Below are 55,733 nucleotides of genomic sequence, written 5' to 3'. Positions count from 1 at the left end.
CGGCGTTCGAAGACGGTGACGATGCGTCGGATCTCGTCGTCCCCGATCCGGACGGGCTTGTCGAAGTTGACGACCTTGGTGGCGTCGGAGTCCACCCCGGGCGCGTCGGGGTCGGCGACCAGGTAGACGACGTCGTAGGCGCCGAGGTCGACCCGTGACGAGACCACCTTGAGCGCGTCGCGCACGTATGCGGAGCGCAGGGCGACGTCCCAGTCGCGCCGTATTCCGTAGTCCCGCGAATCCCTGGGCATCTTCAGCCACTCGGACACCACGTGCGTCCGCAGATCGAGCCGTCCGTAGGAGGCGGCGCGGAAGTAGTCGGCGGTCGCGGGGAAGTAGTCGGCGGCGATCCGCCGCGGCGTGAGCTCGGGCTCGGCGTCCGGGAAGGAGAGGAAGAGCATGACCGCCCGCAGCTCGCCGACGGGGCGCGGGTACTCCTCGTTCCAGGTGTCCACGCCCTCGGAGTGGTGGATCGCGGAGCGCGGCAGGCTGCACGGCTCGTCCGCGATCGCCTCGTCGCCCGGGCCGGCGGTGAGGGTGCTGCCGAGCAGGGCGGCCAGCGCGGTGAGCACGGCCGCGGGCCGGCGGTGGGCACGACGCACATCGACCTCCGATCGGCCTTACGGGAACGCCGATCACCACTCTGTTCGCAAATGCCGGATTACGACCTGTTTCAGTAGGCCGCCCGGGTCATGGGCAATACGATTACCCTGCGTATTCTTCAGTCGGGAACGGTCGGTAAGGCCCAGGCGCCGAGCAGAAACGATCAGCTTGTCGAAAATTTGTCGGAAGCACACATTTCAGGTTCCGAGACAGGCCCGACGGGCACTGGCTCAGCCCACGTCGCAGCCTCTATGATCGCCACATTTCCAGCGCGGATACGCCAAGCGGGCAGCCAGGGGAGCGCCCGACAGCACCATCGGGAGCGATCGGTGAACGGACCCCACAACGGACCGGGGCATGACCCCGGAAGCGCCCTCCATGCGACTCCATCAGCCTTTACGGAGAGTGAGCTTCTCGCGGACTATCGAGCCGCCTTCCAGATCGCCCAGCTGCCCATGGCGCTGGTCGGCAGATCGGGACAGATCCTGATCGCCAACCCGGCCTTCGGGCTGCTGCTGGGCATCCCGCCCGAGCGGCTGGCCGGCGTCCGCGCGGACGCCGTGACCGGGCTCGGCCTCGACGGCCGCACGCGCGGCTCGTACCACGCGGTGTTGCGCGGCCACAGCGAGCGCATGCGCTGCACGCGCCGCCTCAAGCACGCCGACGGGCACACGCTCTGGGCGGAGGTGACCGTGCTGCCGACCCGCTGCGAGGACTCGGCGGCGCTGCTGACCGTCCTCGACATCAGCGAGCGCCGCGACCTCCAGGAGCGGCTGCGCCACATCCAGATGCACGACCCCGTCACCCGGCTGCCGAACCGCGCGCTGTTCTTCGAACGGCTCACCAGCGCGCTCGCGGACTCGGCCACCGGACGCATCGGGCTCTGCTACCTCGACCTCGACGGCTTCAAGGCCATCAACGACACCCTCGGCCACCGCGTCGGCGACCAGCTCCTCAGCTCCGCCGCCCAGCGCCTGGCCCACTGCGCCACGGGCGCGGGCGGGCACCTGGTGGCGCGGCTCGGCGGCGACGAGTTCGCCGTGCTGGTCGAGGGCTCCACGGGCACCGAGCAGCTCACCCGCCTCGCGGAGAAGATGCTCAACGCCCTTCAGCGGCCCTTCGACCTGTGCGGGCAGCGGCTCGCGGTCTCGGCCAGCATCGGCGTGGTGGAGCGGGAGTGCGCGAGCACGACGGCCACCGGGCTGATGCAGGCCGCGGACACGACGCTGTACTGGGCGAAGGCGGACGGCAAGGCCCGCTGGACGCTGTTCGACCCCGAGCGCAACGCCCACCGCATGACCCGGCAGTCGCTGTCCGCGACGCTGCGCCGGGGCGTGGAGCGCGGCGAGTTCACGCTGGAGTACCAGCCGATCGTCGGGCTCGCGGACGACATCGTGCGCGGCGCGGAGGCCCTGGTGCGCTGGCGCCACCCGCAGTTCGGCACGCTCGGCCCGGACCGCTTCATCGGCCTGGCGGAGGAGAACGGCGCGATCGTGCCGCTCGGGCGCTGGGCGCTGGCGGAGGCGTGCCGCCAGGCGCGGCGCTGGCAGCTCGAACACCCGGAGCGTCCGCTGTTCGTCAGCGTCAACGTGGCGGTCCGTCAGGTCTGGGACTCGGACCTGGTGAGCGATGTGGCGGGCGCGCTGCGGGACTCGGGGCTGCCGTCGGGGCTGCTGCAACTGGAGCTGACCGAGTCGGCGGTGATGGGCTCGGCGGGCAGGCCGTTGCAGGCGCTCCAGGACCTGTCGGACATGGGCGTGCGGATCGCGATCGACGACTTCGGCACGGGGTACTCCAACCTCGCCTACCTGAGCCGGCTTCCGGTGCGGGCGCTGAAGCTGGACGGGACGTTCGTGCGCGGCTTCCGCACCGCCCGTCACCTCAATCCGGCCGATGAGACGATCGTCACATCGCTGGTGCAGCTCGCCCACAAGCTCGGACTGACCGTCACGGCCGAGTGCGTCGAGGGTCCGGCGCAGGCCGAACGGCTGCGGCGCATCGGCTGCGACACCGGCCAGGGATGGCACTACGCCCGGCCGATGCCCGCCGACCACATGGCCGCGCTGCTCGCCGGACGGACCTGACGGACCTGACGGACCGGCGGGGAGGCGGGCAGCGCCAGGGCACTCGACGCGCGGACCGCTCTGCCGGAATACTGCCGGGCCATGGCGATCTCGGCTGAGAACATCAGCATCGACCGATTCGAACGTCTGCTCGCGGACGAGTCGGTACCGCTCGTGCACCGCGCCCTGTGGCTGCTGCTGTGGGAGAGCGACGTGCGGGTGCTCGACCTGCTGGCACTGGACGTGGCGGACGTGGACCGGACCGGCGTCGCGGGCGAACGCGCCGCCGGTCTGCTCACGCGCCTCATAGGCGACCGCACGGCGGGCCCGCTGCTCGCGGTCGGCCCGCGTGCCCTGACGTGGGACCAGGCGGTCCGCACGGCGGCGGGCCTCGGCCACGCGGTCCACGCCTTCCGCACCAGCGGTCGCCGCCACCGCCGCACGACGGACGCCTGACCGGGGCCCGGACCCCTCCTCCGGACACCGCCGCCGGTCCGCCGGTCCGCCGGTCGGCCGGTGGGGCGTGGTGATCCAGCCGGAGCCGGGGCCTCCTCGGGGTGGACGAGATCGGCCGGTTCCGCCGCGAGCGGGACGGTGGGGGCGAGGCGGCGGAGGCGGATCGCGTGGGGTCGGCGCTGGATATCGGTGCCGTGGTCCGCGATGAACCGGGCCAGGGCGCGGGCCTCGCCGGGCTCGACGGTGGCCGCGGCGACGGCGGTGGCCAGCAGCACGCCGGGGGCACCGCCGAGGACATCGGGCCGGGCGGCCAGGACCGGGCCGAGGAGCGGGATGTCCGCCCGGTCGAGGGCGGCGAAGGCGTGCCCGGTGGGTGGCCTCCTGGTCGGTGAGGACCGCGTAGGCCCGGCCGGGCAGTAGCCGCCTGCGCGGATCAGGCCGGTCGCCCGCGCCGGCTCGTCCGCCGCCAGCCGGCCCGGCCGGAGCAGCAGCCCGGAGCACGCTGCCGCCGATGCCCGGCAGCACCTACACCGGATGTCTGCGCGCGCCACGACTCCCCCTCCACGGCTCTCCCTGGCGCGATCACGCCACCATCACCGGCCGCCGTACCGGCGGTGACGGAATCGATACAGACGGCCGGTGCCCCTCGTGCGGGTGACTGTGTGGGGTCGCGTGATCGCCTACCGTGTGCCCCGTCCGTCAGTTGAAGGAGAGGCATCACCGTGCGACCTGTCGTCACCGTGCTCGCGGCCGGGACCCTCGCGCTCGCCGCTGTCCCCGGGCCCGCCCACGCCGCCAACGGGCGGCTCGTCATCAACGGGACGGAGCACCTCTCGCCCAGCGGCTGCTACACCGACACCGGGTCGTCCCCGATGCGCGTGCTCAACGACATGGACCACCCGGCGGTCATCCACGAGTCGGTGAACTGCGCGGGCGCCGTCGACATGGTGATCCAGCCCGGCGAGTACCGGGTCACCGACCAGGGGAAGAGCGTCTTCGTCGAAGTGCCGGAGGAGGAGGACCCGGAGGAGGCCGAGGAGCCGGAGTCGGGGGGCGCCGGCTGAAGCGTGTCGCGGAAGCCGGGAGAGGCGCCGTTCCGGCCGTGGGCGAAGGCGGCGGTGCCAGCCCCTCGGGTGCCGATCCGGCGTGGCTGTCGGCCTGCTCCCGAAGGCGTCCCGGAAGGGCGTCGACGGCCATCGGGCGGTTCTGCGACGCGGTCCTGGGTCCGTCTCGTCCATGGGGGCGTCCGGGCGGGGTGCGGCGGGGCGCGCGCAGATCGGTGGGGGAGGCTCTGGGCCGGGTCCTGGGGCCGGTTCGGCAGCAACGCCGTCTCGCCCTCGCCGGGGCCCCGGTCGAGCGTGGTGCCCGGGCAGCCGCACAGGGCGGGCCCATCCGCCGGTGCGCCCGCACGGCGGCGGGTGGGCGACCGCGCGGTCCGGCAGAGCCCTGTCGATGCCCTGGCCCCGGAACGTCCGGGGTCAAGGAGTCGTCCAGCGGTGTGCGGGCGGTCACATCGGGCGCTTCCGCATCCGACGCGACGGCGGCACCAAGAAGGGGGCCCCGTCCGGCTTTCGCCGGGCGGGGCGCCCTTGTCGCTGTGCGCCGCCAGGGACTCGAACCCCGGACCCGCTGATTAAGAGTCAGCTGCTCTAACCAACTGAGCTAGCGGCGCCTGCTGACGTCGTAGACCTTAGCACCCCGATCCGACGGAACAAAAATCGGTTCGCGAGTCCCTAGGAACGGCGCCGTTGCAGCTCACGGCCGTACTCGATCATCTTCAGCGCGTAGTCCTCGGTCCACCCCGCGCGATCCGCGATCGCCGCCGCCGGGAGGCTGTCGAACCGCCGCGGGTCGGCGAGCTGGGCCGCGGCGATCGCCTGGAACTCCACGGAACGGTCGGCCGCCGCCTGGAAGGCCACGGCCAGCTCCGTCGCGCGGCCGAGCAGCTCGTGCGGGTCGGTGATCGTCTCCAGGGCGAAGAAGTGCTCCTCGTCCGCCTGCCCGGCCGGCGGTTCGAAGAACAGCGGGGCCGGGCGGTGGTAGCGGCGGGGAGGCTCGTCGGGCGCGGGCATCGGACGGTCAGCCTCCAAGGTTCGGCGCGTGGGCGTCGCGCTGCGCCGGACCATTCTGCCGTGCCAGCTCCAGCGGACGGGCGCTGCCGCGCGCCGCGATGACGGTCGGGCCCAGGGACGGCGCCGGGATCGCGTCGTGCTCGGTGCCCGGCGCGGGCCGGTCCAGCGCGTACCGGACGCGGATCCGGTTCGACAGCCGCAGCAGCGGGCGCGCCAGCAGCAGTCCGGCCGTCATGACCGCGACGCCGGCGAGGGCGTCGATGAAGTAGTGGTTCGCGGTGCCCATCACCACCATCGTGGTTATCAGCGGATACCCCACGGCCAGGGTGCGCATGAGCGGCGTGCGCGCTCCGTAGTGCCACAGTGCCACTCCGCACCACACCGACCAGCCGACGTGCAGACTCGGCATCGCCGCGTACTGGTTCGTGAGATCGCCCATGCCGCTGGGCGCGCTCGCTTCACCGGCCCACCACCCGTAGCCGCTGTACTGCGCCAGGCTGTCGACGAACCCGTGTGTGCCGGGCAGCAGTCGGGGCGGGCTCGTCGGCATCAGCGTGAACCCGACCAGCCCGAGCAGCGTCGAGGCCAGCAGCCAGGTGCGCATCAGCCGGTAGTGCAGCGGGCGGCGCCGGAACAGCCAGACCAGGATGGCCGGTGTGACCAGGTAGTGCAGCGACGCGTAGGCGAAGCTGGACGGGATGCCGAGCCACGCCTCCTGCGTGAACAGCTCGTTGAGCGGCTCCTCGGCGCTCAGCCAGAGGGTCTTCTCCAGCCGCAGGATGGCGAGCCCGTTGGCGACAGCCGTCTCGACGTCGCCCCGGGCCATGAGCCGGGCGGCCGAGTAGGCCCCGTACACGACCACGATCAGTAGCAGCTCGGTCCACCAGCGCGGCCGGTCTCGGGGCATGGTCGTCAGACTCCAGGTTCACATCGTCGTCGGCTGTCCTATCGGCTGGGGCCAGCCGGGGGTTGGTCGCATCCCACCGTAAGGCGAAGTCCGGGGGAACAGACGCCGGGGAGCCTCTTTCGGTTGCGTGCGGGATGATGAGTGATACGTGTGACAAACGAGAGGACCCTCATGCCCGCGTGCACCCTGCTGATCCGGCACGGACGAACCGCCTGGTCGGTGGCCGGGCGCCACACCGGACTCACGGACGTGCCGCTGCTGGACGAGGGCAGGTCCCAGGCGAAGGTGCTGGGCGCGCGCCTGCACCAGGCGCCGTGGAACGGGCTGCCGGACGCCGAGATCCGCACCAGTCCGCTGTCCCGGGCCAGGGACACCTGTGAACTGGCCGGATTCGGCGACCGCGCCACGACCTGGGACGCGCTGCGCGAGTGGGACTACGGCGACGTGGAGGGCCTGACCACCGCGGAGATCTCCGAACGGCACGGCGGGCCATGGGTGATCTGGCGCGACGGCGTGACCGGCGGCGAGACCCTGGAACACCTCTCCGCGCGCGCCGACGAGGTCGTCGCCTGGGCGCACGAGGCGCACGCGGCCGACCGGAACACGGTGGTCTTCGCGCACGGCCACATCCTGCGCGCGGTGGCGGCCCGCTGGCTCGGCCTCGACGTCCGGTTCGCCGCCCGGCTGCGCCTGGACGCGGCGGCGCTGTCGGCGCTGAGCTGGTCCTACGGCGAGCCCGCCATCGAGCGGTGGAACGACACCGGGCACCTGGACTCCGGGCAGCCGGGCGCCTGACGCCCGCCGCCGCGCGGGCCCCCGCGCGGGCCGCCGCCGCGCGGCTCGTCGTTCACGCGCTCAGGGTCCGCACCGAGAACGTCGGCAGCACCGGCACCGCGGGCGCCCGGTACGCGCGCCTGCGGTCGAGGAACGAGGCCACCGTCGCGTCCCCGCCCAGCGGACGCAGGCGCCGCGCCGTGCGGTCGAGCAGGGACGTGACCCGGGTCGAGCGCACCTGGTGGAGCCCGTCCAGCGCCCGGTTGCCGAACGCCGCCGCCTCCTCCGGCTCGCCGCAGGCCACCAGGTACTGCGCGAGCAGCGCCGCGTACAGCGTGGTGTTGCGCGCGAAGTGCGGATCGCTCCCGGCCTCCGTCACCGCCCGCCGCTGGCAGGCGCTCGCGCGGGCCCAGTCGCCCAGCATCGCCCAGCAACCCGCCTCGTGGCCCGCGAACTCGGCGTCGCCGAAGAACGACATCCACTCCGGATCGGCGTCCGCGGCGCCCCGTTCGTAGCGGGTGCGGGCGCGGTCCAGCGCCTCCTGGGCGCCGGTCCGGTCGCCCAGCCCGGCCCAGCCGGCGGCCTCCCGCAGCGCGAGCAGCGCCAGCAGCCGGTCGGAGCCGAGGTGGCGCGCCGCGTGCTGCCCGGCCTGCGCGGAGCGCACGGCCTCGCGGTGGTGGCCGGCGTCGCGGGCGAGGAAGGAGGCGTTGCAGAACGCGTGCGCCTCCAGTGCCGGGTCGCCGCTGATCCGGGCGGTAGCCAGGGCCTCGGCGTAGTGGGAGCGGGCGTGGTCGGGGCGGCCGGAGTCGTGGGCCAGCCAGCCCACCGAGATGGCCAGCTCCCCGGCCGCCGCGTGGAGTTGATCGCTCACACGCTGGCGCACGGCGCCGGTGCCGAGCAGGGCGAAGGCCGCCTGGAGGGTGTCGCGGGCGGGCCGGTACAGCGCGTCGGCGCCGTGGCGGTCGTCGAGCAGACGGATGTCGCGGACGGCTCGCCGCAGGGCGGCGGCCTCCGTTCCGCCGGGGCGCGCGGCCCCGGCGGAGGCGGGGAGCGACCCCAGAGCGGTCAGGGACGCGACGGCGGCCGGGCCGCCGGTCATGAACGCGCGACGCAGCACGTCGCCCTCCTCCGTGAAGTCCGTGTGGTCCGTCTCGGGTGTCCGAGGTGGGCCGGGTGTGGTGCGGTCGCCCCGCGGCGGCCTGCGCCGGCGGACGACCTGCCGGGCCTCGAAGCCGAGATCGGTCAGCGTGTACCCCGGGAACATATGAAGGAATACCCGTTCATAGGCGTAATTAGGGCACCTGATCTCACCCGCTTCGACGCGACCGATGTACCGGGCGTCGCAGCAGACCCGTTCACCGATCTCCCGCCCCGCGCGCCGGACGTCGGCGGCGAATTCGCCCTGCGACTTCGCGCCGCGGAGCTGACGGAAGACGTGGTTGAGGACCGGGGGATGGCCGTCCGGCCGGGACGCGGATGATGACGTCGCCATGGGCGGAAGGTACCCGCTGTGAACAGTCGACTACCGTGCGTTTTCCCTGTAAACAGGACATTCTGCCCGCGATCTGCCATGAACTGCCACCCTTTGCGGCAGTTCTGGGCCGTAGCCGTTGACAGGAGTCGCGCGTTGAACAACGCACCCGACAGTCGAACGAGGAGGATCCCATGGATACCGGCGAAGCGGAGCCCTGCGATCTCGTCACCGTTCCCGCCCGGCAGGGCCTGGAAGCCGTCGACATCCTGCGTCTGCGCCACGACGTGGGCCCCGTTCTGCACGACCGGGAGGGCGACACTCTCGGTTTCATCGTCCCGCCCGGCACCGCGCAGGGCTGGGACCTCCCGGGCAGCGCCTGCATCCAGACCTTCGGCGGGTCCGGGTGCGGTGCCCAGCCGCCGGTCACCGGCAGCGGCTGGCTCGTGCCGCCGGGCGGCACCGCCGCCGAGGCCACCGAGCCGGAACGTCTGCGCGCGGCCCTCAGCGAGGCCGTCCGCCTGCTCGCGGTCGTGGACCGCTGCGAGCCGCGCTGACGAGGCACCCCGCACGGTCACGACCCGGCGCGCCCTCCGCCACACTGGGGAGGTGGCGAGGAACAGGCAGCGGCGCGCGGGCGGCGCCGGAGGCGGGCGGGAGACCGTGGCCGAGCCCGTGGGCGGCGGCCTGGCCCGGCTCACGCCCGACCCGGACCGCGCGGACGGCTGGGAGCTGTCGCTCGACGGGGCGCCGCAGTCCCATGTGGACCTCGCCGAGCCCACCCGCCTCGCGTTCGCCTACCAGCGGCGGCTCGGCCACCTCGCCGACCTGGCCGCCCCGCCCTGGCAGCCGGTCAACGCGCTGCACCTGGGCGGCGGCGGGCTCACCCTCGCCCGCTACATCGCCGTGACCCGGCCCCGCTCCACGCAGCAGGTGGCCGAGCCCGACGAGCGCCTGACCGCGCTCGTCCGCCGCGCGCTGCCGCTGCCGCACGGCGCCCGCGTCCGGGTCCGCGCCGCCGACGCGCGGGAGATGCTCGGCCGCGTCCCGGACGGCTGGGCCGATCTGATCATCTCTGACGTCTTCGACGGCACCCGCACGCCCGCCCACTGCACCAGCGCCGAGTTCCTGGACGAGGCGCGCCGGGTGCTGCGGCCCGGCGGCTGGTACGCGGCCAACCTGACGGACGGGCCGCCGCTCGCGCACCTGCGCGGCCAGGTGGCCACCGCGCTCAGCCGCTTCGCCGCCGCCGGTCTGGCCGCCGACCCGGCGGTGCTGCGCGGCCGGCGGTTCGGCAACGGCATCCTGTGCGCCCGCGACGCCGCGCTGCCCGCCGACGAGCTGACCCGCCGCTTCGCCCGCGACCCGCACGCGGCGCGGCTGCTCACCGGGCGGGAACTGGCCGACTTTACGGCGGGCGCCCCGGTGGTGACCGACACCACGGCCGTCGCCTCCCCACTCCCACCGGCGGGCACGTTCGGCTAGGGCGCGGCGGGCGCGGTGCCGCCCGGTGCGGTCCCCGTTCACATCGGGTATTCCTGGGTCCTCGTCCAGCCGCCGCCCGGCTTCAGCCCGACCTCGTAGGCGAGCGCCTCGCCCGTCGCGTCGAAGGTGATGTGCCGTATTTCGGCCACCGCGGCCGGCTCGTCGAGACGGAGCACCTCCCGCTCCTCCGGTGTCGCCAGCCGCGCCGTCCAGGTGTCGCGGCCGGTGTGCGGCTTCCTTCCCGTCTGCAACTCGATGTAGCGCGTGGTGCCTTCACGGATCCGTTCCCGCACCAGCAGGCGCGGGCAGTGGACCAGGATCCAGACGGGGAACCAGGAGCAGGACATCGACCGCGGCCGGTCGCCGGTGAACCGCAGCCGGTGCCGCCGCGCGACCCGGTCCCCGGTGGCGATGCCCAGCGCCGTCGCCACGTCCTCCGGCGCGTGCACCTCCTCCGCGGCCAGTATCTCGGCGTGCTCCCCGGCGGTGTACGCGTAGCCCGTCTCGCGCGCGGTGCGGTACCGCTCGCCCGCCGTGCGGGCCAGGAGCGTCCGGTCCCTGACGAACGTCCCGTGATCCTGCCGCGTGTCGACCAGCCCCTCGACCTTCAGCACGCCGATGGCCCGTTCGGCCGTTGCCTTCGCGACGCTCCAGTGATCCGAGATCTCCGGAACGGACGGCAGCGGATCGCCGGCGGCCAGGGTTCCCCGGACGATCTGGCCGCGTAACTCCCAGGCGATCTGTTCGTACTTCGGCAGAGCCACTTCGCTCCTCCTCCGGCTGGCAGGGCAACGGGTCCACCGGGGAGCGTCGCAGCGGCCGGGTACCTGGTCAAGCGCCAGTAACTCCTCAGTGGACAGGGGCAGTTGACACTGGCAAGAGAAAATCCGGCCGAAGGTGCCGGCGCGCGCCCGCCACGCGCCCAGCCCGCGCACACCCCCTCACCCGGCGTGCGCCCGAACAGCAGACCACGCGCGATGAAACACCCGTCGAGGTGCGGTCGCAGTTGGCGAAAGGCATCCCCCGCGCCCGCCGGCGCGGTCTAGTGTCCGTGTCATGGTTGTTCGGCACCTCTGTGAGCCCGGGGACTTGGACATCCTCCGGCCGCTGCCCGGCCGCCCGGCCGCCGCGCAGCGGGTGAGCGCCGTCGCCGCCACGGACGGCCTGGACCGGGTGGCGGTGGCCACCGCCGCGCCCTGGTTCCCCGGCTTCGGTGAGCTGCTGGTGCTCGAACCCGGCTCCGGCCGGCCGCCGGAGCGGGTGACCCTGGCCCGCCGGGTTCCGGGGGCCGTGGTGCGGGACCTGGTGCTCAGCCGGGGCGGGGCCGCGCTGACGGTGTCGCTCGGCGGGAACGACGAGCAGCAGCTCGGGGAGGTCGTGCACTGGGAGGCCGGCGAACGCTGGCGCCGCCTGGTCAACCGCCCGCTCTGGGCGGGCTACGGCGACCCCGGCGGCATCCGGCTCGCGGTCAGCGGCGACGGGCGGGTGGTCGCCGGCTGCGACCAGGACAGCCGGACCGTCGTCGCCTGGGCGGCGGCGGACGGACGCCAGGTCGCCGAGCCGGCCGGGGCGGCCGGCGGCAGCGAGGCCGTCGCCCTCGACGCGGACGGCTCCCGGCTCGCGTTCCGGCTGTGCCGCTCCTGGGAGCGGGCGCAGGACGGCGCCGTCGCCGTGCTGGACACCGCGAGCGGCGGCATGACGGTCCACGCCACCGGCCTCGACTGGTGCTCCGGGCTGGTCTTCGCCCCCGGGGGCCGCTCGCTGGCGGCGGTCGGCACAGTGGCGGGGGCCGCCGCCGGGGTCGTCGTGGACCTGGGGACGGGGGAGCGGACCGGACGGGCACTGGCCGCGCTGCCGGGGGAGGCATGGCAGCAGCTCGTCCGGCCGGTGTGGGGGGAGAACGGGCCACGGGCCGCCGTACGGGCGGGGCGGACCGTGACCGTGTGGGACCTGAAGGACGGCGAACGGCTGCTCTCCGTCCCCGACCTGGGCCGTTCCACGGCCTGGGCGCTCACTCCCGACGGCCGTGCGCTGGTCGTCGCGACCACTGCCGAGGTGCGCGCCTACCACCTCGGCTGACAGCAAGGACCGGCCCGTGACCACCACCGATCTGTTCCGTCTCCTCGACTCCCGCCCCAGTGAAGCCGGTTGGCGCGACCTGTGCGCGCTGCTCGAACGGCTCGACGACCGGCGGCTCGCCGCCGTCACCCCGCGCGTGCTGCGCTGGCCGGCGGGCCAGCGGCCGATGCCCGACCACTGGTGGGCCCAGTGGGTCGCGGGCGACGTCCGCCCCTACCACGCCCTCGCCGGCACCCGCCGCCTCGGGCGGCTCGACCACGTGGAGACCGGGACCGTGCCGGTGGCCGCCGAGGACGACTTCACGGAGGAGATCGTCGACGAACTCCTCGCCGAACTCCTCCACGGCACCGGGTACGTCGCCTCGGGCGACGGCCGCGCGGGCCCCGGCGGCGCGGACGGTACCGGCGGTCCGGACGGCCCCGGCGCCGGCCGGGGCGCGTACTTCTACAACGGCGCCAGCGCCGTCGGCGCCCCGCCCGGCCTGCGCTGGCTCGCCCTGGCCGCCGCCGCCGAATGGCACCACAGCGGCGGCGACATCGTCCGCTGGGACACCACCCGCGACGCCCCGCTCGGCTGGTACCTCAGCGGCGGCGAGCACCGCGACGAGGCGTACGACCTGCACGTCAGCCCGGACGGCCGGACGGTGGTGACGGCCGTCGAGGGGCGCTGGCACGCCTGGTCGGCGCGGACCGGCGAGCCGCTGTGGGAGGTCGTCCCCGACCGCGGCCGGGACCTCAGCCTCAGCCGCGACGACCTCGTGCGGTTCGCGTTCTCCGGGGACGGGCAGCGGCTGGCCGTCGGCACCGGCAGCTCCGACGTCGTCGCCGTCCTCGACGCCACAACCGGCGGGACGCTGCTGCGCGTTCCCGACGCGCGCGACGCGTTCGGCCCGGTGGCCCTCGACTGGCGCGGGCACGTGCTCGCGCACGCCGGCCCGGCCGGGCGCGTGGTGCTGCGCGACGTGGCCACCGGTGCCGTGCTGGCGACCGCCGAGACCGGGCTGACCTCGGTGGGCGCGCTGGCCCTCGCGCCGGACGGCAGCGGCCTGTTCGCGGTGGGCGGCGCGGTCGGCGGCTCCCCCGAGGGCGCCGGGCTGGCCACGGCGGCGCGACCGGCCGCGCGGCTGTTCGCCCTTCGCCCGCGGCCCGGCGGACTGGCGGTCAGCGCCGGGGAGTTGCTGCGGCCCACCGGCTTCACCGAGGGCCTCGACGCCGACTCGCCCACCGCCGCCGTCACCACGCGGGCCATCTGGACGGCGGCGGGCCCGTTCGCCTTCATCGGCGCGGACTTCGGCTCCGTGCTGTTCGACGGGCGCGGCCAGACGCTGTGGGCCGACCCGGCGAGCGCGCTGGCCGCGTTCACCCCGGACGGGCGGGCCCTGGTCGTCGTGCAGGAGGACATCGACGCCTGGTTCCTCGACGGCCTGGCCCGGCCCGACGACGCGGCGCCACCGCCGCCCGCGCGGGAGTGCCCCGGACAGGTGCTGCTCACCGGGCTGCCCGCGTCCCTGGCCGGCGGCGCGGCGGGCGAGGCGCCCGCGGGCGGCGAACTGCCGTGCTCGCACTGGTCGGTGACCGTCGCCGCCATCGCGGACGACGCCCGCGCCCTCGCGTTCTGCGCCAAGCTCGACCGGCGCTCGGCCGACCGCCCGCAGGTGCTGTGCCGCTGGCCGGAGGCCGGTGCCCCGCCCGAGGTGTCCCTGCTGCCCGCCGTCGAGGGCGCCGCGTACGTCGCCGACCTCCTCTTCGGACCGCGCGGCGACGTCCTGGCCCGCGCGCTGCTGGGGGAGGAGCCCTGTCTCGTCCTCACCGACGTGGCCACCGGCCGCACCCGCTGGCGCCACCCGCTGCCGCCCGCCGCGCCGCACGGCCGCGACCGGCTGCGCCTGGCGTTCAGCGCCGACGGCTCCCGGCTGGCGCTCGCCGCGCACACCGTGGGCCGGGTGGTCGTCGTGGACGCCGCGACAGGAGAAACGATCCGCGAGATCACCGAGCCCGCCCGCCACCCCGAGCACTGGCGGCGACCGCGCGTCGACATGGCGGCGCTGGACACGGCGGGCGAACGCGTGGCGTTCGGCGCCCGCGACGACCTCAGCCGCGTCACCGTCCGCGACGTCGCCACCGGCAAGACGCTGCTGCGGGCCGAGCCCGCGCGGCTGCGGCAGATCACCGGGCTGGCGTTCGCGCCGGACGGCACGCGGCTGGCCGTCGCCGGTTCCACGGACGACGGGCACGCCGCGCTGTGGACGCTGCCGCTGGCCGGGGACCGGGAGGTCCCGCCGGTCGCGCCGCGGATCGCGGTCCGCGACCTGTCGATGCACGATCAGCCGGACGGCACGCTGGTGTGGTCGGCGGTCTCAGGCGGCCCGAGGGCGTACTTCCCCGGCAGCCACGGCTGGGGCGCCGTGTGGGACGCGGCGACGGGCGCGGTGCTGGCGCACATGCCGTTCGGCAGGGCGGACGGCGGGGTGGCGCTCGCGCCGGACGGGCGGGCGCTGGTCACGGTCACGCAGTACGGGGCGCGGCGCTGGCCGCTGTAGTACGTCACGGGCTGGGTGCGCGGGGGGCGCGGCGCTCACGAGCACCAGAAGAGGAAGCAGCCGCCGTCGTCGTCATCGTCGTCCTCGGTCGGGGACGGCGACGGCGCGTCGGTGGGCGACGGCTCGCCGGGGCTGGGGGAGGGGCTCTCGCCGGGGTCCGGCCCGGAGGGCGACGCGGAAGGCGACTCGCCGCCGGGCGGGGTCTCGACCGCGCCGCTCTCGTCCACGGTCGGCCGGGCCTCGTCCTCGTCCTCCCGGTTCCCCCGCTCGTCCTCGTCGTTCTTGTCCCCGTCCTCCTCCGCCGCGTCCCCGGTGGGCTCCGCCGTGCCGCCGGGCGAGGACGGCAGCGCCACGGACCCGTCGGTGCCCGCCCCGCCGTCGCCGTCGCCCTCGTCCCCGGCGGCACCGGACGGATCGGGCGACTCGGCGGCGCCGGTGTCCTGTTCGGGGTCGAGGGACGGCACCAGGGAGGGCATCACGACGTCGCCCACCTCGGAGACGGCGAGGCCGAGCACGGCGAGGCCGAGCAGGGTGGCGGCGAGGTAGCGGCGGCCGGTGCGGCGGACCACGGCGTGCTTCCCCGCGCCGCCCGCCGCCGCGACGGGCTCGTCGTCGTCCTCGTCCTCGGCGTCGTACGCGTCGTCGGACGGCTCCGGTGCGTCCCGGTCGCCGGCGAGGTCGTAGGTCCCGATGACGGCCGTCGCGGGCCCGTCGTCGTCCGCCACCGCGTAGGCGTCCTCCGGGTGGAGTCCGCCGCCGGCCGCGGGCGCGACCGCGGCCCCGGGGAGGAGGGCGGGATGGGCGGGGTGGTCGTCGGCGTAGGCGTAGTCGCCGGGGTAGTCCCCGGCGTGGTCGGCGGGGTGCGGACCGGCCGCGGGATACGGGTCCGCGGGGGTGTGGCCGCCGACGGGCGCGTAGCCGGGCCCGGCGTGGCCGTAGCCGTGCCAGCCGTAGAGCTCCACGGTCCGGTGATCGGCGGCGGGGTAAGGAACCAGGTCGGCGCCGGTGCCGGTGCCGTAGGCGGTGCCGTCGTGCCCCTCGGCCGGGGGGTGGTCGTCGTCCCGCTGATCGGCCGGGGCGTGGGCCGTCTCCGGTTCGCTGGGGGCCGGGGCGTACACGCGGTCGGCGTAGACGACGGGGCGGTCGTCCTGCGGCCCCGCGCCCGCGTCGTCCCCGCCGTCCGCCCGCTGCCCGTCCGCGTACGGTCCCGTCCCGGAATCGGGGAGCTCGACGGGCACCAGGGGCGCGGACCAGGGGGCCGAGGCGCCGCAACCGGGGCATATGAGCGCACCGTTGAGGTGCCTCTGGCATGTTACGCAGTAGTGCATTGGCTCCTCGATCCGCACCGACGGGGACAGTTGTTGAGGGTGGCGAACACCTTAGCGGCGGGCGTCTTTCCGGCATCCTCCCGTCCACAGAAGACTTCGGCGCCCGGCGGTGGCGGGCTATTCTGCCCTGCCCGCCGCGGCCTGTCGTACCCGGCCACTACCCTTGGTCCCCATGTGCGGACGGTATGCGGCGAGCCGGCGGCCCGAGGACCTGGTGGGGCTGTTCGACATCGAGCGGTGGGAGCCGGCCGAGGCTCTCCCCGCCGACTGGAACGTGGCGCCCACCAAGGAGGTGTACGCCGTCCTCGACCGCCCGGTCAAAGAGCAGGGGCCGACCCCTGTCCGCCAGCTCCGCGTGCTGCGCTGGGGACTGGTGCCCTCGTGGGCGAAGTCGCCGGACACGGGCGTCAAGATGATCAACGCGCGGGCGGAGACCGTGCACGAGAAGCCCGCCTACCGCCGCCCCTTCACCTCGCGCCGCTGCCTGCTCCCCGCCGACGGGTACTACGAGTGGGCCACCGGTGCCGGGGAGCGCGAGGAGGAGGTGAAGGGGAAGCGGAAGCGGCCCCGCAAACGGCCGTACTTCGTGACGCCCGCCGACGGCTCCGTGATGGCGCTGGCCGGGCTGTTCGAGTTCTGGCGCGACAGCACCCTCCCCGACGACCACCCCCGGGCCTGGTGGGCGACGTGCGCGGTGATCACCACCGAGGCCGAGACCGCCCCGCTCCCCGGCCTCGACGCCGGGGCACCGGACGGGCGCGGTCCGCGCTCGCTCTCCGACATCCACCCGCGCATGCCGCTGGCCCTCCCGCCCGAGCGCTGGGACGCCTGGCTGGACCCGCGCCGTTCCGACCCCGAGGAGATACGGACCCTGCTCGCGCCGCCGCCCCCCGGCCGGTTCCGGGCGTACCCGGTGCCGCTCGCGGTGAGCAACGTGCGGAACAACGGGCCGGAGCTGGTCACGGAGCTGCCCGCGCCCGAGGAGGAGACCCTGTTCTAGGGGTTCAGGGGGAAGTGCTAGGGGTTCAGGGGGAATGCGACGCCGGGTGCGGGTGTTCTCACGGGCGACAGGCACTGGTAGAGGAGATCGCCCGATGGGTTCCATCGCATGCCCCCCGCGTCCGGCGGACCGCACCCTCCGTCGGACGGCGGCCCAGGTGGACTGGGCGACGTTGCGGCTGGCCGCCGAGCGGTCGTCCCGACCGGCCACCGGGCCCGGTCGTCGTCTATCCTCCGAAGCGGATGAGCCCGTGGGCGGGCTCCTGACCCTTGCGGAGGAGGTGGGTCCGGTCACCGGGACGGACGAGGGGACGCACGAGGAGACCGATGCCGAGCGCAACGCGCGCTTCGAGCGCGACGCGCTGGGCTATCTGGACCAGATGTACTCCGCCGCCCTGCGGATGACCCGCAATCCGGCGGACGCCGAGGACCTGGTGCAGGAGACGTATGCCAAGGCGTACGGATCGTTCCACCAGTTCCGCCAGGGCACCAACCTCAAGGCGTGGATGTACCGCATCCTCACCAACACCTTCATCAACTCCTACCGCAAGAAGCAGCGGGAGCCGCAGCGCAGCGCGGCCGAGGACATCGAGGACTGGCAGCTCGCGCGCGCCGAGTCGCACATGTCCACCGGGCTGCGGTCGGCCGAGTCCCAGGCGCTGGACCACCTGCCCGACTCCGACGTGAAGCAGGCCCTCCAGGCGATCCCCGAGGAGTTCCGCATCGCCGTCTACCTGGCGGATGTCGAGGGGTTTGCGTACAAGGAGATCGCGGACATCATGGGTACCCCGATCGGTACGGTGATGTCCCGGCTGCACCGCGGCCGTCGGCAGCTTCGCGACATGCTCGCGGATTACGCGCGCGAGCGCGGCCTCGTCCCGGCCGGGTCCCAGGAAGGCTCAGGATCATGAGTGGTGAACAGTCGCACCCGAAGGACTGCTCCGAGGTCCTGAACCGGCTGTACGAGTACCTGGACCGCGAGATGCCGGACGGCGACTGCGCGAAGTTCCAGGAGCACATCGACGAGTGCTCTCCGTGTCTGGAGAAGTACGGGCTGGAGCAGTCGGTGAAGAAGCTCGTGAAGCGCTGCTGCGGCCACGACGAGGTACCGGCCGACCTGCGGGCCAAGGTGCTGGGACGGATCGACATGATCCGCGCCGGGGAGGCCGCAGCCGCCCCGGCTCCGGCCCCCGCCCAGGGCGCCGAGCGCCCCGCCGACGGCTAGCGGCGCCGCTTCTCACGGTGGTCCCGTGCGCACGCACCGCGCACGGGGCCACCGTTTTTCGTCCCGCTGGTCGTCCGCCGTCTCGCGCGTGGCGTCCGGCTGTCCCATCCTGTGAGCAGGCACCTGTCCGCCCATGGTTGGATGCGGTCCGGGACGGACAGGAGAAGTGTGAAGTGCACGCTACCAAGCGGGAATCAGGCAGGACATCGTGAGGATCTTCGGCAGGGTCCGACAGCGGCCGTCCACGGACTGGCGGCTGGCCACCAACCGGGCGTTCACCCTCATCGACGACGGCCGCTACGACGACGCGGACGCGCTCCTGACGCGTGCCGCCGACCTGGAGCCGTGGCTGTCGGAGTCCTGGTTCAACCTGGCCCTGCTGCACAAGTTCCGGCACGACTGGGAGCTGGCGCGCTCGGCCGGGCTGCGGGCCGTCGCCCTGCTGGAGAAGGACGCCAACGCCCCCGACTGGTGGAACGTGGGGATCGCGGCCACCGCCCTCCAGGACTGGCCGCTGGCGCGCCGCGCCTGGCAGGCGTACGGGCTGCCGGTGCCCGGCGCCCCCTCGGTCACGGACGAGCCGCTGGGCATGGAGCTGGGCGGCGCCGCCGTCCGGCTCTCGCCCGAGGGCGAGGCCGAGGTGGTGTGGGGCCGGCGGCTCGATCCGGCCAGGATCGAGGTGCAGAACATCCCGCTGCCCTCCTCCGGGCGGCGCTGGGGCGAGGTGGTGCTGCACGACGGCGTGCCGCGCGGCGAGCGGACGACGACGAGCGGCGGCGTCGCCTCGGTCTACCCGGTCTTCGACGAGATCGAGCTGTGGGCGCCGTCGGCGGTCCCCACCTGGGTGGTGCTGATCGAGGCCGCCACCGAGGCCGACCGGGACGCGCTGGAGCGGCTGGCGGCCGACGCCGGGTACGCGGCGGAGGACTGGTCGTCGTCCGTGCGGCTGCTGTGCCGGGCGTGTTCCGAGAGCCGGATGCCCAGCGAGGAGGGCGACGGCATGGCGCTGCACGACCCGCACGACCACAGCGCGCCGGGAGCCCCCGGGCCGCTGGGGCACACGGGCGCCGGTGCGAGCGGGCTGTGGTCGCCCGAGCGCGAGTGCGGGCTGGCCGCGCCGGGCTCGCTGGTGCGCGGGCTGCTGGACGGCTGGGTCGCGGACAGCCCCGACACCAGAGATTGGCGGGATCTCGAAGAGGTCTGCTGAGGCCCGACGGGTCGCCCTCGCGCGGGTCGTAAGCTGTACGGATCACGCGGAGCATGACCGAAAGGCATACGGGCCGACCATGGCGCAGCAAGAGACCGATGAGCGGGTCAGCGACGAGTTCATCGACGACACCCAGGACTGTGAGGAGCGGGAGCGGGCGTACCGTGAGCGCGGTACGGCCCGGCCGATCACCGTCGTGGGGCATCCGCTGCTGCACAAGGAGTGCCGGGACGTCACGGAGTTCGACGACAAGCTCGCGGCCCTCATCGACGACATGTTCGCCAGCCAGCGCGCGGCCGAGGGCGTCGGGCTCGCGGCGAACCAGATCGGCGTGGACCTGAAGGTCTTCGTGTACGACTGCATGGACGACGAGGGCGTGCGGCACGTCGGCGTCGTCTGCAACCCGGTGCTGGAGGAGCTCCCGGCGGACGCGCGGGTGCTGGACGACAACAACGAGGGCTGCCTGTCCGTCCCCACCGCCTACTGGGAGCTGCCGCGCCCGGACTACGCGGTGGTGCGCGGCCAGGACGCGTCCGGCCGGCCGATCGCGGTGCGCGGCACCGGGTATTTCGCCCGCTGCCTCCAGCACGAGACGGACCACCTCTACGGCCGCCTCTACATCGACCGCCTCTCCAAGCGGGACCGGAAGAAGGCCCTCCAGATGATGGCCGAGGGCACGCCGCGCTACGCAACGGTACCCAACGCGTAGGTGACGCGGGGGAGAAGAGCGGCGGGACGTCCCGGGGCGAGAGCCCTGGCGTCCCGCTCGCGCGGTTGACGCGCGTTGACCGATGGGTCACCCTCGGAGCTATCTCCCTCTCACCCCACGGAGGCGGCATGTACAGACGCGCGGTACGCGTCTTGCTCACGATTGTCATGGTCGCGTCAGCAGCGCTGATCGGGACCGTCACCACGGCCGGCACCGCCCACGCCGACGGCTGCTACACCTGGACCCGCACCCTCAGCCAGGGCATGTCGGGCGAGGACGTGCGGCAGCTCCAGATCCGGGTCTCCGGCTACCCCGGCTACGGCAACGTGCTCGCGATCGACGGCGCCTACGGCCCGGCCACGGCGGCGGCCGTCCAGCGCTTCCAGTCGGCGTACGGGCTCCCGGCCGACGGCGTCGCCGGCTCGCAGACGTTCAACAAGATCTACGCCCTCCAGGACGACGACTGCACGCCGATCCACTTCTCCTACGCGGAGTTGAACCGCTGCAACTCCGACTGGTCGGGCGGCGCCGTCAGCGCCTCGCAGGCGCGGGCGAACGCGCTGGTCAACATGTGGAAGCTGGAGGCGATGCGGCACGCCCTGGGCGACGTGCCGATCAACGTCAGCAGCGGCTTCCGGTCCTACGCCTGCAACAACGCGGTCGGTGGCTCCTCCACCAGCCGTCACCTGTACGGGGACGCCGTCGACCTGGTCGGCAGTCCGTCGCTGTGCACCCTCGCCCAGCGCGCCCGCTACCACGGCTGGCGCGAGATTCTGGGCCCGGGCTACCCGGGACACGGCGACCACACGCACGTCGCGCACAAGTCGTCCCAGACCTGGTCGGCGTCGAGCTGCGGCATCTGATCCACCGCATCTGATCCACCGCGTCCGGTCCACGGCGCCCGGCCGGCGACCCGCGGTCCGCCCCCGCCCGTACGGGGGCGGACCGTCCGCGTCGCCGGAAGCCGCCGGAAGCCGTCAGAAGTCGTCGTCGAACGAGACGGACCCCTCCACCGCCACCTGGTAGGCCGAGGCCCGGCGCTCGAAGAAGTTCGTCAGCTCCTGCACGTTCTGCAACTCCATGAAGGAGAACGGGTTCTCCGAGCCGAACACGGGCGCGCACCCGAGCCGGACCAGCCGCTGGTCGGCCACGCACTCCAGATACGCGCGCATCGACTCGGTGTTCATGCCGGGCAGCCCCTCGCCGCACAGGTCACGGGCGAACTGCAGCTCCGCCTCGACCGCCTCCCGCAGCATCGCGGTCACCTCGCGCTCCATCTCCGCGTCGAACAGGCCCGGCTCCTCGCGCCGGACCGTGTCCACCACCGAGAACGCGAAGTCCATGTGCATGCTCTCGTCGCGGAACACCCAGTTGGTGCCGGTGGCCAGGCCGTGCAGCAGCCCGCGCGACCGGAACCAGTACACGTAGGCGAAGGCGCCGTAGAAGAACAGGCCCTCGATGCAGGCGGCGAAGCAGATCAGGTTGAGCAGGAAACGGCGCCGGTCCGCCGCCGTCTCCAGCCGGGGGATCCGCTCCACCGAGTCCATCCAGCGGAAGCAGAACCGCGCCTTCTCCCGGATGGACGGGATGTTCTCCACGGCCGCGAACGCCGCCGCCCGCTCGTCCGGATCGGGCAGGTAGGTGTCCAGCAGCGTCAGGTAGAACTGGACGTGCACCGCCTCCTCGAAGAGCTGCCGGGACAGATACAGCCGCGCCTCGGGGGAGTTGATGTGCTTGTAGAGGGTGAGCACCAGGTTGTTGGCGACGATCGAGTCGCCGGTCGCGAAGAACGCCACCAGCCGGCCGATCAGGTGCCGCTCGCCCGGCGAGAGCTTCGCCAGGTCGGCCACGTCCGAGTGGAGATCGACCTCCTCCACCGTCCAGGTGTTCTTGATGGCGTCCCGGTACCGCTCGTAGAACTCCGGGTACCGCATCGGGCGCAGCGTCAGCTCGAAGCCCGGATCCAGCAGGTTCTTGACGGAGGGTCCGGCGGTCTCGGTGGTCACTGGCATGCCTCGCAGGACTCGGGGTTCTCCAGGGAGCAGGCGACGGCTGCCTCCGGCTCCGGGAGCGCCACACGGGCGGACTGGGCGGACTGGGCGATCCGGGTCGCGGGCCGGGAGCGCAGGTAGTACGTCGTCTTCAGGCCGCGCTTCCAGGCGTAGGCGTACATCGAGCTGAGCTTGCCGATGGTGGGCGCGGCCATGAACAGGTTGAGCGACTGGCTCTGGTCCAGATACGGCGTTCGGTCGGCGGCCATGTCGATCAGGGCGCGCTGCGGGACCTCCCACGCCGTGCGGTACAACTCCCGCACCTCGTCCGGCAGTCCGGGCAGCGCGGCCACCGACCCGTTCGCCTCGCGCAGCGCCTCGCGGGTGGCGGCGTCCCAGCGGCCCAGCCGCTTCAGCTCGGCCACCAGGTAGGTGTTGACCTGGAGGAACTCCCCGCTGAGCGTCTCGCGCTTGAACAGGTTGGACACCTGCGGCTCGATGCACTCGTACACCCCGGCGATCGAGGCGATGGTGGCGGTCGGGGCGATGGCCAGCAGCAGCGCGTTGCGCAGGCCGGTGCGGGCGACGCGGGCGCGCAGGGCGAGCCAGCGCGCGGGCCAGGCGGGCTCGGCGCCGGGGTAGTGGTCGGGGTGGAACACGCCGTGCGCGGTGCGGGTGTCGTCCCACGCCGGGAGCGGGCCGTGCCGCTCGGCCAGGCCGGCGGAGGTCTCGTAGGCGGCGAGCATGATCCGCTCCGCGATGCGGGTGGACAGCGCGCGGGCCTCGGGGGAGTCGAACGGCAGCCGCAGCCGGAAGAAGACGTCCTGGAGGCCCATCACGCCCAGACCGACCGGCCGCCAGCGGGAGTTGGCGGCGGCGGCCTGCCCGGTCGGGTAGTAGTTGATGTCCACGACCCGGTCCAGGAAGGTGACGGCGGTCCGGACGGTGGCGTCCAGCCGGTCCCAGTCCATCGCGCCGTCCGGGCCCAGGTGGGCCGCGAGGTTGACCGAGCCGAGGTTGCACACGGCGGTCTGGCCGTCGTCGGTGACCTCCAGGATCTCGGTGCAGAGATTCGAGGAGTGCACCACCGAGCCGGGCCGCGCGGTCTGGTTGGCGGTGCGGTTGGCCGCGTCCTTGAACGTCATCCAGCCGTTGCCGGTCTGCGCCAGGGTCCGCATCATCCGGGCGTACAACTGCCGGGCGGGCACGGTCCGCAGGGCGCGCCCCTCGGCCTCGGCCCGGCGGTAGGCCGCGTCGAACTCCTCGCCCCACAGGTCCACCAGCTCGGGCACGTCCACCGGGGAGAACAGCGACCAGGCGGTGTCCGCCTCGACCCGGCGCATGAACTCGTCGGGGATCCAGTGCGCGATGTTGAGGTTGTGGGTGCGGCGGGCCTCCTCCCCGGTGTTGTCCCGCAGCTCCAGGAACTCCTCGATGTCGGCGTGCCAGGTCTCCAGGTAGACGCAGGCCGCGCCCTTGCGCCGGCCGCCCTGGTTCACCGCGGCGACCGACGAGTCCAGGGTGCGCAGGAACGGCACGATGCCGTTGGACGTGCCGTTGGTGCCCCGGATCAGCGAACCCCTGGCCCTGATCCGGGACCAGGACAGGCCGATGCCGCCCGCGTGCTTCGACAGCCGGGCGATCTGGTGGTACCGCTCGTAGATCGAGTCCAGCTCGTCCCGGGGGGAGTCCAGCAGATAGCAGGAGGACATCTGCGGGTGGCGCGTCCCGGAGTTGAACAGGGTGGGGGACGACGGCAGATAGGCCAGGGAGCTGATCAGCCGGTAGAACGCGGTCACTTCCGCGAGCACCCGCGCGTCGTCGTCGTCCTCCGCGGCGAGGCCGCAGGCGACGCGGAGCAGGAAGTGCTGCGGGGTCTCGATGACCTTCCGGGTGGTGGGGTGCCGCAGCACGTAGCGGGACTCGACGGTACGCAGCCCGAAGTACTCGAAGCGGTCGTCCGCGCCGTCCGCGATCGCCTCCTCGACCAGGGCGTCCAGCCGCTCGGCGTGCCGGGCGGCGAACGCGGCCGTGCGGTCGGCGATCAGCCCTTCGCGGTGACCCACCGCGACCGACGCGGAGAACGACACCGCGCCCTGCCCGGCGGCCTCCTCCCGGATGGCGAGGGTGAGGAGCCGGGCCGCCAGCCGCGAGTACGCCGGGTCCTCCGCGATGAGCCCGGCGGCGGCCTCGATGGCGAGCGCCCGCGTCCCGGCCTCGTCCAGGCCGGGATGGCGCCCGCGCTCGACCGCCTCCGCCACCCGGCCGGGGTCGGCGGCGGGCAGATCGGCGGTCAGCTCGGCCAGCAGCCCGGCCGGCGTGCGCGACGGCGGCGCTGTGGCGGGCTCCACGGGTGCGATGGTCACTCGGTCTCTCCCTCGGTTCGCGGTGGCCCCGGCGCGGGCGGTGCGGGGGCGGGCGCGCGAGGGCATGCGTGTGCCAGGAGCTGTGACACAGCAAACACTTGACCGCGCGCCGTCCACCGGCCCGACGTGCGGGGCCCGGACACATGCGATGCCGTCCGCGGGGGCCGGACGCGCCGCGGGCAGCACGGAGCGGCCCGCGGCACACCGATGGGGAACAGTCCCGGACTCGCACCGGATTCCCTGCGGCGACAGCGAGTTGAGCATACATCTAGTGCTGGCGGATGCGAGAGCCCCTATATGTTGTGCCGTTGGTCTCGGCCAGGTGCAAGGTCAACTGCGAACGCGTGAAGGGTGAACCCCGGGATGGGCTCCCAGTCGCGCTCCGGCGCCCGAACGAACCCCAGCCGCCGATACAGCCGGTGCGCCGTGTGCAGATGCGACTGACTGGAAAGGACCACGCGCCGCAGCCCCCGGGCCCGGGCGCGTCGCAGGCACGCGCGCACCAGCGCCTCCCCGGCGCCCCGGCCGCGCGCCTCCGGACGCACCGCCAGCATCCGGAACTCCGCCTCGCCCTCGGCCGCGACCTCCGCCAGCTCCCCGCCGTCGCCCACGAACGTGACGGTGCCCAGCAGCTCGCCCTCCGCCCCGCCGTCCGCCGCCCCGTCCACCGCGACGAGCAGCTCGGCGCGCGCGGCGCGCCGCGCGGCGTCCCGCAGCTCCGTCAGATACTCGTCGGCCTCCCCGAACGTCAGCAGCCCGTCCCCGAGATACACCTGGGCGGTCAGCTCCCCCACCGCGCCGTACTCCTCCGGCCTGGCGTCCCTGATGGTGATGTCCATGCACGCAGTGTGACCGAGGGATCTGACAATTCCCCACCGGTTATCGCGCCGCCGGTGCCCGGTCACCGGGTGCGCAGCACGAAGAAGCCCGCTTCCTCCGCCAGGACCGCGTACCGGGCCCGCGGGTAGAGCTGCTGGGCGTACGCGACCACCGAGGCCGCGCTCCGGCCGGCGTCGTAGTAGGCGAGGTACTCCGGCGGCCCGCCGTCGCCCTGCCCGATCCAGAACACCCGGCAGCGGCCGGTGAGATGGGCGATCGGGCGGACGTTGGCCGCGACCTCGGCGCCGTCCGGCACCACCGCCAGCACCCGCGCGCCGGCCTCGGCCACCGGCCCCGCGCGATAGGTGTCGGCCCGGGTGAGCGCGGCCACCGGCAGCGCGGTGCTCAGCGCCAGCGCGGCGGCCACCACCGCGGCCGGCAGGTGGTGGACGTAGGAGCGCAGCCACGGCCGCGCGGAGGCGCGGGAGCGGTGCAGGGCGTCGGCGAGGGCGAGGACGACGGCGGGCATCAGCACGGCGCTGTAGTGCCAGTCGGTGCCCCAGTAGTGCGGCTCCTGGGAGACGAAGCGCCAGCCGAGGGTGGGCAGCGCCACCAGCAGCAGCGGTGAACGCAGCGCCAGCAGCCCGGTGGTGGGCACCAGCACCCACAGCAGCGTGCGGAACTTCTCCTCGCCCCCGGTGAGGAGCTGGTCGAGCGGACCGCCGCCGTCCTCGCCGAGCTTCGTCCAGTAGTCGTACGCGCCGCCCGTGTTGAAGGCCGGTATCACCACGGTGATGATCAGGGCGCAGGCCAGCACGCAGCACGCGGCGACGGCGAGCGCGGCGGTCGCGGCCCGGCGGTCGCCCCGGCCGCGGGCGCGGAGCGCGACGACGGCCGCGATGGCCGCGGCCGTCATCCCCAGGTCCTCCTTGACCAGCAGCAGCGGCAGGGTCCAGCACAGGGCGGCGCGCCACCGCTCGCGCAGCACGGCCTCCAGGGCGAAGGCGATGAGCGGGACGGCGAAGCAGATCTCGTGGAAGTCGAAGTCGACGGCGCGCTGCACGCCCCACGACAGCCCGTACGCGACGCCGAGGGCCGCGCCCCTGGCCCGTCCGAGGAGGAACGCGGCGGCGCGGGTGACCGGGACGACGGAGAGCGCGAACAGGGCGGCCTGGGCGACGAGCAGGGTCACCGGGGTCGGGAACACCCGGTAGAACGGGGCGATCAGCGCGGTGACCGGGCTGAAGTGGTCGCCGAGGATGGGGAATCCGGCGCCCTTGAGGTCGGAGACGGGGGCGTCGAGGTGGGCGTAGGACCGGATGACCTGCTCGAATATCCCCAGGTCCCAGGACCGGGTCTCGAAGCGGCGGTAACGGGTCACCGACAGCGTGGCGTAGACGGCGAAGAAGCCCAGTGCCAGCAGCACGGGTTCGTGCCGGGCCCACCGGCCGGCGCGCCGGTCGCGGGGGGTGTGGTCGTGGTCATCGAGGCACCGGGGGAGGAGGCGGTCACCGGTCGGGGGCCGGGGATCTCTGCTGCGAATACGCTCCGGAGGCCGCCCGCGGTTGACAACGCGCGGGCAAAAATACGGTCCCGAGCCGCCCGTTCACGAGGAGTGACGGACGGACGGCCCGGGACCCGATGTCAGCAGCAGCCGCGGTGGTGGCCGCCGCGGGGGTCGGCGTAGCGGTCGTCCACCCGGCGGCGTTCGAACTCGCGGCGGGACAGGACGCGGGCCGCCGGGTCCGCGCGGCGGGCCCGTGCCACGTAGCGGTCGTAGGCGTTCTCCCCCGTGAGTTCGGTGACGTACCACCACAGCCAGGCCGCGGCCCGGCGTGGTGCGGTGGTCAGCTTCACTCGCGTGCCTCCTTCTCGGGGATGCCGCCGCCCGGCCCGAGACCGGCCGCGGCGAGTTCGGCCCGCTCCGCGCGGGTCGGGACGAGTCCGGCGGGGGCGATCAGCCGGGACGGCGTGTACGGCGCCTCGCGCAGGCGCGCCGAGGCGGGGTTCCGTATCGCCTTCAGGCATACCCGGAGGGCGTCGGCGAAGACCACCAGGACGAGCAGCGCGAGTCCGGCGGAAAGGACGGCGTCCACCGTGGCGTTGTTCACAATGGTCCGCATGTCGCCCATGTCCTGGGCGCCGGTGAGCAGGGTGCCGCTGTCGATGCCGTCCTGGTACAGGTCGCGGCGGGCGAGGAAGCCGACGGCCGGGTCGCCGGAGAACACCTTCTGCCAGCTCGCCGTCAGCGTGACCAGCGACACCCACGTCAGCGGCAGCAGGGTGACCCAGACGTGCCGCAGGCGGCCCGACTTCACCAGCAGGACCGTGCAGATGGCGAGGGCCACGGCCGCCAGGAGCTGGTTGGAGATGCCGAAGACGGGATAGAGCGTGTTGATGCCGCCGAGCGGGTCGTTGACCCCGACCCACAGCAGCGAGCCCCACAGCGCCACCACCAGCGCGCTGGTCAGCAGCACCCCGGGCAGCCAGGACGAGGAGCGCAGCCGCCCGAGCCGGGGATGGACGCTCGCCAGCGCGTCCTGGAGGATGAACCGGCCCACGCGGGTGCCCGCGTCGATCGCGGTCAGGATGAACAGCGCCTCAAACATGATCGCGAAGTGATACCAGAAGCTCATCATGCTGTCCCCGCCCAGGACATCGGCCAGGATCGCGGCCAGCCCGAGCGCCAGCGTCGGCGCCCCGCCCGTGCGGGACAGCAGCGAGCTCTCCTCCACCGACTCGGCGGCGGCGGTGAGTTGCTCCGGGGTGAGGGTGAAGCCCCAGGAGGAGATGGTGTCCGCCGCCGACTGGACGGTGTCGCCGATGACGGCGGGCGGCGCGTTCATCGCGAAGTACACGCCGGGGTCCAGCACGCAGGCCGCCGTGATCGCCATCATCGCGACCGAGGACTCCATCAGCATGGCGCCGTAGCCGATGGTGCGGATCTGGGTCTCCTTCTGGATCATCTTCGGGGTGGTGCCCGAGGAGATCAGCGAGTGGAAGCCGGAGACGGCGCCGCAGGCGATGGTGATGAAGACGAACGGGAAGAGCGAGCCGGCGAAGACCGGCCCGTCGCCGTTGCCCGCGAAGTCGGTGACGGCCTCCATCTTCAGGCCGGGCAGCGTGACCAGGATGGCGAGGGCGAGCAGCCCGATGGTGCCGATCTTCATGAACGTCGACAGGTAGTCGCGCGGGACCAGCAGCAGCCACACCGGCATCACCGAGGCCGCGAAGCCGTAGATCACCAGCCAGATCACCAGCGTCCTGGGGTCCAGGGTGAACGCGGCGGCGAGGTCGGACTCCGCGACCCAGCGGCCCCCGGCGATGACGAGCAGCAGCAGCGCCACCCCGATGACGGTGACCTCGGCCACCCGCCCCGGGCGCAGACAGCGCAGGTAGACGCCCATGAACAGGGCGATGGGGATGGTCATGCCGACCGAGAACGCGCCCCAGGGCGACTCCGCCAGGGCGCTGACGACGACCAGGGCCAGCACCGCCAGCAGGATGATCATGATGGTGAAGATCGCTATCACCGCGGCGACACCGCCGACCGGGCCGATCTCCTCGCGGGCGATCTGGCCCAGGCTCTTGCCGTCGCGCCGGGTGGAGAAGAAGAGCACCACCATGTCCTGCACGGCCCCGGCGAAGATGACGCCGACGATGATCCAGATGGTGCCGGGCAGGTATCCCATCTGCGCCGCGAGCACCGGGCCGACCAGCGGCCCCGCGCCCGAGATGCCGGCGAAGTGGTGGCCGAGCAGCACCCGCCGGTCGGTCGGGTGGTAGTCGAGGCCGTCGTTCAGGCGCTCGGCGGGCGTGGCCCGGGTGGGGTCGGCTCTGAGCACCCGGGTGGCGATGTAGCGGGCGTAGAAGCGGTACCCGATGGCGTAGGACCCGAGCGCGGCGGCGATCATCCACGCGGCGGAGACGTCCTCGCCGCGGGAGAGCGCCAGCATGGCCCAGCCGATCGCGCCGGCGGCGGCGACCGCGGTCCAGACGGCGACGGACCGCACGCGGGACGCGTGCGTCGGGTGTGGGGGTGGGGATTGCACGTGGTTTCCTCCGGCCTGTCCTCCTCGACTGACAGGCCCGGAATCTAGGCCAGGAGCGGCGGGAAGACCATGGGGGGCGAGGACTGCCCCGCGGCGGCCGGTGCCGCCGCGCCGGATCGTCAGGGGCGGGGCCGCTCCAGGTTCGCCACGAACTTGTACCGGTCGCCCCGGTACACCGAGCGCACCCACTCCACCGGCTCGCCGCGGGTGTCCCGCGAGTGCCGGGAGAGCATCAGCATCGGCAGCCCGACGTCCGTGCCGAGCAGCCCGGCCTCGCGCGGATTGGCCAGCGAGGTCTCGATGGTCTCCTCGGCCCGCGCCAGGTGGACGCCGTACACCTCGGCCAGCGCCGTGTAGAGCGAGGAGTACCGCACCAGGCTGCGGCGCAGCGCGGGGAAACGCTCCTGCGACAGGTGCGTGGTCTCGATCGCCATCGGCTCGCCGCTGGCCAGGCGCAGCCGCTCGATGCGCAGCACCCGGCCGCCCTCGGGCAGTTCGAGGAGGCGGCTGAGCCGTTCGTCGGCGGTGATGTAGCCGATCTCCAGCAACTGCGAGGTCGGCTCCAGCCCCTGGGCGCGCATGTCCTCGGTGTAGGAGGTGAGCTGGAGCGCCTGGGAGACCTTGGGCTTGGCGACGAACGTGCCCTTGCCCTGGATCCGTTCGAGGCGCCCCTCGACCACCAGCTCCTGGAGCGCCTGGCGGACGGTGGTGCGCGAGGTGTCGAACTCGGTGGCCAGCGTCCGCTCCGGCGGCACCGGCGTGCCCGGCGGCAGCGTCTCGGTCATCTCCAGCAGGTGGCGCTTGAGGCGGTAGTACTTCGGGACGCGGGCGGAGCGGGTGCGGTCCGGGCCCTCGGGGCCCTGGCCGGCCGGGCCGTTCGTCGTCGCTCCGCCGTCCGCGGCCATGGCCCGCCTTCCCGAGTCGTTCCGTTCTCCCGTCACCGGATCCTCCGAGACATCGCCGCTCAATCGTGACACGGGCGCCAGAAGCGTGGCGCCTCCGGACAGATGTCGGTCCGGTAACGGACGGCGGCCCCCCGCTCGTGGACCCTTGACACCCTCACTTGGTCCAGTCCAAGCTCCGCTGCAACTGGTCTACACCTCTTGTCCACACCACCAGCACCACCGGAGGGTGAAGTGAAGCGCAAGCTGATCGCCGCCATCGGCGCGGCGGCCCTCGCGGCCACCGTCGCCGCCTGCGGCACCGGCGACAGCGGCGGGGGCGGCGGCGACTCCCTCACCGTGTGGCTGATGGACGGATCCGCCCCGCAGGGCTGGCTCGACGAGCTCAACGCCGCGTTCGAGGCCGAGCACGGCGTCCGGGTCGACGTCCAGATCCAGCAGTGGGACGGCATCCAGGACCGGGTCGTGACGGCCCTGTCCGAGGACGGCACCGTCGACGTCCTGGAGATCGGCAACACCCAGACCGTCGGGTACGCCACCGCCGGCGGCCTGGCCGACCTCGGCGGCCTCGCCGACGAGCCGTGGAACGAGAACATGCTGGCGTCCGCCCAGGTGGACGACACCCTCTACGCCGTGCCCTGGTACGGCGCCAACCGCGTCGTCATCTACGACAAGAGCGTCTGGGCCGACGCCGGCGCCGAGGTGCCCACCACCCGCGAGGAGTGGATCGAGGCCCTGGAACTGATCGAGGAGCACACCGACGCCGAGCCCATCTACCTGCCCGGCCAGAGCTATTACGTGCTCGGCGGCTTCATCGCGGACGAGGGCGGCGCCTTCGCCGTCGAGAACGGCGACGCGTGGGCCGGTGCCCTGGCCACCCCCGAGGCCGAGGCCGGGATGGACTTCTACCGCGAGCTCCAGGCGTTCTCCGACTCCCCGACCGACAACGACGAGGCGTCCCCGCAGCAGTCCACCGAGGTCGCGCCCAACCAGGAGGTGGCCTCCTGGATCGGCCTGGGCTGGGAGGCGAACAGCGCCGTCGCCGCCATCGAGGAGCAGGGCGGCGAGGCCGACTTCGGCTACTTCCCGATCCCCGGCAAGACCGCGGACGAACCCGGCCACGTCTTCCTCGGCGGCTCCAACCTCGCCGTCTCCGAGCGGGCCGGCGACAAGGACCTGGCGACCCGGTGGCTGCGGATGGCCACCTCCCGGGAGTGGACGCGGAAGTTCGTCGACGCCTACGACGACGGCGTGGTGCCGGGCCGCGCCGACGTCACCGCCGAGCCCGCGGCCGGCAGCTTCGCCGAGGCCATGGTCCGGTCCGCCGGTGCCGGCTTCCTGCCGCCGCTGACCACCGGCTGGGCCAACGTGGAGGCGCCGCCCAACCCCATCAAGGAGCTGATGACCAAGGCCCTCGACGGCGACGACTACCGGTCCGCCGCCGAGGAGGCCGACGCGGAGATCACCGCCCGCATCAACCGCGAGTAGCCCGCGCCCCGTTCGGTGCCGCCGGGCCACCGTCCGGCGGCACCCGCCGTCCGCACCGTCCCGCCGGAGGAGGCCCCCGCATGACCGCGCCCATCCCCAAGGCCCCGCCCCGGGCGCCGGGTCCGCCGGCCGCGAGCACCCCGGGCCCGCCGGCCCGGCGCCGGAGACCGGCGGGCTGGCTGCCGTACCTGCTGCTCGCCCCGGCGGCCGGGGCCCTGCTCGCGGTCCTCGGCTACGCGCTGGTCCGCAACGTCCTCATCTCCTTCCAGGAGTTCGGCCGCCGCCAGCTCATCTCCCGCACCACCGCGTGGACCGGCCTCGACAACTACCGCGCCGTCGTGGAGAACGAGCGGTTCTGGGACTCGGTCGCGCGGACCTTCGGCTTCATGGTCGTCAACGTCGTGCTCATCGTGGTCATCGGCACCCTGGTCGGCCTGCTGCTCGGCGCCCTCGGCCGCCGGATGCGGCTGCTGCTGTCCGTCGCGCTGGTCGCCGCCTGGGCGATGCCCGTCATCGCCAGCACCACCGTCTTCCAGTGGCTGTTCGACACCCAGTTCGGCGTCGCCAACTGGGCCATGCGCGGTCTCGGCTTCTCCGGCTACGACCAGCACAACTGGTTCGCCACCGGCACCTCCACGCTCGCCATCGTCACCGTGCTCATCGTGTGGGCGTCCGTGCCGTTCGTCGCGCTCAACCTCTACGCCGGACTGACCACCATCAGCGGCGAGATCCACGAGGCCGCCCGCGTGGACGGCGCCTCCGGCGGGCGGATCTTCTGGTCCGTCACCGCGCCGATCCTGCGGCCGTTCTTCCTGATCACCACGTTCCTGGAGATCATCTGGGTCTTCAAGGCGTTCACCCAGATCTACGCCATGAACGGCGGCGGCCCCGACCGCGAGTCCGAGACGCTGCCCGTCATGGCCTACATCGAGGGCATGGGCCAGACCCAGTACGGCACGGCCGCCGCGATCTCCGTGCTCACCCTGGTCATCCTCCTGGTCGCCATGTCCTTCTACTTCCGCCTGATCCTGAAGCAGGAGAAGGAGCAGGAGCGCTGATGAGACCCTCCACGACGCGCCGGATCTGGCTCAACGGCACCGCGCTGGCGCTGTCCGCGCTGTTCCTCTTCCCCGTCTACTGGATGTTCGCCACCTCCTTCAAGAGCAACTCCCAGGTGCTGACGAAGGATCCGGTGTTCCTCTTCACGCCCACGTTCGACCACTACGCCACCGCCACCGGCGTGGACCTGTTCTGGACGTACGTCGGCAACAGCCTCGCCGTCACCGCCGGCGCCGTCCTGCTGGCCCTCGTCGTCGCGCTCGCCGCGAGCTACGCCCTGGCACGGATGCGGTTCCGCGGCCGGCGCGGCATGGTCCTGGCCGTGATGACGGCCCAGATGGCGCCCTGGGAGATCCTCATCATCGTGGTGTACCTCAACGCCCGCGACGCCGAGGCCCTCAACAGCCTGGCCTTTCTCACCCTCGTCTACTTCGTGATGGCCCTGCCGTTCACCATCTGGACGCTGCGCGGCTTCATCGCCGCCGTGCCCAGGGAACTGGAGGAGTCCGCGATGATCGACGGCTGCGGGCGCGCCCAGGCGTTCTTCCACGTCATCTTCCCGCTGCTCGCCCCCGGCCTGATGGCGACCTCGCTGTTCGGCTTCATCCTGGCGTGGAACGAATACGCCATGGTGCTCGTGCTCAACAAGGCGCCCGACAAGGCCACGCTGCCGCTGTGGCTCACCCAGTTCCAGACCAACTTCGGCAACGACTGGGGCGCGACCATGGCCGCCTCCTCCCTGTTCACCGTCCCGGTCCTGCTCGTCTTCCTCCTCCTCCAGCGACGCGTCACCGGCGGCCTGGCCGCGGGCGCGGTGAAGGGATAGCGCCCGCCCATGACGATCGCCGCGCACGCCGCCGACACCCTCACCCGCGACGCGCTCGCCGTCCTCCAGCCGGCGTTCACCGGCACCACCACCGCGCCCCCCTGGCTGCTGCGGCAGTTGGAGAACGGGATGACCGGCGTCGGCCTGTTCGGCAGGAACGTCGTCTCGCCCGGACAACTGGCGGGCCTCACCGCACAGTTGCGCCGGGCCAACCCGGACGTCCTGGTCGCGATCGACGAGGAGGGCGGCGACGTCACCCGGCTGGAGGTGCGCACCGGCTCCTCGTTCCCCGGCAACCTGGCCCTCGGCAGCGTGGACGACCCCGGACTGACCCGCGCCGTCGCCGCCGAGCTGGGCCGCCGCCTCCGCGCGGTCGGCGTCACCCTCAACTGGGCGCCGGACGCCGACATCAACACCGACCCGCGCAACCCGGTGATCGGTGTCCGCTCCTTCGGCGCCGACCCGGCCCTGGTCGCCCGCCACACCGTCGCCTACGTCGAGGGCCTCCAGAGCGCGGGCGTCGCCGCCTGCGTCAAGCACTTCCCCGGCCACGGCGACACCAGCGTCGACTCCCACCTCGCGCTGCCCCGCGTCGACACCGACCTCGCCACCCTCCACGCCCGCGAGCTGGTGCCGTTCAAGGCCGCCGTCGCGGCCGGCGCCCGGTCCGTGATGAGCGCCCACATCCTGCTGCCCGCCCTCGACCCCGACCGCCCCGGCACCCTCAGCCCCGCCGTGCTCACCGGCCTGCTGCGCGCCCCGGAGAGCGCCGGCGGCCTCGGCTTCCAGGGGCTGATCTTCTCCGACGCCCTCGAAATGCGGGCCGTCGCCGGCACCTACGGCCTCGACCGGGGCTGCGTCCTGGCCGTCGCCGCCGGGGCCGACGCCGTCTGCGTCGGCGGCACCCCCTCCGACGAGGCCGAGGTGCTGCGCCTGCGCGACGCCCTGGTCCGGGCCGTCCGCGCGGGCGAGCTGTCCGAGGAGCGGCTGCACGACGCGGCGGAACGGGTGCGCGCCCTGGCCCGCTGGACCACCGCGGCCCGGCGCGACACGGCCGGCGGGACACCGGCCCCGGCCGGGGACGTCGGCCTGACCGCCGCCCGCCGCGCGGTGCGCGTCACGCCCGCCCCCGGCGCGGGCCCGTACGCGCCGCCGACCGGTCCCGCCCAGGTCGCCGTCCTCACGCCCGCCGTCAACATCGCGGTCGGCGCCGACACCCCCTGGGGCGTCGCCGCCGAACTGGTCAGGCTGCTGCCGGGCACCCGCGCCGGCACCTTCGGCCGGGGCGACGCCGAGCGGGCCGGGCCCGGGGCCCTGGCCGCCCGCGTGCTGGACGCCGCCGCCGGCCGGCCCCTGGTCGTCGTCGTCCGCGACGTCCACCGCCACCCGTGGATGGCCGCCGTGCTCGGCGCGCTGCTGGCCGCCCGCCCCGACGCGGTCGTGGTCGAGATGGGCGTGCCGCACGCCCCGCCCGCCGGCCGCCTGCACCTCGCCACCCACGGCGCCGCCCGGGTCTGCGCCCTGGCCGCCGCCGAGATCATCACCGGACGGCTCACCACCCAGCCCTAGGAGGCACCCACCATGTCCGCGACCCCGCCGGGACGGCTGATGTCCGGCGAGATGGCCGAGCAGCCGGCCGTGCTCCGCCGCCTGCTCACCGAGGGCGCGCCACGGATCCGCGACGTCGCCGCCCGCATCGCGGCCCGCCGCCCGCGCTTCGTCCTGCTCACCGCCCGGGGCACCTCGGACAACGCCGCCCTGTACGCCAAGTACCTGATCGAGATCGTGCTCGGCAAGCCGTGCGGCCTGACGTCCATGTCCACCACGACCGCCTACGGCGCCACGCCCGACCTCACCGACTGCCTCGTCGTCGCCGTCAGCCAGTCCGGCGGCTCGCCCGACCTGGTGGCCTCCACCACGGCCGCCCGCGCGGCCGGCGCCGTCACCCTGGCCGTGACCAACAACGGGGACTCCCCGCTCGTCCGGGCCGCCGAGTTCCACATCGACGTGCTCGCCGGGCCGGAACGGGCCCTGCCGGCCACCAAGACCTACACCGCCGAACTGCTCGCCCTCTACCTCCTGGTCCAGGGCCTGCGCGGCGCCGACGGGGCGCCCGCCGCCGGTCGGCTGCCCGGCCTGGCCGAGGCCGTCCTCGCCCGCCGGGACGAGATCCGGCGGCTCGCCGCCCGCTACCGGTTCGCCCAGCGGATGGTGCTCACCTCGCGCGGCTACGGCTACCCGACCGCCAAGGAGGCCGCGCTGAAGCTGATGGAGACCAGTTACATCCCGGCCCTGTCCTACTCGGGCGCCGACCTGCTGCACGGCCCGCTGGCCATGGTCGACAACGTCTCGCCGGTGATCGCGGTCGTCCCCGACGGCCGGGGCGGCACGGCGCTGCGGCCCGTGCTGGACCGGCTGCGGGAGCGGGGCGCCGATCTGGTGGTGATCGGGCCGGAGGCGGCGGTGGCGGCGGCCTCCGCGGGCTTCGCGCTGCCCACCGGGGGCGTGCCCGAGGAGCTCCAGCCCGTCCTGGAGATCCTCCCGCTCCAGCGCCTCGCCTACGAGGTGACCCTCGCGCGGGGCCAGGACCCGGACGCGCCCAGGGCGCTGGCGAAGATCACGGAGACGAGCTGAGCGGGGCGGAGAGCCGCCGGATGCGGGGCGGAAGCCCCGGAAGCACCCACGGGCCGCGGCGCCGGGGAGGGACCCTCAACCCTCTCGGCACCGCAGCCCGGAGCGATTTGCGGGCCCGGGACGCCGTCAGGGCAGAGAGCGTCTCGGGACCTCGCTCTGCTCTCCTGTGCGGGGAGAGCAGAAGTCCTGCGTCTGCTCCTCCATTCTGGACCGCGCTCGCGCGATGTGTCCATGCTCTGAACGCGGTTCCCGACGTATTTACCTCTACGTCATCGACTCTTGTACTACGGGACCCGTGTGCGTGGCCCCCGGTAAGCTCGCGGGTGTGCCCTCCATGAACGACCTCGTCCGCCAGCACACCGAACTCGGGGAGAGCGACCTCGAGTGGCTGCATCTGCTGGTCTCCGAGTGGCAGCTCCTCTCCGATCTCTCCTTCGCGGACCTGGTGCTGTGGCTGCCGACCTCCGACGGCGCCCGCTACGTCTCCGTGGCGCAGATGCGGCCCAACACCGGTCCCACGTCGTACCAGGACGACATGGTCGGGCACCTCGTCCCGCGCGGCCGGCGCCCGCTGCTCGACGTCGCCCTCGACGAGGGCCGCATCGTGCGCGAGGGCGACCCGGAGTGGCGCGAAGAGGTGCCGGTGCGCGTGGAGTCCATCCCGGTCCGCCGCGAGGGCCGGGTGCTGGGCGTCATCGCCCGCAACACCAACCTGCTGACCGTGCGCACCCCCAGCCGCCTGGAGCTCACCTATCTCCAGAGCGCCGCCGACCTGGCCCAGATGATCGCCGGCGGGGCCTTCCCGTTCCCCGGCCAGCAGGTCGGCATGGACCGGGCGCCGCGCGTCGGGGACGGCTTCATCCGGCTGGACGCCGAGGGCGTGGTGCAGTACGCCAGCCCCAACGCCCTGTCCGCCTACCACCGTCTCGGCCTGGCCGCCGACCTGGTGGGCCTGCCGCTGGGCCCGACCACCGCCGAACTCGCCCCGACGCGCGGCCCGGTGGACGAGTCGCTGGTCAAGCTGGCCAGCGGCTACGCCCCCAGGGAGGCGGAGATCGAAGGCAAGGACTGCGTCGTCCAGTTGCGCGCGATCCCGCTCAAGCCCAAGGGCGAGCGCATCGGCTCGCTGATCCTGCTCCGCGACGTCACCGAGCTGCGGCGCCGGGAGCGGGAGTTGATGACGAAGGACGCCACCATCCGGGAGATCCACCACCGGGTGAAGAACAACCTCCAGACCGTGGCCGCGCTGCTGCGCCTCCAGTCCCGGCGCATCGGCGCGACCGGCGACAGCCGGGCCAGGGCCGCGCTGGACGAGGCGGTGCGCCGGGTCGGGTCCATCGCCATCGTGCACGAGACGCTCTCGCAGAACCTGGACGAGCGGGTGGAGTTCGACGAGATCGCGGACCGGGTGATCGCCATGGTGGGCGAACTCTCCCCGGACGGCCGGGTCGTCGGGCGCCGCACCGGCCGCTTCGGGATTCTCGACGCCGAGACCGCCACGCCGCTGTCCATGGTGCTCACCGAAGTCCTCCAGAACGCCCTGGAACACGCGTTCCCGGCGGGGGAGCGGGGCTCCATCGAGGTGGGCGCGCGCCGCCCGGACTCCCCCAAGGACCCGGACCGGCTGCTGGTCACCGTCCAGGACAACGGGCGCGGCCTGCCGGAGGACTTCGATCCGCGCAGCGACGGGAATCTGGGGCTCCAGATCGTCCGGACGCTGGTGGAGGGGGAGTTGGGCGGCCGGTTCGACATGCTCGCGGCCGAGGGCGGCGGCACCCGCGTGGTGCTCGACCTGCCGCTGGAACAGCAGAAGCGCTGAACGGCCCGGGTCCCGGAACGCGTTGAGCCCCGTCCCGCGATGACAGGGTTCGCGGGCCGGGGCTCAACGCTCGATCGCGATATGCACCTCGGGTGCTGCGCGTGCTACGGCTCGGGGCAGCAAATGGGGGTCAGGCGCTCGCCTTGCGCGCCCGGTTGCGGGCGGCGCGGCGCTTCATGGCGCGGCGCTCGTCCTCGCTCATTCCGCCCCAGACACCGGAGTCCTGGCCGGACTCCAGGGCCCACTGCAGGCACTGCTCCATGACGGGGCAGCGGCGGCAGACGGCCTTGGCTTCCTCGATCTGCAGCAGCGCAGGACCGGTGTTGCCGATGGGGAAGAAGAGCTCGGGGTCCTCCTCGCGGCAAACGGCGCTGTGACGCCAGTCCATGTCTGCTCCATCTCCTGCACGTTGCAGTTACATTGCTTGTGAATGTGAACGCTTTCACGAATCCCCCCACAAATACAAGCCGTTACTCAAGCGTCTTCACATGGAGACCCTCGCTGCGGACCCGCAGAGGTGGAGAAGAGGATTCGGGCTCTCAAGGGGGCCGATGGTTCGGCCGTCCCGATCGCCATGAAGAGGTTCGCAAACCTCGGGCGTCGGCACAACCCCTTCCAGCAAGTTTTTTTTGAATCCTCGGTGTCGCCTAGCTCACAGCCCTACTTCCCTCGGGTGGAGGCTGCGCTAAACGTTCGAGTGGAAGGACTTTTGCCGGTTCCGCTCACACAATCACACGCAGTGCACGGTGCACGCCTGTGAACGACACACTCGTGCGGACCCCCAGGTGGTCCCCGTCGAGCTGAAACGGGAGTGGCACCTGCGATTGCAAGGTGAACGCGGATTCGTCGTGCAGTGACACCACGTGCTTGCCGTGCGGCCCGCGCTCGGGTGACGAACGCAACAACTGCGTTCCGTACCGGGTCAGCGCGGCGGACGACAGGCGCGACAGCGCCAGCACGTCCAGACCGGTGTCGAACGACGCCCTCGGCGCCGCGAAGACCGGGCGGTTGCCCAGGAACGTCCACGGAGCCGTGTTGCACACTATCGACAACGCCAGCTTCTCAACAGGGTTCTGCCCCGGCCGAATCAGCGAGATCGTGCCCCGCGTGCGCCGCGGGTCGCCGAAGAACTGCCGCATCGCCTGCCGCAGATACAGCGCGTGCGTGGACCGTTTCCCCCGCTCGCGCTGGGATTCGACCCGCCCGACCACGCCCGCGTCGAAGCCGTATCCCGCGCAGAACGTGAACCAGCGGGCCGGCGTCTCGGCGTCCGCCGTGCCCGGCGTCCCGGTGGCCAGGCCCAGGCCGATCGCGCGCTCGGACCCGGCGTGCAGCGCCGACAGCAGCGCGCCGGTGGCCTCCACCGCGTGGTTCGGGTAACCCAGCGCGCGGGCGAAGACGTTGGTGGAACCGCCGGGGACGACCGCGAGGCGCGGCAGGTCGCCCGTGTCGGGCCCGTGGTGCAGCAGCCCGTTGACCACCTCGTTCACCGTACCGTCGCCGCCGAGGGCGATCACCACGTCCGCGGTCCCCTGCTCGGCGGCCTGCCGGGCCAGCTCCCTGGCGTGCCCCCGGTACTCGGTCTCCGCGACCTCCAGCTTCAGGTCGCTGGCGAGCGCGTGGGTGAGAACGTCGCGGGTCCGCGCACTGGTGGTGGTGGCGACCGGGTTGACCACGAGAAGTGCGCGCATGGGAAGCAGAGTACCCAGGCCAGGGCGGGGGAGGCGCGGTCGGTGGGGGATACGCTGGCCCGGTGAGCGAGAAGAGCGCCGAAGAGACCGCGCGGTCTGTCATCGAGCGTCCGCGCAGGGTGAGCGTGGCCGCCGCGCTGAGCGGAGTGCAGGGGCTGGTGCTCGTCGTGCTCGGGATCGTCATGACCGGCGTCGCCGTGGCCGGCGACTCGGCGGATCTCGCCCAGGCCGTGACGGGCGCCGTCACGCTGCTCGCCCTGGCCGCGCTGCCGCTCGCGGCGGGGCGCGGGCTGTGGCTGCTGCGGCGCTGGAGCCGCGGCCCGGCCGTGATCATGCAGCTTCTGGCGCTGCCCATCGCCTTCACCCTGCTGGGCAGCGGCGGCCTGTGGCCGCTGGCGGCGGTGGCCCTGGCGGCGTCCGCGGTGACCGTGCTGGCATGCCTGATGAACCCCACGGCGACCGAGGCCCTGGGCATCGGCCCCCGGGAGGGCTGAGCAGCGGGCCGGGCGGGAGAGGCGAGCCGGGAGAGGCGAGCGGGGCGTCGGGGCGCTACTCCTCCACCAGCAGCTTCTCGCGCAACTGGGCCAGGGTGCGGGCCAGCAGGCGGGAGACGTGCATCTGCGAGATGCCGACCTCCTGCGCGATCTGCGACTGCGTCATGTTCCCGAAGAAGCGCAGCAGCAGGATCTTCTTCTCGCGCGGCGGCAGCTCCTCCAGCAGCGGCTTGAGCGACTCCCGGTACTCCACGCCCTCCAGCGCGTCGTCCTCGGCGCCCAGGGTGTCCGCCACGGCCGGGGACTCGTCGTCGGTGTCCGGCACGTCCAGCGACAGCGTGCTGTACGCGTTCGCCGACTCCAGACCCTCCAGCACGTCCTCCTCCGAGATGCTCAGCCGCTCGGCCAGCTCGTGCACCGTGGGCGCGCGGCCGTGCTGCTGGGACAGCTCGGCGGTCGCCTGGCTCAGCGACAGCCGCAGCTCCTGGAGCCGGCGCGGCACCCGCACCGCCCAGCCCTTGTCCCGGAAGTGCCGCTTGATCTCGCCGACGACCGTGGGGGTGGCATAGGTGGAGAACTCGACGCCGCGGTCCGGGTCGAACCGGTCCACGGACTTGATCAGGCCGATGGTGGCGACCTGGGTCAGGTCGTCCAGCGGCTCCCCGCGGTTCCTGAAGCGGCGGGCCAGGTGCTCCACCAGGGGCAGATGCATCCGGACCAGCCTGTTGCGCAGCTCGGCGCGCTCCGCCGAGCCGTCGGGGAGCTTGCGCAGCTCGATGAAGAGGTCGCGCGCCGCGCCCCTGTCCTGCGGGTCCGCCGCCGCGCGCCGCCGCGCCGCCGTGCTCGGCTGCTTCGCCGGCTCCGGCCGCTCGGCGCGCTCCGCGGGCGCGGCCCGCTCCGTCTGTCCGGTCCGCCCTGTCTGTCCGGGAATGGCAGCGCCGGTCGCTTCCCGCCCGGCCGTCGCCGCCGTCTGATCCACTTCGTTCACCTCGGCCCCCTCGTCCCCTGGCGGCCCCTGCGCGCCGGTCACGGCGCTCCGGGGGCGGCGCCGCGCTTCTTGTGCAGGCTGATGCTGACCGTCTTGTCCTCACCGACGGCCGATTCGACCTCGCCCGCGAGCGCCGTCAGAACCGTCCAGGCGAAGGTGTCCCGCTCGGGCGCGTGCCCTTCGGTGGTGGGCGCCGATACCGTCACCCGCAGGGCGTCTCCGACCAGTGTGAACACGCAGTCGAGCACGCTGCCGGGAATCGCCTGCTGGAGCAGGATGGCGCAGGCCTCGTCCACCGCGATGCGGAGATCCTCGATCTCGTCGAGGGTGAAGTCCAGCCGGGCCGCGAGACCGGCCGTGGCCGTGCGCAGGACCGACAGATAGGCACCAGCCGCCGGCAGCCGGACTTCCACGAAGTCCTGCGATCCGGGCTCACCTGGGATTGGGGACACCCTCACCTCCACAGAGACTCTCAACCGTTGAGCGCTCCCGGCACCGCTTCCGGTGGCCTGGCGCGCCCTGCGACGCTATCGCGATCCATGGCGCGCTGTCGCCTGCGCTTCAGCGGGGCTTCCGTCGTGACCACCTCGGCGGTATTACTCATCGTAACGCATTCGGTGCATAGTGTGGCCAGCCGGGAAGCGTCAATTCCTGTGATTCTTCCCGGCGTTGTGCGCCTCCGGTACGCGGCGCCCCGTGATGACCGCTGATCGTACTGGGCGGTGGCCGTCCCGCCGTCACGCCCAGCCGTGCAGCGTGATCCCCGGCCCGTCCGCACCGAGGCAGCGCTCGATGACGCGGTCCGCCGAGAAGACGATCTCCTCGGGGATCTCGCGGGTGCTCACCCAGGCGACCCGGGAGTGCTTGTGGGGCTCCGCGTTGACCAGGGTGCCGCGCCACCGGTGGGTGACGAAGACGACCGTGAGAAATCCGTTCGGTGACTCGACGCCGTGCGCCGCGTGGATCACGTGCGCCAGCCTGAGGTCGGCCGGGTCGACCGTCAGGCCGGTCTCCTCCTTCAGCTCGCGGACCGCGGTCGCCGTGATGGGCTCGCCCGGATCGCTCTTGCCGACGGGCAGGTCCCACAGGCCGCGCCCGAACTTCGCCTCGGGGCCGCGCTGGAGGAGCACGATCCGGTCGGTCTCCCGGTCGTGGACGACGACCGCCGCCACGAGCAGGGTCATGGACGCCGTGGCGGGGGGCAGGGGGCTGGTCGCGCTGAACATGGGCCAAGCGTAAGCGCCGCGGCCGACAACGGGCCGGGGCGCTCAACTCGGCGTCACCGCCGCCTGCTCAGGGCGCCAGGACGTCGAGTTCGCGCAGGGCGCCGAGGGTGATCTCGCGGGTCAGGCTCTCCGCGCGGGCCGCGTCGCCCGCGCGGATCGCCTCGGCCACCTGGACGTGGAGGGTGACGGCGGCCGGGTCGGGGTCCTCGAACATCACGTGGTGGTGGGTCCGGCCGGTCAGCACGGCGGCGACCACGTCCCCGATCGGCGCGAACATCTCGTTGCCCGAGGCGCGCAGCACCACGCGGTGGAACGCCACGTCGTGCACGAGGTACGCCTCCAGCCGCCCGCCCCGGGAGGTGGCGACCATGCCGAGCGCGTGCTCGGTCAGCTCCGCGCACTGCTCGGGGGTGGCGTTCCGCGCCGCGAGACCGGCGGCCACCGGCTCAACGGCCAGCCGCAGCACGGTCAGTGACCGCAACTGCCGTGGCCGGTCCGCGCCGGAGAGGCGCCAGCCGATGACGCGGGGGTCGTAGACGTTCCACTCCCCGGCGGGGAGCACGGTCACCCCGACGCGGCGGCGGGACGCCACCAGCCGCATCGACTCCAGGACCCGGATCACCTCGCGGACGACCGTGCGCGAGACGTCGTACCGCTGGGCCAGCTCGTCGGTGCGCAGCACGCTGCCCGGGGGGTACTCGCCGGCCGTGATCGCGGGACCGAGGCTGTCCAGCACGCGGGCGTGCTGTCCGCTCATGGGCACAGCCTATGTCCCGGCCTGCCCGTCCCAAAAAATACTACTTATTGGTCACCGGCTCTTGAATAAGTCGTACCTCATCGGTTTCAGTGAGGTGACGGGCAGAAGAGCCACGCAGCGAAGCGGTCGACGAGGACATCGAGGTGTGTGCGTCATGGGACATCCGCCGGTGGTCGTGGTCATGGGCGTGACCGGGACCGGCAAGACGACGATCGGGATCAGGCTCGCCGACGCCCTCGGCGTTCCCTACGCCGAGGGCGACGACTTCCACGCGCCCGCCAGCATCGCCAAGATGACGGCCGGCGTCCCGCTGGACGACGCCGACCGGTGGCCATGGCTGGACACCATCGGGCGGTGGGCCGCCGAACGCGCCGCGGACGGTGGGGTGGTGAGCTGCTCGGCCCTCAAACGCGTCTACCGCGACCGGCTGCGCGCCGCCGCGCCGGAGCTGTTCTTCGTCCACCTCACCGCCGACCGGGAGCTGATCCACCGGCGGATGGTGGAGCGCAAGGGCCACTACATGCCGCCCTCGCTGCTCGACTCGCAGCTCGCCGCCCTCGAGCCGCTCGGCGCGGACGAGTCCGGTGCCGCCGTCGACGTCTCCGGCCCGCCCGAGGCCACCGCCGGCCTGGCCCTCGCCGCCGTCCGCGGCGCGAGAGACCCACGACCCTGACCGGGTCCGACCCTTCGAGGACACCGCACCATGAACAGTCGTCTCAGCGTTGAGACCCTGGCGGCCGGTGCCGCCGAGCCGATCACCTCGGCGGGCGACGCCCGCCTCGGGATCGCCGTGCTGGCGGGCATCGCCGTCATCGTCCTGCTCATCACCAGGCTGCGGGTGCACGCCTTCCTCGCGCTGACGATCGGTTCGCTGGCGCTGGGCGCGTTCGCCGGGGCGCCGCTGGACAAGGCGATAGCCAGCTTCACCGCCGGTCTCGGTTCGACGGTCGCGGGCGTCGGCGTCCTGATCGCGCTCGGCGCCGTCCTCGGCAAGCTGCTGGCGGACTCCGGCGGCGCCGACCAGATCGTGGACACCATCCTGGTCCGGGCGAGCGGCCGGACGATGCCGTGGGCCATGGTGCTGATCGCCAGCGTCATCGGTCTGCCGCTGTTCTTCGAGGTCGGCATCGTGCTGCTGATCCCCGTGGTGCTGCTGGTCGCCCAGCGCGGCGGCTACTCGCTGATGCGCATCGGTGTCCCCGCCCTGGCCGGGCTGTCGGTGATGCACGGCCTGGTCCCGCCGCACCCCGGGCCGCTGGCGGCGATCGACGCCGTGGACGCCAACCTCGGCGTCACCCTGGCCCTCGGCGTGCTCGTCGCGATCCCGACCGTCGTGATCGCCGGCCCGGTGTTCTCCCGCTTCGCCGCCCGCTGGGTGGACGTTCCCGTGCCCGAACGCCTCGTTCCGCGGCGCCCGTCGGAGGACCTGGCCACCCGCCCCGGCTTCGGCGCGACCGTGGCCACCGTGCTGCTGCCCGTGGTGCTGATGCTGTCGCACGCGCTGGTGGAGGTCGTGGTGGACGACCCGGCGGCGCGGATCCAGCGGATCACGGCCGTGATCGGCGCGCCGCTGATCGCGCTGCTCGCCGCGGTGATTGTTGGCATGTTCACACTCGGTCGGGCGGCGGGCTTCACGCGTGAACGCCTCTCCGCCACCGTCGACGGCTCCCTCGCCCCCATCGCGGGCGTGCTGCTGATCGTCGGCGCGGGCGGCGGGTTCAAGCAGACGCTGATCGACGCGGGCGTCGGGCGGATGATCCTGAACCTCTCCGAGGACTGGTCGATCCCGGCCCTGCTGCTCGGCTGGCTGATCGCGGTCGCCATCCGCCTGGCCACCGGCTCCGCCACGGTCGCCACGATCTCCGCCGCCGGTCTGGTGGCCCCGCTCGCCGCCGACATGTCGACCACCCACACGGCCCTGCTGGTCCTCGCGATCGGCGCCGGCTCGCTCTTCTTCAGCCACGTCAACGACGCCGGTTTCTGGCTCGTGAAGGAGTACTTCGGGATGAGCGTGGGGCAGACGATCAAGACCTGGTCGGTGATGGAGAGCGTGATCTCGGTCGTCGCGCTGGCGTGCGTGCTGCTGCTGTCCCTGGTCCTGTAGCGCCGCGCCGCGCGCACGTCACAGCCGCGTCACGAACGCCCCACCGGCCTCCCTGGCGCCGGAGGCGCACGGCAAACTCCTCCCGGAACAACCGCACTTGAGGGGGACCACCAGCATGCGTTTCCGTGCCACCACCGCGACCGTCGCCGCCGTCATGGCGGTCCTGCTCACCGTCAGCGCCTGCGGGGGCGGCGGCGGGAAACGGAACCGGCTCGGGGGCGGCGACGACGACGCCGGCAGCAGCGCGAGCGGCGGCGGCTCCGACAGCGACGCGGGCGGGAGCGGCGACATCGGGGACGAGCCCTCGGGGCCGACGACCACGGAACTGTCGCCGGGCCAGTCCTACACGTGGGAGGAGGACGGCCTCACCGTCACCGTCGGACCGGCCACCGTGTACACCGGCAGCGACCCGGCGGACTTCGTGACCCCGGGGGAGACGCCGTTCACGGTGGACGTCACGATCCTGAACGAGGGCACCGAGCCGGTCGACCTGGCAGACCTCCGCTTCATGGCCGAGACCCCCGGCGGCACCACCGCCTCCCCGGCCACCGTCGGTGGCGCCGGGTTCCTGGAGGGCGCGCTGGCCCCCGGCGGGACCGAGGAGGCCGTGCAGGCCTGGAGCCTGGACACCGCCGCGCACGGCAGCGACGTGGTGATCACCGCGTCCTGGTTCGTGAGCATCGACTCCCCGCGGTGGGCCACGACGATCAGCTAGGGCCTGTCTTTCGGATCTTCGCGGATCAGGCCGCGGCGTCTGGCTCCCCCGGGCCCCTCGGGGGCCCGGGAGGTACCCCCATGCGCTGGCAAGGCGCCGGATCGCAGCTCGTACTTGTCCGTACTCGCGCGATTCGGCAACGCGGCCAGGCGGGATGCCAGGCGTCGTGGCCCCGCGAAGATCCGGAAGAGAGGCCCTGGCCGGCCCCGCCCGCGGCGGGCCGCTCGCTCCCCGCCTCCGCCCCGTTCCGGCCGGGGTGGGGCGACGGGATCCTGTATATAGTTGTTCAGGATGGTTTTTCTGATCTGTCGGAATCCCGGACGGGGACGGCCGTGAGCGCCAGGCATGACGGGGGTCCGGGGGGCGTGCGGGAGGAGCGGCTGCGGCTGCTCGCGGCCGAGAGCGGCGACCAGGGGGACGCCGCCGTCCTCACCACGGGGCTCCAGCGGGCGGCGGCCGAACGCGGCGGCCCCGGCGGCATGGCCCACCTCCGCGCGGGCGGCACGTCCCTCGTCCTCCACCTCGTCGCGAGCACCGGCCTGCCCCGGGCGTTCACCCGGGAGTGGGAGAACATCAAGGGCGACAGCTCCGCACCCCCCGGCGGCTCCACCCCCGGACCGGACTCCTCCGGCATGCCCCCGGGCACCGGGACGGCTACGGCGCCGCTGCCCGGGCCGGGGGAACCGGTCGGCTCGCTGTCCGTGCTCGTCCCGTCGCACCGGGAGCCCGGCCGCGCCGGGCGCGCGTTCCTCACCGAGGTGGCGCGGCTGACCGCCGAGCGGATCCGGCTCGCCTCGCCCATGCCCGGGAACCTCTCGCTGCCCCGCTGCTGGGGTACCCGCCACACCGCCGACGGCACGTACGTCCGGACCGAGCAGCGGATCCCCGCGGGAACGGAACGGCCGTGAACGCCGCGAACGCCGGACGGGGCGACGGCCCGTCGCGGCGGTCGGCGCACGGCCGGTCCGGGGCCGCCCGGCTGCAGGCGCTCATCGCCCAGGACCCGGACCGGGGCGACACCGAGGTGCTGCTGGCGGCCCTCCAGCAGACGACGGCCGAGCTGGGCGGGCTGGGCGGCATGGCCCACCTGCCGGTGCTGGGCATCCGCCGCAGCGCCCTGCGGCTGGTGGCCAGCACCGGACTGCCGGGGACCTTCACCCGCCTGTGGGACACGATCTCCGACGCCGGGAACTCGGCACCGGCCCGGGTGCACCGGGAGGGCGGGTGCCTCTGGCTGCCCACCGTCGAGGTACCCGAGCAGATGTCCGGCAAGCCGCCGGTGGGGCGCCGCCACGCCGGCGTACCGGCGGACGTCGGCATCGCGTCGGTGGCGCTGCCGGGCCGGGAGGAGCCGTTGGGCGTGCTGTCCGTGCTGACCCTCCGGACGGACGGCGAGCCGGAGGAGGAGCAGTGGGTGTTCCTCCAGGAGGCGGCCCGGTGGGCGGCCGGGCGGGTGCGGCTGACCACCCCCCGGCCCGAGGGACTCTCCCCGGACCTCCTCGGCGAGCCGGAGCCCGGGCCGGAGGCCGCCGCCGCGGAGGGCGGCGCGGAGCCGGAGGCCGGGGAGGCCGGCGCGCCGTGGACCTGGGACTGGGACCTGAGCACCGGCGACTTCGCCGTGAGCGAGCGGATGCTCGAAACCCTCGGCATCCGGCGGAAGGCGGTGGACTGGGTCGAGACCTGGGGCGACCTCATCCACCCCGACGACCAGCCCTCCGTGATCCACGGCGTCGAGGAGGTGCTCCGCAGCCCCGGCCCCTACGGCGCCGAGTACCGGGTGCGGCTCGCGGACGACTCCTACGTCTGGCTGCGCGCCCGCGGCCGGGTGACGGTGGACGACGCGGGCACGCCGGTCCGCATGCACGGCACCTTCCGCGACACCACCCAGGCGCACGCCGCGCTGGAGCCGGTGGGCCGGGCGCTGCGGCACATGACCGACGGCTTCCTGGCGGTGGGCGCGGACTGGCGGATCGAGTTCGTCAACGTGACCGCCGAGGCCCTGCTCGGCTCCCCGTCCGGTCTCGTCGGCGAGCTGCTGTGGGACGTCCCGGTGGTGCGCGAGGTACCGGAGCTGGAGGAGCGGTGCCGCCGGGCGGCGGCGGAGGAGCGGCCCGCCGGGTTCGACGTGCCGTGGCCGGGCACCGACCGCTGGTACCACCTGCGGCTGGTCCCCGTGCCGGACGGCGGCATCACCCTCTACATCACCGACATCACCGAGCGGCGGCTGCGCGAGGCCGCGGAGCGGGCGGCGGCCGAACGGGCGGAGCTGGTCGGCCGGCTGACCCGGCACCTGGCCGAGGCGGTCACCGTGCAGGACGTGGTGCACGCGGTCGTCGAGGGCGTGCTGCCCGCGTTCGGCGCCTCCGGGCTCGTCGTCTTCGAGCTGGAGAACGACCGGCTCGGCGTCGTCGGCATCTCCGGCTACACCCCCGAGTTCCGCGACCGCGTCCACGGGCAGTCCGTCGACGCCCGGACCCCGCTGGGCGAGTCGCTGCGCAGCCGCGCGCCGCTGTTCATCGAGTCGGCGGACGCCTACGCCGCCCGCTTCCCGGAGACGGCCGAACTGGCCGCCGCCGGCGGCAAACAGGCCTGGGCGTTCCTGCCGCTGACCATCTCGGGCCGCGACATCGGCGTCGCCGTCGTCTCCTTCGACCAGCCGCACCGCCTCGGGGGCGACGAGCGGACCCTGCTGACCGCGCTCAGCGGCCTGGTCGCCCAGGCGCTGGAGCGGGCGAGCCTCTACGACGAGGCCACGAACCGCGCCCGTGCCCTCCAACGGGCGCTGCTGCCGCGGGCGTTGCCCTCGCTCCCGGCCGTCGCCTCCGCCGCGCGCTACCTGCCCGCCGGGCTGGGCACCGAGGTGGGCGGCGACTGGTACGACGTGATCCCGCTCTCCGCCGACCGGGTGGCGCTGGTCATCGGGGACGTGATGGGCCACGGCATGTCCGAGGCGGCGACGATGGGCCGGCTGCGCACCGCCGTGCGCACCCTGTCCGATCTCGAACTGCCGCCCGAGGAAGTCCTCGCCCACCTCAACGACATCGTCAGCGAGCTGGGCGAGGACCGGTTCGCGACCTGCCTCTACGGGATCTACGACCCGGTCAGCGGCCAGTTCGAGTACGGCAGTGCCGGCCACCCGCCGCCCGCGACCGTCCACCCGGACGGCACCGTCACCTACCCCACGCTCGTCCCCAACCCCCCGCTGGGCGTGGCGGCCCCGCCGTTCGACACCGTCGAGACGCACCTGCCGGACGGCAGCCTGCTCGCCCTCTACACCGACGGCCTGGTCGAGTCCCCGCACCGCGACATCGACGTCGGCATGGACCACCTCGCCCGCATCCTGCGCACCGCCCGGAGCGACGACCTGGACGCGCTGTGCGACACGGTGACCGACACCCTGCTGCCCGCCGACCGCGGCACGGGCGACGACGCCGCCCTGCTCATCGCCCGCACCCACCGGCTGGCCGCCGAGTCCGTCGCCACCTGGCCGCTGCCCGAGGACCCCATCGCCGCCGGCCAGGCCCGCGACCACATCCGGGCCCAGCTCGCCGCCTGGCATCTGGAGGACCTGGAGATGACGACGGAACTTCTCGCCAGCGAGCTGGTCGGCAACGTCGTCCGCCATGCCAAGGGCCCCATCCGGCTCCGTCTGCTGCGCAGCCGCACCCTGATCTGCGAGGTCTCCGACGGCAGCCTCACCACCCCGCACATCCGCCACACCTCGACGGCGGACGAGGGCGGCCGGGGCCTCCAGCTCGTCGCCGCGATGTCCGAGCGCTGGGGGACCCGGTACACGCCGGAGGGCAAGTGCATCTGGACCGAGCAGCGGATCCCCGGCGACCCGGCGGCCTGACCGGGCGCGGTACGGGCACCCGCGGGCCCCGAACCGGGCGGCCGGTCCGGACCCCGCGGCGGCCCCGGACCCGGGAAACGGGCGGAAACGGGCACCGATACCCGATCGCCGGCTCTGCCCGTTCCGGCCCGGTCGCGGTAGAAAACGACAGGACACCGGGTGAGCGCCCGCGCAAGCCCGGACGAGGGAGGAGGTGGCGGCCATGACGACCGCGGGGGAACGCCGGCGGGCCATCGTGGACGCCGCCCGCCGCGCCGGCTCCGTGGAGGTGACCGCGCTGGCCGCCCGGCTCGGCGTGGCCCCCGAGACCGTCCGCCGCGACCTGCGGGCGCTGGAGGCCCACGGCCTGCTGCGCCGTACCCACGGCGGCGCCTACCCCGTGGAGTCCGCCGGCTTCGAGACGACGCTGACCTCCCGGGCCATCCAGCACGTCCCCGAGAAGCGCCGGATCGCCGCCGCGGCGGCCGGGCTGACCGGCGACGCCGAGACCGTCTTCGTGGACGAGGGCTACACCCCGCACCTCATCGCGCGGAACCTGCCGCGCGACCGGCCGCTGACCGTCGTGACCGCCTCCCTCACGGTGGCCGGTGCCCTCGCGGAGACCGGGACCGTCTCGGTCCTGCTGCTCGGCGGCCGGGTGCGCGGCGCGACCCTGGCGACCGTCGACCACTGGGCGACCCGGATGCTCGCCGGATTCGTCATCGACCTCGCCTTCCTGGGCGCCAACGGCATCTCCCGGCGGCACGGGCTGACCACCCCCGACCCGGCGGTCGCGGAGGTCAAGCGGCAGGCCGTCGCGGTGTCCCGGCGGGTCGTCCTGGCCGGTGTCCACACCAAGTTCGGCGCGGCCGGGTTCTGCCGCTTCGCGGAGATCCGCGACGTGGACGTGATCGTCACCGACACCGGCCTGCCCGCGGCCGAGGCCCACCGCTACGCGCTGCAGGGCCCCCAGGTCGTCCGCGCCTGACCCGCCCCGTCCGCCCGTCCGTCCGCCCCCCTGGAGCTTCCTGATGCGAGCCGCCCTCATCGAGGCCGTCGACACCGTCACCGTCACCACCGTCCCGGACCCGGCGCCCGGCCCCCGCGAGGTGGTCGTGGACGTGGCCGCCTGCGGGCTGTGCGGCACGGATCTGCACATCCTCAAGGGCGAGTTCGCGCCCAGCCTGCCGATCGTGCCGGGCCACGAGTTCGCCGGCGAGGTGGTCGGCGTCGGCCGGGACGTCACCGAGCTGGCCGTGGGGGACCGGGTCGCGGTCGATCCCTCGCTGTACTGCCACGAGTGCCGCTACTGCCGCACCGGGCACGCCAACCTCTGCGACCGCTGGGCCGCCATCGGCGTCTCGGTGGCCGGTGGCGCCGCCGAGTACGCCGTCGCCCCCGTCGCGAACTGCGTGCGGCTGCCCGACCACGTCGGCCTCCAGGACGCGGCCCTGATCGAGCCGCTGTCCTGCGCCGTCCGCGGCTATGACGTGCTGCGTTCCACGCTCGGCGCCCGCGTCCTCATCTACGGCTCGGGCACCATGGGCCTGATGATGCTGGAGCTGGCCAAACGGACCGGCGCCAGCGGCGTCGACATCGTGGACCTCAACCCGGACCGGCTGGCCACCGCCCGCGCCCTGGGCTGCTCCCGCGCCGCGGCGGGCGCCGACGCGTTCGACCGGCCGGAGGGCTGGGAGTTCGTCATCGACGCCACGGGCAACGCGGCGGCCATCCAGGACGGCCTGGGCCGGGTCGCGAAGGCCGGCACGTTCCTCCAGTTCGGGGTCGCGGACTACGCGGCGCGGGCGACCATCGAGCCGTATCTGATCTACCACCGGGAGATCACCATCACCGGCTCGATGGCCGTCCTGCACAGCTTCGAACGGGCGGCCGAGCTGTTCGCCACCGGCGTCCTGGACCCGGCGGTCTTCATCAGCGACCGCGTCCCGCTCGCGGACTACCCCACGGCCCTGGCCCGGTTCGCGGCCGGCCAGGGCCGGAAGATCGTCGTCGTGCCGTGAGGCGGGTCGCGGAAGCCGGGAGGGGCAGCCTTCCGGCCGTGGCCGAAGGCGGCGCCCAGCCTCTTGGGCGCCGGTCCACGGCCGTCCGGCGGTTGTGCGACGCGCTTCGGGCGGCCTCTGTGACGACGAGCCCCGGCCCGCCCCGTGCTCAGCCGACCTCGGGCGGGGTGCAGTCGATGTCGAGGAGCTCGATGGGCTCCCCGGCGTCGAGCGCCACGTACGCCGTGAACGCGCCCAGCTCCTGGCCCTCGCCGTAGCCCAGGAAGATCGTCGCCCAGCCGACGCCCGCCGACTGCGCGGTGGTGACCTCCCCGACCTCGATGTCCACCGGGGTGTTCCGCGCGCAGCCCAGCAGCAGGTCGTGGCCCTCCATCTCGGCGGCCCGCTGCTTCAGGTCGTCCGACACCAGGTTCTCCCGCTCCCAGGCGCGGGGGCCGGTGTTGCCGTAGAAGCCCTCCAGGAAGTGGTGGATCTCCTCCCCGCTGTACCGGCCGGTGGCGTTGGCGTTGGCGTGCGGAGACGGCGCCGCGGAGGCGGTGGCGACGGCGCCGAGGGCGAGCCCGAGCGCGGCCAGCCCGCCCGCGGCGGCGAGTACGGATCGCGAAGAAGTGCGAAGCATGACAAGTACCCCGTTTCTGGTTTTCTGCCCATGTGCTGGGCTCTGCACAGAAGGAGACCCGCGGGGCGCGGCGCCGGTTGTGGCCCGGTGACGCGCTGTTTCCATTCCATGACATTTGCTGCGGGAAGCCCCGTCCGTTTGCTGCGGGGCGGTCCGTCCGGTGGTGTAGTGGAGGAAAGCTCGGGGCTCGCGTCCGTCCGTCCACCGGAGGTGCGCATGGCGCCCCTTGTCGTCCTCGTCGCCGGTTTCCTGGCCGCCCGCCTGGCCGGCCTGCTCGGCTTCGAGGCGCTGGACGCCTGGCAGCCGTCCCTGCGCGTCGGCCTGGGCCTGATGTTCCTGTTCACCGCGACGGCCCACTACTACCCGCCGAAGCTCCGCGCCGAGCTGATCGGCATGGTCCCGCCCAGGCTGCCCCGCCCGGACCTGCTCGTGACGATCACCGGCGTCCTGGAGGCGGCCGGCGCGATCGGCCTCCTGATCCCCGCGACGGCCCGCGCGGCGGCGTTCTGCCTGATCCTGCTGCTGCTCGTGATGTTCCCCGCCAACGTCTCGGCGGCCCGCCGCAAGGTGGCCCAGGGCGACCCGATCGGCCCCCGCTCACTCCTGCAGGCCCTGTTCGTCATCGCCCTGACGCTGACCCTGGCATGAGCCCGGGCAGCACAAAGGCACCCGGCCAACGACCCGGCCGGGCGCCTTCGACGTGCACACTCGCGACCCGCCGCATCACCCGAGGGACGGCAGGCGGCGACAGGAGGCCATGGATCAGGCCTTCTTGGTCTCCCAGAAGATCTTGTCGATCTGGGCGATGTAGTCCAGCGCCCGCTGGCCCGTCGCCGGGTCGGTGGAGGCCTTGGCGGCGCTGAGGGCCTTGAGGGTGTCGTTCACGAGCGTGTGGAGCTCGGGGTACTTCTCGAAGTGCGGCGGCTTGAAGTAGTCGCTCCACAGCACGGAGACATGGTGCTTGGCCAGCTCCGCCCGCTCTTCCTTGATCGTCGTGGCGCGCGCGCGGAAGTGCGGGTCCTCGTTGGCCTGGTACTTCTCCTGGATGGCCTTGACGGATTCCGCCTCGACGCGGGCCTGGGCGGGGTCGTAGACGCCGCAGGGGAGGTCGCAGTGGGCGCTGACCTTCACCTTCGGGGCAAACAGGCGGGAGAGCATGAAAGCTGTCCTTCCTCGTGATCGTCTTCTCACGGGGGAGATTACTCCGTGCAGGTCGCCTTTTCTCGGCCGACCCGGGCCGGGTGGCCCGGCTTAGGTCAAAAGTCCAATGGTTGACTGGTGCGTAGGTCGCACCATGACCGCCGCGGACGACGGGATGGGTGGAGGAGAGCGATGAGGCTGGGGCTCGCCGAGGTCTACAACCCCTCGATGCTGCCGACCCTGCGGCCCGGGGATCAGCTCGTGCTGAGCTACGGGGCCCGCGTGCGGCCGGGGCACGTGGTCGTGCTGCGGCATCCGTTCCAGCACGACCTGCTGATCGTCAAACGGGTGGTCGAACGGCGGGCCGGCGGCTGGTGGGTCGTCGGGGACAACCCGGAGGTGACCAACGACAGCCGCGAGTTCGGCGTCGTGCCGGACGGGCTGGTGGTGGCGCGGGCCATGGTGCGGCTGCGGGCGCCGCAGGGGGCCGCTCAGGTGCTGAGCTGGCTGCCGTCCGCCGTCCGGCCGCTCACCGCGCGCTCGCGGCGCTTGCGGGCGCGGTAGGCGGCGACGTTCGCGCGCGTCGCACAGCGGTCCGAGCAGTAGCGCTTGGACCGATTCGTTGACGTGTCGATATAGGCGTTCCGGCACGGTGTGGCCTCGCAGATGCCGAGGCGGTCCACGCCCAGCTCCGTGAGCTGGAACGCCAGTCCCATGCAGGCGACGGCGGCGTAGCCGGCGGTCGCGCTGGAGGGGTGTTCCGCGAGGTGGAGGTGCCAGCGCGGGCGGCCGGCCTCGTCCAGGTAGTCGTGGCCGGAGATCTGCGGGCTGGCCGGGTATTCGAGCAGCAGCGCGTTCAGCAGGTCCACGGCCCGGACCTCGTCGCCCCCGGCGGCGGCGGTGAAGACCGCGCGCAGCCGGGCCCGCACGCCGCGCAGCCTCGTCACGTCGGCCTCGCCCGCCCGGCGCGCCGCGTGCCGGGCCTCGCCGAACAGGCCCCGCACGGCGTCGACCGAGGTGAGGGTGTCCGTGCCGCGCAGCGGCTCCTCGGTGTTGACCAGGCGGACCGCGAAGTCCGAGTAATAGGTCAGTTCCACTTGTGTTCCTTACCGGGACGGCCCTATAGTCCGCAGCGTACTAGTAATGGGCGCGAGGGCACAGCGCCTCTTACCGAAGCTGTGGCTTGAAGGGGAACGGGCATGGCCGACTGGCAGGCGTGGCAGGAGAGTTGGGACCGGCAGCAGGAGTGGTACCTGCCGGATCGCGAGGAGCGGTTCCGGGTCATGCTGGACACGGTCGAGGCGCTGGCCGGCGACAAGCCGCGGGTGCTGGACCTGGCGTGTGGCACGGGCAGCATCAGCGCCCGTCTGCTCCGGCGGTTCCCCGGCGCGGTCAGCACCGGCGTGGACCTCGACCCGGCGCTGCTGACGATCGTGCGCGGCTCGTTCGCGGGCGAGGAGCGGGTCTCGTTCGTGACGGCCGACCTGACGGACCCGGAGTGGACGGCGAAGCTGCCGTACGACACCTACGACGCGGTCCTCACGGCCACGGCGATGCACTGGCTGACCCCGGACCAGCTCCGCACGCTCTACGGGCGGCTCGCGGGCATCGTGCGGCCGGGCGGCGTGCTGATGAACGCCGACCACATGCCGGGCGACGGGACGCCCCGCATCCACGCCGCCGCCCGTGCCTACACCGAGGCGCGGCAGGCGCGCGAGAAGGCGGCGGGCGCGCAGGACTGGCAGGACTGGTGGCACGCGGTCGCCGCGGCCCCCGAGCTGGCCGAGCAGGCGCGGCGGCGGCAGGAGATCTTCGGCGACCACGGGGAGAGCGAGATGCCCTCGGCGGCGTGGCACATGGACACGCTGCGCGCGGCGGGCTTCGCGGAGGTCACCCTGGCCTGGTCGTCCTTGACCGACGCCGTGGTCCTGGCGCTGCGCTGACCCCAGCGGGGGGCTCGCCACCCGGGACGCCGGAGGGGGCGGGCACCGTACGGCGGCGGAAGGGGCGTGGTCCGGCGTCGGCCCGGGACGCGCGCGCGGCGCTGAGTGCGGGTGGGCCGGGCCAGGGCCCGGGGGCGTCCCGTCCCCCGGGGCCTGGTGGCGAGGGGCGGACGGTCAGACGCGGGCCACGCCTTCGGACCGGGCGGCCTTGGCCACCGCCGCCGCCACCGTGGGGGCGACGCGCTCGTCGAACGGGGACGGGATGACGCGGGACGGCGACAGCTCGTTCTCGACCACCGCCGCGAGGGCCTCGGCGGCGGCCAGCTTCAT

At 73.5% G+C, this 55,733-nt stretch carries 55 protein-coding genes and 1 tRNA gene (2 of these 56 running past the window's edge); 32 read left to right on the top strand and 24 right to left on the bottom strand.

All coding sequences use genetic code 11. The features are described from left to right. Positions 1-602, bottom strand: partial view of a M6 family metalloprotease domain-containing protein gene (locus tag ACSNOC_RS00500; protein ID WP_436745156.1) — the beginning only. Its footprint begins 613 nt before the window's first position; only the first 602 of its 1,215 coding nucleotides appear in the window; its start codon is at positions 600-602; its stop codon lies beyond the left edge, outside the window. A gap of 330 nt (positions 603-932) precedes the next feature. On the opposite strand from ACSNOC_RS00500, the gene ACSNOC_RS00495 reads away from it, so the two are divergent. The 4 genes from ACSNOC_RS00495 (at position 933) to ACSNOC_RS00480 (ending at position 4,186) form a co-directional block, all read left to right on the top strand. Further along, positions 933-2,687, top strand: coding sequence for a putative bifunctional diguanylate cyclase/phosphodiesterase (locus ACSNOC_RS00495; RefSeq protein WP_436745155.1), 1,755 nt, complete (start codon positions 933-935; stop codon positions 2,685-2,687). An 81-nt stretch (positions 2,688-2,768) separates the two neighbouring features. After that, a complete protein-coding gene (locus ACSNOC_RS00490; RefSeq protein WP_436745154.1) occupies positions 2,769-3,122 on the top strand; it encodes a hypothetical protein in 354 nt (117 codons plus the stop codon). Positions 3,123-3,223: 101 nt separating this feature from the next. Beyond that, a complete protein-coding gene (locus tag ACSNOC_RS00485; RefSeq protein WP_436745153.1) occupies positions 3,224-3,514 on the top strand; it encodes a hypothetical protein in 291 nt (96 codons plus the stop codon). Between the two features lie 330 nt (positions 3,515-3,844). After that, complete coding sequence (locus ACSNOC_RS00480) at positions 3,845-4,186, top strand: hypothetical protein (protein ID WP_436745152.1); 342 nt, start codon at positions 3,845-3,847, stop codon at positions 4,184-4,186. A 534-nt stretch (positions 4,187-4,720) separates the two neighbouring features. Here ACSNOC_RS00480 and ACSNOC_RS00475 read toward each other — a convergent pair. The 3 genes from ACSNOC_RS00475 to ACSNOC_RS00465 all read right to left on the bottom strand — a co-directional run bounded on the left by ACSNOC_RS00475 (position 4,721) and on the right by ACSNOC_RS00465 (position 6,101). Further along, positions 4,721-4,794: transfer RNA gene (locus tag ACSNOC_RS00475), tRNA-Lys, on the bottom strand. Positions 4,795-4,855: 61 nt separating this feature from the next. After that, the gene (locus ACSNOC_RS00470; protein ID WP_436745151.1) at positions 4,856-5,194 is read right to left on the bottom strand and encodes a hypothetical protein; all 339 of its coding nucleotides are present in this window, start codon (positions 5,192-5,194) and stop codon (positions 4,856-4,858) included. 7 nt (positions 5,195-5,201) lie between these two features. Continuing rightward, positions 5,202-6,101, bottom strand: a complete 900-nt coding sequence (locus ACSNOC_RS00465; protein ID WP_436745150.1) for a phosphatase PAP2 family protein — start codon at positions 6,099-6,101, stop codon at positions 5,202-5,204. Between the two features lie 171 nt (positions 6,102-6,272). Here ACSNOC_RS00465 and ACSNOC_RS00460 point away from each other — a divergent pair, with 171 nt between their 5' ends. Beyond that, a complete protein-coding gene (locus ACSNOC_RS00460) occupies positions 6,273-6,896 on the top strand; it encodes a histidine phosphatase family protein (protein ID WP_436745186.1) in 624 nt (207 codons plus the stop codon). A 52-nt stretch (positions 6,897-6,948) separates the two neighbouring features. Here the strand turns inward: ACSNOC_RS00460 and ACSNOC_RS00455 are convergent, their stop codons facing one another. Continuing rightward, positions 6,949-8,367, bottom strand: a complete 1,419-nt coding sequence (locus ACSNOC_RS00455) for a hypothetical protein (RefSeq protein WP_436745149.1) — start codon at positions 8,365-8,367, stop codon at positions 6,949-6,951. A 173-nt stretch (positions 8,368-8,540) separates the two neighbouring features. On the opposite strand from ACSNOC_RS00455, the gene ACSNOC_RS00450 reads away from it, so the two are divergent. Both ACSNOC_RS00450 and ACSNOC_RS00445 read left to right on the top strand, forming a co-directional pair. Next, the gene (locus ACSNOC_RS00450; RefSeq protein ID WP_436745148.1) at positions 8,541-8,903 is read left to right on the top strand and encodes a hypothetical protein; all 363 of its coding nucleotides are present in this window, start codon (positions 8,541-8,543) and stop codon (positions 8,901-8,903) included. 52 nt (positions 8,904-8,955) lie between these two features. After that, positions 8,956-9,831 (top strand): spermidine synthase, encoded by an 876-nt coding sequence (locus ACSNOC_RS00445; RefSeq protein ID WP_436745147.1) that lies wholly within the window; start codon positions 8,956-8,958, stop codon positions 9,829-9,831. Between the two features lie 38 nt (positions 9,832-9,869). On the opposite strand, the gene ACSNOC_RS00440 is transcribed toward ACSNOC_RS00445, so the two are convergent. Continuing rightward, positions 9,870-10,595 (bottom strand): GntR family transcriptional regulator, encoded by a 726-nt coding sequence (locus ACSNOC_RS00440; protein WP_436745146.1) that lies wholly within the window; start codon positions 10,593-10,595, stop codon positions 9,870-9,872. A gap of 292 nt (positions 10,596-10,887) precedes the next feature. Between ACSNOC_RS00440 and ACSNOC_RS00435 the strand changes: the two genes are divergently transcribed. Next, entirely contained in the window at positions 10,888-11,910 is a 1,023-nt protein-coding gene (locus tag ACSNOC_RS00435) for a hypothetical protein (RefSeq protein WP_436745145.1), read from the top strand. Positions 11,911-11,926: 16 nt separating this feature from the next. After that, the gene (locus ACSNOC_RS00430) at positions 11,927-14,449 is read left to right on the top strand and encodes a WD40 repeat domain-containing protein (RefSeq protein WP_436745144.1); all 2,523 of its coding nucleotides are present in this window, start codon (positions 11,927-11,929) and stop codon (positions 14,447-14,449) included. A 35-nt stretch (positions 14,450-14,484) separates the two neighbouring features. Here the strand turns inward: ACSNOC_RS00430 and ACSNOC_RS00425 are convergent, their stop codons facing one another. Beyond that, a complete protein-coding gene (locus ACSNOC_RS00425; RefSeq protein WP_436745143.1) occupies positions 14,485-15,777 on the bottom strand; it encodes an SCO2400 family protein in 1,293 nt (430 codons plus the stop codon). A gap of 172 nt (positions 15,778-15,949) precedes the next feature. Here ACSNOC_RS00425 and ACSNOC_RS00420 point away from each other — a divergent pair, with 172 nt between their 5' ends. The 6 genes from ACSNOC_RS00420 to ACSNOC_RS00395 all read left to right on the top strand — a co-directional run bounded on the left by ACSNOC_RS00420 (position 15,950) and on the right by ACSNOC_RS00395 (position 20,780). Beyond that, a complete protein-coding gene (locus tag ACSNOC_RS00420; protein WP_436745142.1) occupies positions 15,950-16,777 on the top strand; it encodes an SOS response-associated peptidase in 828 nt (275 codons plus the stop codon). 280 nt (positions 16,778-17,057) lie between these two features. Then, the gene (locus tag ACSNOC_RS00415; RefSeq protein ID WP_436745185.1) at positions 17,058-17,687 is read left to right on the top strand and encodes a sigma-70 family RNA polymerase sigma factor; all 630 of its coding nucleotides are present in this window, start codon (positions 17,058-17,060) and stop codon (positions 17,685-17,687) included. Continuing rightward, complete coding sequence (gene rsrA, locus ACSNOC_RS00410) at positions 17,684-18,001, top strand: mycothiol system anti-sigma-R factor (protein WP_436745141.1); 318 nt, start codon at positions 17,684-17,686, stop codon at positions 17,999-18,001. The genes ACSNOC_RS00415 and rsrA overlap by 4 nt, the downstream gene beginning before the upstream one ends. Positions 18,002-18,209: 208 nt before the next feature. Next, entirely contained in the window at positions 18,210-19,208 is a 999-nt protein-coding gene (locus ACSNOC_RS00405; RefSeq protein WP_436745140.1) for a tetratricopeptide repeat protein, read from the top strand. Positions 19,209-19,287: 79 nt separating this feature from the next. Next, a complete protein-coding gene (gene def, locus ACSNOC_RS00400) occupies positions 19,288-19,917 on the top strand; it encodes a peptide deformylase (RefSeq protein ID WP_436745139.1) in 630 nt (209 codons plus the stop codon). A gap of 128 nt (positions 19,918-20,045) precedes the next feature. Then, entirely contained in the window at positions 20,046-20,780 is a 735-nt protein-coding gene (locus ACSNOC_RS00395; protein ID WP_436745138.1) for a D-Ala-D-Ala carboxypeptidase family metallohydrolase, read from the top strand. A gap of 114 nt (positions 20,781-20,894) precedes the next feature. Here the strand turns inward: ACSNOC_RS00395 and ACSNOC_RS00390 are convergent, their stop codons facing one another. From ACSNOC_RS00390 to ACSNOC_RS00360, 7 genes are all read right to left on the bottom strand, one after another. Further along, entirely contained in the window at positions 20,895-21,929 is a 1,035-nt protein-coding gene (locus ACSNOC_RS00390) for a ribonucleotide-diphosphate reductase subunit beta (RefSeq protein ID WP_436745137.1), read from the bottom strand. After that, positions 21,920-24,274, bottom strand: a complete 2,355-nt coding sequence (locus tag ACSNOC_RS00385) for a ribonucleoside-diphosphate reductase subunit alpha (protein WP_436745136.1) — start codon at positions 24,272-24,274, stop codon at positions 21,920-21,922. The genes ACSNOC_RS00390 and ACSNOC_RS00385 overlap by 10 nt, the downstream gene beginning before the upstream one ends. Positions 24,275-24,567: 293 nt before the next feature. After that, positions 24,568-25,113 carry a GNAT family N-acetyltransferase gene (locus ACSNOC_RS00380; protein ID WP_436745135.1) on the bottom strand — a complete coding sequence of 182 codons (546 nt, stop codon included), beginning with the start codon at positions 25,111-25,113 and terminating at the stop codon, positions 24,568-24,570. A gap of 62 nt (positions 25,114-25,175) precedes the next feature. Further along, the gene (locus ACSNOC_RS00375) at positions 25,176-26,519 is read right to left on the bottom strand and encodes a DUF2079 domain-containing protein (protein WP_436745134.1); all 1,344 of its coding nucleotides are present in this window, start codon (positions 26,517-26,519) and stop codon (positions 25,176-25,178) included. A gap of 218 nt (positions 26,520-26,737) precedes the next feature. Then, positions 26,738-26,950 (bottom strand): YbdD/YjiX family protein, encoded by a 213-nt coding sequence (locus ACSNOC_RS00370; protein ID WP_436745133.1) that lies wholly within the window; start codon positions 26,948-26,950, stop codon positions 26,738-26,740. Further along, a complete protein-coding gene (locus tag ACSNOC_RS00365) occupies positions 26,947-29,049 on the bottom strand; it encodes a carbon starvation CstA family protein (RefSeq protein ID WP_436745184.1) in 2,103 nt (700 codons plus the stop codon). The genes ACSNOC_RS00370 and ACSNOC_RS00365 overlap by 4 nt, the downstream gene beginning before the upstream one ends. A gap of 215 nt (positions 29,050-29,264) precedes the next feature. Continuing rightward, positions 29,265-30,050 carry a GntR family transcriptional regulator gene (locus ACSNOC_RS00360; RefSeq protein ID WP_436745132.1) on the bottom strand — a complete coding sequence of 262 codons (786 nt, stop codon included), beginning with the start codon at positions 30,048-30,050 and terminating at the stop codon, positions 29,265-29,267. A 231-nt stretch (positions 30,051-30,281) separates the two neighbouring features. On the opposite strand from ACSNOC_RS00360, the gene ACSNOC_RS00355 reads away from it, so the two are divergent. The 6 genes from ACSNOC_RS00355 to ACSNOC_RS00330 all read left to right on the top strand — a co-directional run bounded on the left by ACSNOC_RS00355 (position 30,282) and on the right by ACSNOC_RS00330 (position 37,873). Continuing rightward, on the top strand, positions 30,282-31,535 hold the full coding sequence (locus ACSNOC_RS00355) for an extracellular solute-binding protein (protein ID WP_436745131.1): 1,254 nt from the start codon (positions 30,282-30,284) through the stop codon (positions 31,533-31,535). A gap of 80 nt (positions 31,536-31,615) precedes the next feature. Continuing rightward, positions 31,616-32,593, top strand: coding sequence for a carbohydrate ABC transporter permease (locus ACSNOC_RS00350; RefSeq protein ID WP_436745130.1), 978 nt, complete (start codon positions 31,616-31,618; stop codon positions 32,591-32,593). Further along, on the top strand, positions 32,593-33,420 hold the full coding sequence (locus ACSNOC_RS00345; RefSeq protein ID WP_436745129.1) for a carbohydrate ABC transporter permease: 828 nt from the start codon (positions 32,593-32,595) through the stop codon (positions 33,418-33,420). Before ACSNOC_RS00350 ends, ACSNOC_RS00345 begins: the two co-directional genes overlap by 1 nt. Positions 33,421-33,429: 9 nt before the next feature. Next, on the top strand, positions 33,430-34,989 hold the full coding sequence (locus ACSNOC_RS00340; protein ID WP_436745128.1) for a glycoside hydrolase family 3 protein: 1,560 nt from the start codon (positions 33,430-33,432) through the stop codon (positions 34,987-34,989). A gap of 12 nt (positions 34,990-35,001) precedes the next feature. Beyond that, positions 35,002-36,054: an SIS domain-containing protein gene (locus ACSNOC_RS00335; RefSeq protein WP_436745127.1), complete on the top strand. Its 1,053-nt coding sequence runs from the start codon at positions 35,002-35,004 to the stop codon at positions 36,052-36,054. Positions 36,055-36,388: 334 nt separating this feature from the next. After that, positions 36,389-37,873, top strand: a complete 1,485-nt coding sequence (locus ACSNOC_RS00330; protein ID WP_436745183.1) for a sensor histidine kinase — start codon at positions 36,389-36,391, stop codon at positions 37,871-37,873. Between the two features lie 130 nt (positions 37,874-38,003). Here the strand turns inward: ACSNOC_RS00330 and ACSNOC_RS00325 are convergent, their stop codons facing one another. Then, a complete protein-coding gene (locus ACSNOC_RS00325; protein ID WP_059012246.1) occupies positions 38,004-38,261 on the bottom strand; it encodes a WhiB family transcriptional regulator in 258 nt (85 codons plus the stop codon). Positions 38,262-38,595: 334 nt separating this feature from the next. Continuing rightward, positions 38,596-39,564 carry a diacylglycerol/lipid kinase family protein gene (locus ACSNOC_RS00320; RefSeq protein ID WP_436745126.1) on the bottom strand — a complete coding sequence of 323 codons (969 nt, stop codon included), beginning with the start codon at positions 39,562-39,564 and terminating at the stop codon, positions 38,596-38,598. A 62-nt stretch (positions 39,565-39,626) separates the two neighbouring features. On the opposite strand from ACSNOC_RS00320, the gene ACSNOC_RS00315 reads away from it, so the two are divergent. Further along, on the top strand, positions 39,627-40,058 hold the full coding sequence (locus ACSNOC_RS00315; protein WP_436745125.1) for a hypothetical protein: 432 nt from the start codon (positions 39,627-39,629) through the stop codon (positions 40,056-40,058). Between the two features lie 55 nt (positions 40,059-40,113). Here ACSNOC_RS00315 and ACSNOC_RS00310 read toward each other — a convergent pair whose 3' ends face one another. From ACSNOC_RS00310 to ACSNOC_RS00295, 4 genes are all read right to left on the bottom strand, one after another. Next, positions 40,114-41,046 (bottom strand): RNA polymerase sigma factor SigF, encoded by a 933-nt coding sequence (locus ACSNOC_RS00310; protein WP_436745124.1) that lies wholly within the window; start codon positions 41,044-41,046, stop codon positions 40,114-40,116. Between the two features lie 38 nt (positions 41,047-41,084). Beyond that, entirely contained in the window at positions 41,085-41,498 is a 414-nt protein-coding gene (locus ACSNOC_RS00305; protein ID WP_326596766.1) for an anti-sigma regulatory factor, read from the bottom strand. Positions 41,499-41,783: 285 nt separating this feature from the next. Then, on the bottom strand, positions 41,784-42,272 hold the full coding sequence (locus tag ACSNOC_RS00300; RefSeq protein WP_436745123.1) for an NUDIX domain-containing protein: 489 nt from the start codon (positions 42,270-42,272) through the stop codon (positions 41,784-41,786). A 67-nt stretch (positions 42,273-42,339) separates the two neighbouring features. Then, on the bottom strand, positions 42,340-43,029 hold the full coding sequence (locus tag ACSNOC_RS00295; RefSeq protein WP_436745122.1) for a FadR/GntR family transcriptional regulator: 690 nt from the start codon (positions 43,027-43,029) through the stop codon (positions 42,340-42,342). A gap of 154 nt (positions 43,030-43,183) precedes the next feature. On the opposite strand from ACSNOC_RS00295, the gene ACSNOC_RS00290 reads away from it, so the two are divergent. From ACSNOC_RS00290 to ACSNOC_RS00260, 7 genes are all read left to right on the top strand, one after another. After that, positions 43,184-43,702, top strand: a complete 519-nt coding sequence (locus ACSNOC_RS00290; RefSeq protein WP_436745121.1) for a gluconokinase — start codon at positions 43,184-43,186, stop codon at positions 43,700-43,702. Between the two features lie 30 nt (positions 43,703-43,732). Further along, positions 43,733-45,133: a gluconate:H+ symporter gene (locus ACSNOC_RS00285; protein ID WP_436745120.1), complete on the top strand. Its 1,401-nt coding sequence runs from the start codon at positions 43,733-43,735 to the stop codon at positions 45,131-45,133. A gap of 115 nt (positions 45,134-45,248) precedes the next feature. Next, a complete protein-coding gene (locus tag ACSNOC_RS00280; protein WP_436745119.1) occupies positions 45,249-45,848 on the top strand; it encodes a hypothetical protein in 600 nt (199 codons plus the stop codon). Between the two features lie 332 nt (positions 45,849-46,180). Continuing rightward, on the top strand, positions 46,181-46,756 hold the full coding sequence (locus ACSNOC_RS00275; protein ID WP_436745118.1) for a hypothetical protein: 576 nt from the start codon (positions 46,181-46,183) through the stop codon (positions 46,754-46,756). Then, positions 46,753-49,701 carry a SpoIIE family protein phosphatase gene (locus ACSNOC_RS00270; protein WP_436745117.1) on the top strand — a complete coding sequence of 983 codons (2,949 nt, stop codon included), beginning with the start codon at positions 46,753-46,755 and terminating at the stop codon, positions 49,699-49,701. Before ACSNOC_RS00275 ends, ACSNOC_RS00270 begins: the two co-directional genes overlap by 4 nt. 202 nt (positions 49,702-49,903) lie before the next feature. Further along, the gene (locus ACSNOC_RS00265) at positions 49,904-50,668 is read left to right on the top strand and encodes a DeoR/GlpR family DNA-binding transcription regulator (protein ID WP_436745116.1); all 765 of its coding nucleotides are present in this window, start codon (positions 49,904-49,906) and stop codon (positions 50,666-50,668) included. Positions 50,669-50,711: 43 nt separating this feature from the next. After that, positions 50,712-51,701 (top strand): zinc-dependent alcohol dehydrogenase family protein, encoded by a 990-nt coding sequence (locus tag ACSNOC_RS00260; RefSeq protein WP_436745115.1) that lies wholly within the window; start codon positions 50,712-50,714, stop codon positions 51,699-51,701. A 148-nt stretch (positions 51,702-51,849) separates the two neighbouring features. On the opposite strand, the gene ACSNOC_RS00255 is transcribed toward ACSNOC_RS00260, so the two are convergent. Beyond that, complete coding sequence (locus ACSNOC_RS00255; RefSeq protein ID WP_436745114.1) at positions 51,850-52,320, bottom strand: hypothetical protein; 471 nt, start codon at positions 52,318-52,320, stop codon at positions 51,850-51,852. Between the two features lie 216 nt (positions 52,321-52,536). Here ACSNOC_RS00255 and ACSNOC_RS00250 point away from each other — a divergent pair, with 216 nt between their 5' ends. Further along, the gene (locus ACSNOC_RS00250; protein ID WP_436745113.1) at positions 52,537-52,968 is read left to right on the top strand and encodes a DoxX family protein; all 432 of its coding nucleotides are present in this window, start codon (positions 52,537-52,539) and stop codon (positions 52,966-52,968) included. A gap of 114 nt (positions 52,969-53,082) precedes the next feature. Here the strand turns inward: ACSNOC_RS00250 and sodN are convergent, their stop codons facing one another. Beyond that, complete coding sequence (gene sodN, locus ACSNOC_RS00245) at positions 53,083-53,478, bottom strand: superoxide dismutase, Ni (RefSeq protein ID WP_436745112.1); 396 nt, start codon at positions 53,476-53,478, stop codon at positions 53,083-53,085. Between the two features lie 174 nt (positions 53,479-53,652). Here sodN and sodX point away from each other — a divergent pair, with 174 nt between their 5' ends. After that, positions 53,653-54,024 (top strand): nickel-type superoxide dismutase maturation protease, encoded by a 372-nt coding sequence (sodX, locus tag ACSNOC_RS00240; RefSeq protein ID WP_436745111.1) that lies wholly within the window; start codon positions 53,653-53,655, stop codon positions 54,022-54,024. Here sodX and ACSNOC_RS00235 read toward each other — a convergent pair. Then, a complete protein-coding gene (locus ACSNOC_RS00235; RefSeq protein ID WP_436745110.1) occupies positions 53,952-54,557 on the bottom strand; it encodes a CGNR zinc finger domain-containing protein in 606 nt (201 codons plus the stop codon). The two genes, sodX and ACSNOC_RS00235, sit on opposite strands and share 73 nt — an antisense overlap. Before the next feature lie 102 nt (positions 54,558-54,659). On the opposite strand from ACSNOC_RS00235, the gene ACSNOC_RS00230 reads away from it, so the two are divergent. Next, on the top strand, positions 54,660-55,403 hold the full coding sequence (locus ACSNOC_RS00230) for a class I SAM-dependent methyltransferase (protein WP_436745109.1): 744 nt from the start codon (positions 54,660-54,662) through the stop codon (positions 55,401-55,403). Positions 55,404-55,577: 174 nt separating this feature from the next. Here ACSNOC_RS00230 and ACSNOC_RS00225 read toward each other — a convergent pair whose 3' ends face one another. Further along, positions 55,578-55,733, bottom strand: partial view of an NAD(P)-dependent malic enzyme gene (locus ACSNOC_RS00225; RefSeq protein ID WP_436745108.1) — the final stretch only. Its footprint extends 1,041 nt past the window's final position; the window shows 156 of its 1,197 coding nt (coding positions 1,042-1,197); its start codon lies off the right edge, out of view; its stop codon occupies positions 55,578-55,580.

This window comes from Streptomyces sp. URMC 129 (genome assembly GCF_051386415.1).
In the GTDB taxonomy this organism is placed as follows: domain Bacteria; phylum Actinomycetota; class Actinomycetes; order Streptomycetales; family Streptomycetaceae; genus Streptomyces.
This window is presented reverse-complemented; position numbering and strand designations above follow the sequence as displayed.

Bases quoted from the DNA above. Each gene is read 5' to 3' on its own strand.
- ACSNOC_RS00490 (WP_436745154.1), top strand. From the start codon at position 2,769: ATGGCGATCTCGGCTGAGAACATCAGCATCGACCGATTCGAACGTCTG.
- ACSNOC_RS00470 (WP_436745151.1), bottom strand. From the start codon at position 5,194: ATGCCCGCGCCCGACGAGCCTCCCCGCCGCTACCACCGCCCGGCCCCG.
- ACSNOC_RS00465 (WP_436745150.1), bottom strand. From the start codon at position 6,101: ATGCCCCGAGACCGGCCGCGCTGGTGGACCGAGCTGCTACTGATCGTG.
- ACSNOC_RS00460 (WP_436745186.1), top strand. From the start codon at position 6,273: ATGCCCGCGTGCACCCTGCTGATCCGGCACGGACGAACCGCCTGGTCG.
- ACSNOC_RS00455 (WP_436745149.1), bottom strand. From the start codon at position 8,367: ATGGCGACGTCATCATCCGCGTCCCGGCCGGACGGCCATCCCCCGGTC.
- ACSNOC_RS00450 (WP_436745148.1), top strand. From the start codon at position 8,541: ATGGATACCGGCGAAGCGGAGCCCTGCGATCTCGTCACCGTTCCCGCC.
- ACSNOC_RS00435 (WP_436745145.1), top strand. From the start codon at position 10,888: ATGGTTGTTCGGCACCTCTGTGAGCCCGGGGACTTGGACATCCTCCGG.
- ACSNOC_RS00425 (WP_436745143.1), bottom strand. From the start codon at position 15,777: ATGCACTACTGCGTAACATGCCAGAGGCACCTCAACGGTGCGCTCATA.
- ACSNOC_RS00420 (WP_436745142.1), top strand. From the start codon at position 15,950: ATGTGCGGACGGTATGCGGCGAGCCGGCGGCCCGAGGACCTGGTGGGG.
- rsrA (WP_436745141.1), top strand. From the start codon at position 17,684: ATGAGTGGTGAACAGTCGCACCCGAAGGACTGCTCCGAGGTCCTGAAC.
- def (WP_436745139.1), top strand. From the start codon at position 19,288: ATGGCGCAGCAAGAGACCGATGAGCGGGTCAGCGACGAGTTCATCGAC.
- ACSNOC_RS00395 (WP_436745138.1), top strand. From the start codon at position 20,046: ATGTACAGACGCGCGGTACGCGTCTTGCTCACGATTGTCATGGTCGCG.
- ACSNOC_RS00390 (WP_436745137.1), bottom strand. From the start codon at position 21,929: ATGCCAGTGACCACCGAGACCGCCGGACCCTCCGTCAAGAACCTGCTG.
- ACSNOC_RS00380 (WP_436745135.1), bottom strand. From the start codon at position 25,113: ATGGACATCACCATCAGGGACGCCAGGCCGGAGGAGTACGGCGCGGTG.
- ACSNOC_RS00365 (WP_436745184.1), bottom strand. From the start codon at position 29,049: ATGCTGGCGCTCTCCCGCGGCGAGGACGTCTCCGCCGCGTGGATGATC.
- ACSNOC_RS00360 (WP_436745132.1), bottom strand. From the start codon at position 30,050: ATGGCCGCGGACGGCGGAGCGACGACGAACGGCCCGGCCGGCCAGGGC.
- ACSNOC_RS00350 (WP_436745130.1), top strand. From the start codon at position 31,616: ATGACCGCGCCCATCCCCAAGGCCCCGCCCCGGGCGCCGGGTCCGCCG.
- ACSNOC_RS00345 (WP_436745129.1), top strand. From the start codon at position 32,593: ATGAGACCCTCCACGACGCGCCGGATCTGGCTCAACGGCACCGCGCTG.
- ACSNOC_RS00340 (WP_436745128.1), top strand. From the start codon at position 33,430: ATGACGATCGCCGCGCACGCCGCCGACACCCTCACCCGCGACGCGCTC.
- ACSNOC_RS00335 (WP_436745127.1), top strand. From the start codon at position 35,002: ATGTCCGCGACCCCGCCGGGACGGCTGATGTCCGGCGAGATGGCCGAG.
- ACSNOC_RS00330 (WP_436745183.1), top strand. From the start codon at position 36,389: ATGAACGACCTCGTCCGCCAGCACACCGAACTCGGGGAGAGCGACCTC.
- ACSNOC_RS00325 (WP_059012246.1), bottom strand. From the start codon at position 38,261: ATGGACTGGCGTCACAGCGCCGTTTGCCGCGAGGAGGACCCCGAGCTC.
- ACSNOC_RS00320 (WP_436745126.1), bottom strand. From the start codon at position 39,564: ATGCGCGCACTTCTCGTGGTCAACCCGGTCGCCACCACCACCAGTGCG.
- ACSNOC_RS00300 (WP_436745123.1), bottom strand. From the start codon at position 42,272: ATGTTCAGCGCGACCAGCCCCCTGCCCCCCGCCACGGCGTCCATGACC.
- ACSNOC_RS00295 (WP_436745122.1), bottom strand. From the start codon at position 43,029: ATGAGCGGACAGCACGCCCGCGTGCTGGACAGCCTCGGTCCCGCGATC.
- ACSNOC_RS00290 (WP_436745121.1), top strand. From the start codon at position 43,184: ATGGGACATCCGCCGGTGGTCGTGGTCATGGGCGTGACCGGGACCGGC.
- ACSNOC_RS00285 (WP_436745120.1), top strand. From the start codon at position 43,733: ATGAACAGTCGTCTCAGCGTTGAGACCCTGGCGGCCGGTGCCGCCGAG.
- ACSNOC_RS00280 (WP_436745119.1), top strand. From the start codon at position 45,249: ATGCGTTTCCGTGCCACCACCGCGACCGTCGCCGCCGTCATGGCGGTC.
- ACSNOC_RS00265 (WP_436745116.1), top strand. From the start codon at position 49,904: ATGACGACCGCGGGGGAACGCCGGCGGGCCATCGTGGACGCCGCCCGC.
- ACSNOC_RS00260 (WP_436745115.1), top strand. From the start codon at position 50,712: ATGCGAGCCGCCCTCATCGAGGCCGTCGACACCGTCACCGTCACCACC.
- ACSNOC_RS00255 (WP_436745114.1), bottom strand. From the start codon at position 52,320: ATGCTTCGCACTTCTTCGCGATCCGTACTCGCCGCCGCGGGCGGGCTG.
- ACSNOC_RS00250 (WP_436745113.1), top strand. From the start codon at position 52,537: ATGGCGCCCCTTGTCGTCCTCGTCGCCGGTTTCCTGGCCGCCCGCCTG.
- sodN (WP_436745112.1), bottom strand. From the start codon at position 53,478: ATGCTCTCCCGCCTGTTTGCCCCGAAGGTGAAGGTCAGCGCCCACTGC.
- sodX (WP_436745111.1), top strand. From the start codon at position 53,653: ATGAGGCTGGGGCTCGCCGAGGTCTACAACCCCTCGATGCTGCCGACC.
- ACSNOC_RS00230 (WP_436745109.1), top strand. From the start codon at position 54,660: ATGGCCGACTGGCAGGCGTGGCAGGAGAGTTGGGACCGGCAGCAGGAG.